51 protein-coding genes (1 of these 51 only partly in view) are annotated in these 57,671 nt (G+C 45.3%); 20 read left to right on the forward strand and 31 right to left on the reverse strand.

Features of this window, described 5'->3' with window-relative positions; translation table 11 throughout:
- On the reverse strand, nucleotides 1-1,192 hold the 5' portion of the coding sequence (locus QTO06_RS08170) for a cobyric acid synthase (protein ID WP_331407399.1). Its footprint begins 260 nt before the window's first position; 1,192 of the gene's 1,452 nt are visible here — the first part of the coding sequence; its start codon is at nucleotides 1,190-1,192; its stop codon lies off the left edge, out of view.
- A gap of 164 nt (nucleotides 1,193-1,356) precedes the next feature.
- Here QTO06_RS08170 and QTO06_RS08175 point away from each other — a divergent pair, with 164 nt between their 5' ends.
- The gene (locus QTO06_RS08175) at nucleotides 1,357-1,728 is read left to right on the forward strand and encodes a YgiW/YdeI family stress tolerance OB fold protein (protein ID WP_005427087.1); all 372 of its coding nucleotides are present in this window, start codon (nucleotides 1,357-1,359) and stop codon (nucleotides 1,726-1,728) included.
- 165 nt (nucleotides 1,729-1,893) lie between these two features.
- Nucleotides 1,894-2,424: a hypothetical protein gene (locus QTO06_RS08180; protein WP_079402621.1), complete on the forward strand. Its 531-nt coding sequence runs from the start codon at nucleotides 1,894-1,896 to the stop codon at nucleotides 2,422-2,424.
- 118 nt (nucleotides 2,425-2,542) lie between these two features.
- Here the strand turns inward: QTO06_RS08180 and QTO06_RS08185 are convergent, their stop codons facing one another.
- The 3 genes from QTO06_RS08185 to QTO06_RS08195 form a co-directional block, all read right to left on the reverse strand.
- The gene (locus tag QTO06_RS08185; RefSeq protein ID WP_005427116.1) at nucleotides 2,543-3,220 is read right to left on the reverse strand and encodes an ATP-dependent zinc protease family protein; all 678 of its coding nucleotides are present in this window, start codon (nucleotides 3,218-3,220) and stop codon (nucleotides 2,543-2,545) included.
- 12 nt (nucleotides 3,221-3,232) lie between these two features.
- Complete coding sequence (locus tag QTO06_RS08190; protein ID WP_331407400.1) at nucleotides 3,233-4,420, reverse strand: amino acid aminotransferase; 1,188 nt, start codon at nucleotides 4,418-4,420, stop codon at nucleotides 3,233-3,235.
- A gap of 155 nt (nucleotides 4,421-4,575) precedes the next feature.
- Nucleotides 4,576-5,433 (reverse strand): AraC family transcriptional regulator, encoded by an 858-nt coding sequence (locus tag QTO06_RS08195; protein ID WP_331407428.1) that lies wholly within the window; start codon nucleotides 5,431-5,433, stop codon nucleotides 4,576-4,578.
- A 155-nt stretch (nucleotides 5,434-5,588) separates the two neighbouring features.
- Here QTO06_RS08195 and QTO06_RS08200 point away from each other — a divergent pair, with 155 nt between their 5' ends.
- Nucleotides 5,589-6,980 carry an MATE family efflux transporter gene (locus QTO06_RS08200; RefSeq protein ID WP_331407401.1) on the forward strand — a complete coding sequence of 464 codons (1,392 nt, stop codon included), beginning with the start codon at nucleotides 5,589-5,591 and terminating at the stop codon, nucleotides 6,978-6,980.
- A gap of 143 nt (nucleotides 6,981-7,123) precedes the next feature.
- Here the strand turns inward: QTO06_RS08200 and nrdG are convergent, their stop codons facing one another.
- Both nrdG and nrdD read right to left on the reverse strand, forming a co-directional pair.
- Nucleotides 7,124-7,594: an anaerobic ribonucleoside-triphosphate reductase-activating protein gene (gene nrdG, locus QTO06_RS08205; RefSeq protein WP_005435220.1), complete on the reverse strand. Its 471-nt coding sequence runs from the start codon at nucleotides 7,592-7,594 to the stop codon at nucleotides 7,124-7,126.
- Nucleotides 7,595-7,679: 85 nt separating this feature from the next.
- Nucleotides 7,680-9,800, reverse strand: coding sequence for an anaerobic ribonucleoside-triphosphate reductase (nrdD, locus tag QTO06_RS08210; RefSeq protein WP_005427114.1), 2,121 nt, complete (start codon nucleotides 9,798-9,800; stop codon nucleotides 7,680-7,682).
- Between the two features lie 308 nt (nucleotides 9,801-10,108).
- On the opposite strand from nrdD, the gene QTO06_RS08215 reads away from it, so the two are divergent.
- A complete protein-coding gene (locus tag QTO06_RS08215) occupies nucleotides 10,109-10,972 on the forward strand; it encodes an endonuclease/exonuclease/phosphatase family protein (RefSeq protein ID WP_005446894.1) in 864 nt (287 codons plus the stop codon).
- Between the two features lie 36 nt (nucleotides 10,973-11,008).
- Here the strand turns inward: QTO06_RS08215 and QTO06_RS08220 are convergent, their stop codons facing one another.
- From QTO06_RS08220 to QTO06_RS08230, 3 genes are read right to left on the reverse strand one after another with little or no spacing between them, the layout of a single operon-like run.
- Nucleotides 11,009-11,449 (reverse strand): YeeE/YedE family protein, encoded by a 441-nt coding sequence (locus QTO06_RS08220; protein WP_331407402.1) that lies wholly within the window; start codon nucleotides 11,447-11,449, stop codon nucleotides 11,009-11,011.
- A gap of 14 nt (nucleotides 11,450-11,463) precedes the next feature.
- The gene (locus QTO06_RS08225) at nucleotides 11,464-11,865 is read right to left on the reverse strand and encodes a YeeE/YedE family protein (RefSeq protein WP_114092262.1); all 402 of its coding nucleotides are present in this window, start codon (nucleotides 11,863-11,865) and stop codon (nucleotides 11,464-11,466) included.
- Between the two features lie 26 nt (nucleotides 11,866-11,891).
- Complete coding sequence (locus QTO06_RS08230) at nucleotides 11,892-12,185, reverse strand: ArsR/SmtB family transcription factor (protein ID WP_009700376.1); 294 nt, start codon at nucleotides 12,183-12,185, stop codon at nucleotides 11,892-11,894.
- Between the two features lie 151 nt (nucleotides 12,186-12,336).
- Here QTO06_RS08230 and QTO06_RS08235 point away from each other — a divergent pair, with 151 nt between their 5' ends.
- Nucleotides 12,337-14,040, forward strand: a complete 1,704-nt coding sequence (locus QTO06_RS08235; protein WP_017819635.1) for an FAD-dependent oxidoreductase — start codon at nucleotides 12,337-12,339, stop codon at nucleotides 14,038-14,040.
- A 60-nt stretch (nucleotides 14,041-14,100) separates the two neighbouring features.
- Here the strand turns inward: QTO06_RS08235 and QTO06_RS08240 are convergent, their stop codons facing one another.
- From QTO06_RS08240 to QTO06_RS08260, 5 genes are all read right to left on the reverse strand, one after another.
- Nucleotides 14,101-14,319 carry a DUF6500 family protein gene (locus QTO06_RS08240; protein ID WP_017189071.1) on the reverse strand — a complete coding sequence of 73 codons (219 nt, stop codon included), beginning with the start codon at nucleotides 14,317-14,319 and terminating at the stop codon, nucleotides 14,101-14,103.
- A 99-nt stretch (nucleotides 14,320-14,418) separates the two neighbouring features.
- Nucleotides 14,419-15,645: a carbohydrate porin gene (locus tag QTO06_RS08245; RefSeq protein WP_331407403.1), complete on the reverse strand. Its 1,227-nt coding sequence runs from the start codon at nucleotides 15,643-15,645 to the stop codon at nucleotides 14,419-14,421.
- Nucleotides 15,646-15,756: 111 nt separating this feature from the next.
- Nucleotides 15,757-16,389, reverse strand: coding sequence for a DUF3299 domain-containing protein (locus QTO06_RS08250; protein ID WP_005446901.1), 633 nt, complete (start codon nucleotides 16,387-16,389; stop codon nucleotides 15,757-15,759).
- A 78-nt stretch (nucleotides 16,390-16,467) separates the two neighbouring features.
- Nucleotides 16,468-17,799: a metal-dependent hydrolase family protein gene (locus tag QTO06_RS08255; RefSeq protein WP_258456057.1), complete on the reverse strand. Its 1,332-nt coding sequence runs from the start codon at nucleotides 17,797-17,799 to the stop codon at nucleotides 16,468-16,470.
- Between the two features lie 276 nt (nucleotides 17,800-18,075).
- Nucleotides 18,076-19,089, reverse strand: a complete 1,014-nt coding sequence (locus tag QTO06_RS08260) for a helix-turn-helix transcriptional regulator (RefSeq protein WP_331407404.1) — start codon at nucleotides 19,087-19,089, stop codon at nucleotides 18,076-18,078.
- 408 nt (nucleotides 19,090-19,497) lie between these two features.
- Here QTO06_RS08260 and uhpT point away from each other — a divergent pair, with 408 nt between their 5' ends.
- The 5 genes from uhpT (at nucleotide 19,498) to manA (ending at nucleotide 25,861) form a co-directional block, all read left to right on the forward strand.
- Nucleotides 19,498-20,895 carry a hexose-6-phosphate:phosphate antiporter gene (gene uhpT, locus QTO06_RS08265; protein WP_331407405.1) on the forward strand — a complete coding sequence of 466 codons (1,398 nt, stop codon included), beginning with the start codon at nucleotides 19,498-19,500 and terminating at the stop codon, nucleotides 20,893-20,895.
- A 170-nt stretch (nucleotides 20,896-21,065) separates the two neighbouring features.
- A complete protein-coding gene (gene uhpA / locus QTO06_RS08270; RefSeq protein WP_331407406.1) occupies nucleotides 21,066-21,674 on the forward strand; it encodes a transcriptional regulator UhpA in 609 nt (202 codons plus the stop codon).
- The gene (gene uhpB, locus QTO06_RS08275) at nucleotides 21,674-23,173 is read left to right on the forward strand and encodes a signal transduction histidine-protein kinase/phosphatase UhpB (protein WP_331407407.1); all 1,500 of its coding nucleotides are present in this window, start codon (nucleotides 21,674-21,676) and stop codon (nucleotides 23,171-23,173) included. The genes uhpA and uhpB overlap by 1 nt, the downstream gene beginning before the upstream one ends.
- 5 nt (nucleotides 23,174-23,178) lie before the next feature.
- On the forward strand, nucleotides 23,179-24,519 hold the full coding sequence (locus QTO06_RS08280) for an MFS transporter (RefSeq protein ID WP_331407408.1): 1,341 nt from the start codon (nucleotides 23,179-23,181) through the stop codon (nucleotides 24,517-24,519).
- A 118-nt stretch (nucleotides 24,520-24,637) separates the two neighbouring features.
- Entirely contained in the window at nucleotides 24,638-25,861 is a 1,224-nt protein-coding gene (gene manA / locus QTO06_RS08285; protein WP_331407409.1) for a mannose-6-phosphate isomerase, class I, read from the forward strand.
- Between the two features lie 70 nt (nucleotides 25,862-25,931).
- On the opposite strand, the gene QTO06_RS08290 is transcribed toward manA, so the two are convergent.
- Genes QTO06_RS08290 through QTO06_RS08305 form a run of 4 tightly spaced genes read right to left on the reverse strand, consistent with a single transcriptional unit; the run spans nucleotide 25,932 to nucleotide 29,860 of the window.
- Nucleotides 25,932-26,588, reverse strand: coding sequence for a potassium channel family protein (locus QTO06_RS08290; RefSeq protein WP_005446913.1), 657 nt, complete (start codon nucleotides 26,586-26,588; stop codon nucleotides 25,932-25,934).
- Nucleotides 26,585-27,706, reverse strand: coding sequence for an AI-2E family transporter (locus tag QTO06_RS08295; RefSeq protein WP_331407410.1), 1,122 nt, complete (start codon nucleotides 27,704-27,706; stop codon nucleotides 26,585-26,587). The genes QTO06_RS08290 and QTO06_RS08295 overlap by 4 nt, the downstream gene beginning before the upstream one ends.
- Nucleotides 27,707-27,735: 29 nt before the next feature.
- Nucleotides 27,736-28,749, reverse strand: a complete 1,014-nt coding sequence (locus QTO06_RS08300; protein WP_331407411.1) for a DUF2955 domain-containing protein — start codon at nucleotides 28,747-28,749, stop codon at nucleotides 27,736-27,738.
- Nucleotides 28,739-29,860, reverse strand: a complete 1,122-nt coding sequence (locus tag QTO06_RS08305; RefSeq protein ID WP_331407412.1) for an HlyD family secretion protein — start codon at nucleotides 29,858-29,860, stop codon at nucleotides 28,739-28,741. Before QTO06_RS08305 ends, QTO06_RS08300 begins: the two co-directional genes overlap by 11 nt.
- A gap of 160 nt (nucleotides 29,861-30,020) precedes the next feature.
- Between QTO06_RS08305 and QTO06_RS08310 the strand changes: the two genes are divergently transcribed.
- Together QTO06_RS08310 and QTO06_RS08315 are read left to right on the forward strand one after the other, a co-directional pair.
- The gene (locus QTO06_RS08310; protein ID WP_331407413.1) at nucleotides 30,021-31,034 is read left to right on the forward strand and encodes a helix-turn-helix domain-containing protein; all 1,014 of its coding nucleotides are present in this window, start codon (nucleotides 30,021-30,023) and stop codon (nucleotides 31,032-31,034) included.
- A 541-nt stretch (nucleotides 31,035-31,575) separates the two neighbouring features.
- On the forward strand, nucleotides 31,576-32,838 hold the full coding sequence (locus tag QTO06_RS08315) for a hydroxymethylglutaryl-CoA reductase (RefSeq protein WP_331407414.1): 1,263 nt from the start codon (nucleotides 31,576-31,578) through the stop codon (nucleotides 32,836-32,838).
- 123 nt (nucleotides 32,839-32,961) lie between these two features.
- Here the strand turns inward: QTO06_RS08315 and QTO06_RS08320 are convergent, their stop codons facing one another.
- A complete protein-coding gene (locus QTO06_RS08320; RefSeq protein ID WP_331407415.1) occupies nucleotides 32,962-35,430 on the reverse strand; it encodes a hypothetical protein in 2,469 nt (822 codons plus the stop codon).
- Nucleotides 35,431-36,010: 580 nt separating this feature from the next.
- On the opposite strand from QTO06_RS08320, the gene QTO06_RS08325 reads away from it, so the two are divergent.
- A complete protein-coding gene (locus tag QTO06_RS08325; protein ID WP_331407416.1) occupies nucleotides 36,011-37,573 on the forward strand; it encodes a DUF1800 domain-containing protein in 1,563 nt (520 codons plus the stop codon).
- Nucleotides 37,574-37,582: 9 nt separating this feature from the next.
- A complete protein-coding gene (locus tag QTO06_RS08330; protein ID WP_331407417.1) occupies nucleotides 37,583-38,908 on the forward strand; it encodes a DUF1501 domain-containing protein in 1,326 nt (441 codons plus the stop codon).
- A gap of 100 nt (nucleotides 38,909-39,008) precedes the next feature.
- Here QTO06_RS08330 and QTO06_RS08335 read toward each other — a convergent pair whose 3' ends face one another.
- Nucleotides 39,009-40,106 (reverse strand): ketoacyl-ACP synthase III, encoded by a 1,098-nt coding sequence (locus tag QTO06_RS08335; protein ID WP_331407418.1) that lies wholly within the window; start codon nucleotides 40,104-40,106, stop codon nucleotides 39,009-39,011.
- A gap of 165 nt (nucleotides 40,107-40,271) precedes the next feature.
- On the opposite strand from QTO06_RS08335, the gene trxC reads away from it, so the two are divergent.
- On the forward strand, nucleotides 40,272-40,706 hold the full coding sequence (gene trxC, locus QTO06_RS08340; RefSeq protein ID WP_005443913.1) for a thioredoxin TrxC: 435 nt from the start codon (nucleotides 40,272-40,274) through the stop codon (nucleotides 40,704-40,706).
- Between the two features lie 176 nt (nucleotides 40,707-40,882).
- Entirely contained in the window at nucleotides 40,883-42,043 is a 1,161-nt protein-coding gene (locus QTO06_RS08345) for an MFS transporter (protein ID WP_331407419.1), read from the forward strand.
- Between the two features lie 110 nt (nucleotides 42,044-42,153).
- Here QTO06_RS08345 and QTO06_RS08350 read toward each other — a convergent pair whose 3' ends face one another.
- Nucleotides 42,154-43,053 carry a helix-turn-helix transcriptional regulator gene (locus QTO06_RS08350; protein ID WP_331407420.1) on the reverse strand — a complete coding sequence of 300 codons (900 nt, stop codon included), beginning with the start codon at nucleotides 43,051-43,053 and terminating at the stop codon, nucleotides 42,154-42,156.
- A 52-nt stretch (nucleotides 43,054-43,105) separates the two neighbouring features.
- Between QTO06_RS08350 and QTO06_RS08355 the strand changes: the two genes are divergently transcribed.
- Nucleotides 43,106-44,491, forward strand: a complete 1,386-nt coding sequence (locus QTO06_RS08355) for an MATE family efflux transporter (protein ID WP_331407421.1) — start codon at nucleotides 43,106-43,108, stop codon at nucleotides 44,489-44,491.
- 12 nt (nucleotides 44,492-44,503) lie between these two features.
- Here the strand turns inward: QTO06_RS08355 and QTO06_RS08360 are convergent, their stop codons facing one another.
- Entirely contained in the window at nucleotides 44,504-44,899 is a 396-nt protein-coding gene (locus QTO06_RS08360; RefSeq protein ID WP_331407422.1) for a nitrous oxide-stimulated promoter family protein, read from the reverse strand.
- A gap of 84 nt (nucleotides 44,900-44,983) precedes the next feature.
- Nucleotides 44,984-45,493 (reverse strand): GNAT family N-acetyltransferase, encoded by a 510-nt coding sequence (locus QTO06_RS08365; RefSeq protein ID WP_331407423.1) that lies wholly within the window; start codon nucleotides 45,491-45,493, stop codon nucleotides 44,984-44,986.
- Nucleotides 45,494-45,565: 72 nt separating this feature from the next.
- Between QTO06_RS08365 and QTO06_RS08370 the strand changes: the two genes are divergently transcribed.
- Together QTO06_RS08370 and QTO06_RS08375 are read left to right on the forward strand one after the other, a co-directional pair.
- Nucleotides 45,566-45,754, forward strand: a complete 189-nt coding sequence (locus QTO06_RS08370) for a DUF2986 domain-containing protein (protein WP_020196844.1) — start codon at nucleotides 45,566-45,568, stop codon at nucleotides 45,752-45,754.
- A 350-nt stretch (nucleotides 45,755-46,104) separates the two neighbouring features.
- Complete coding sequence (locus QTO06_RS08375) at nucleotides 46,105-47,436, forward strand: anaerobic C4-dicarboxylate transporter (protein ID WP_045367869.1); 1,332 nt, start codon at nucleotides 46,105-46,107, stop codon at nucleotides 47,434-47,436.
- A 102-nt stretch (nucleotides 47,437-47,538) separates the two neighbouring features.
- On the opposite strand, the gene QTO06_RS08380 is transcribed toward QTO06_RS08375, so the two are convergent.
- A complete protein-coding gene (locus tag QTO06_RS08380; protein ID WP_045401169.1) occupies nucleotides 47,539-48,027 on the reverse strand; it encodes a LabA-like NYN domain-containing protein in 489 nt (162 codons plus the stop codon).
- A 120-nt stretch (nucleotides 48,028-48,147) separates the two neighbouring features.
- Here QTO06_RS08380 and QTO06_RS08385 point away from each other — a divergent pair, with 120 nt between their 5' ends.
- Nucleotides 48,148-48,588 carry a DUF4174 domain-containing protein gene (locus QTO06_RS08385; protein ID WP_005427007.1) on the forward strand — a complete coding sequence of 147 codons (441 nt, stop codon included), beginning with the start codon at nucleotides 48,148-48,150 and terminating at the stop codon, nucleotides 48,586-48,588.
- A gap of 21 nt (nucleotides 48,589-48,609) precedes the next feature.
- On the opposite strand, the gene cobA is transcribed toward QTO06_RS08385, so the two are convergent.
- The 7 genes from cobA to QTO06_RS08420 all read right to left on the reverse strand — a co-directional run bounded on the left by cobA (nucleotide 48,610) and on the right by QTO06_RS08420 (nucleotide 57,351).
- Complete coding sequence (gene cobA / locus QTO06_RS08390; protein WP_331407424.1) at nucleotides 48,610-49,368, reverse strand: uroporphyrinogen-III C-methyltransferase; 759 nt, start codon at nucleotides 49,366-49,368, stop codon at nucleotides 48,610-48,612.
- Nucleotides 49,369-49,666: 298 nt separating this feature from the next.
- Nucleotides 49,667-50,515 carry a formate/nitrite transporter family protein gene (locus tag QTO06_RS08395; RefSeq protein WP_331407425.1) on the reverse strand — a complete coding sequence of 283 codons (849 nt, stop codon included), beginning with the start codon at nucleotides 50,513-50,515 and terminating at the stop codon, nucleotides 49,667-49,669.
- 177 nt (nucleotides 50,516-50,692) lie between these two features.
- Nucleotides 50,693-51,016, reverse strand: a complete 324-nt coding sequence (nirD, locus tag QTO06_RS08400) for a nitrite reductase small subunit NirD (protein ID WP_005387969.1) — start codon at nucleotides 51,014-51,016, stop codon at nucleotides 50,693-50,695.
- Nucleotides 51,017-51,029: 13 nt separating this feature from the next.
- Nucleotides 51,030-53,594: a nitrite reductase large subunit NirB gene (gene nirB / locus QTO06_RS08405; protein WP_009705342.1), complete on the reverse strand. Its 2,565-nt coding sequence runs from the start codon at nucleotides 53,592-53,594 to the stop codon at nucleotides 51,030-51,032.
- Between the two features lie 280 nt (nucleotides 53,595-53,874).
- A complete protein-coding gene (locus tag QTO06_RS08410; RefSeq protein ID WP_331407426.1) occupies nucleotides 53,875-55,356 on the reverse strand; it encodes a nucleoside hydrolase in 1,482 nt (493 codons plus the stop codon).
- A 69-nt stretch (nucleotides 55,357-55,425) separates the two neighbouring features.
- Complete coding sequence (locus tag QTO06_RS08415) at nucleotides 55,426-56,778, reverse strand: diguanylate cyclase (protein WP_331407429.1); 1,353 nt, start codon at nucleotides 56,776-56,778, stop codon at nucleotides 55,426-55,428.
- 126 nt (nucleotides 56,779-56,904) lie between these two features.
- A complete protein-coding gene (locus QTO06_RS08420) occupies nucleotides 56,905-57,351 on the reverse strand; it encodes a hypothetical protein (RefSeq protein ID WP_005440991.1) in 447 nt (148 codons plus the stop codon).
- Nucleotides 57,352-57,671: the final 320 nt, after the last annotated feature.

The raw sequence follows: 57,671 nt of genomic DNA on the forward strand, positions 1-57,671 counted from the left end.
CCACATGGATTTCGTAACCTTTCACATTCGCTGTTTTACCGTTTAAGCAAAGCTGTGCTTGTGTGTTGGTCAGTTGTTTGCTGTCGGTTAGCGTCGTAGTAATGTCTAGCAACCCAAGTCCTTCACTCTTCCCTGGACTGCCTTCCACGCCATTAGGGTCGTCAATTAATTTGCCAAGCATCTGGTAACCACCACAAATGCCAATGACTTTGCCGCCCAGACGAATGTGACGTTGAATGTCTTTATCCCAGCCTTGGCTGCGTAGATAATCCAAATCGTCTCGGACTGACTTAGTGCCCGGTAGGATCACGAGATCGGCTTTGTCGATCTTTTCGCCTTTACCCACATAGCGAAGATTAATGTCCGGGTTTAGGCGCAACACATCAAAATCGGTATGATTACTGATACGCGTTAATACTGGTACCACAACATTGAGTTTCACTTGCGAAGACAGTTCTTGCTGACCCGTAATAGCATCTTCTGCTTCGAGGTTTAGCCCGTGAAGATACGGCAATACACCGAGCACAGGTTTACCCGTTTTCTCTTCTAGCCAATCAAGACCAGATTCAAGCAAGCTGATGTCGCCACGGAAGCGGTTAATAACGAAGCCTTTAACGCGAGCTTGTTCAGATTCGGATAGTAACGCCAGCGTTCCATACAGATGGGCAAACACACCACCTCGGTCGATATCCGCAATAATAATGACCGGAACGTCGGCTTCTTCTGCAAAGCCCATGTTTGCGATGTCATTTTCTCTTAAGTTGATTTCCGCAGGGCTGCCAGCGCCTTCAATCATGACGGATTCGTATTCATCCGTTAGTTTTGCAAATGAATCCAGCACCGTTCCCATTGCCACTTTCTTGTAATCATGAAACCCGACAGCGTCCATATTCGACAATGCTTTGCCTTGTAAGATGATCTGAGCACCTGTATCGCTGTTAGGCTTAATCAGAACAGGATTCATGTGAACCGTAGGCTCAACATTGCAAGCTTGTGCCTGAACGGCTTGAGCGCGCCCAATCTCTCCGCCATCTTTGGTTACTGCGCTATTTAGGGCCATATTCTGTGGCTTGAATGGGGCAACCTTTATCCCTTTTCGGGCTAAGACACGGCATAAACCTGCCACAAGGACGCTTTTTCCGGCATCTGAGGTGGTGCCTTGAACCATTAATGATGGGATTGGTGATTTCATGAACGTTTAATAAGAGAAAAAAGAAGGTGAACAATCATAACGTTATCTCAGCATAGTACTCAAGAAAATGAATCGAATATGAATGTTCGAATCAGTAATGGTTCAAATAAGGTTTGTTTTAATAGCACCATCAAAAACGAACACCTATATAGAGAAACCAAATTATGAAAAACACTGTTATCGCTACTATCGCTGCACTTGCTATCGCTCCTACTGTTGCAATGGCGAAAGACCACAACCATGGCCAATCTAGCATTCAATTTAATGGCCCTGTTACGGTTGAGAAAGTCGATGCACTGATTAAAGACTCAAGTATGTTCACCGAAAAAGACGTGGTTGTAGAAGGTAACCTACTTCGTCAAACGCGCGCGGATCAATTTATCTTCAGCGACGGTTCTGGTGAAATCATGGTTGAGCTAGATGATGATATTCGACTAACGACGCCAATCGACCAAACGACAAAAGTACGTCTATTTGGCGAGTTTGAAGGCGGCAGCAAGCCTGAAATTGAAGTAGAACACCTCGTTGTTATGTAACCTAGCTTCTTAGCCGCTCAATTGAGCAGCAAAACATTGATCAGTTAGCACATTGCCCTAGTGTATTGGGTGACTATAAACGCCTAAAATGATATTTTGTAAATCTTGGTCTGCATTTTGCAGACCTTTTTTTCGTTCGTATTATTTTCTTGCCCGGAGACACCCATGCTAGGTAAAGCTCTAAAGGTTGCAGCCTTTGGTTTGTGCGCTGTTTTGCCGCTTTCTGCACATGCAAACAACTTCAACTACAACATGATGGAATTCCGCATGGGTACCAGCCCTGGTACGTTTGGTGGTGAAGTCACAACTTACTTCACCGAAAACACCCATTTCATTGGTCGTGCCGACAGTGAATTTAGCGGAGATTGGGACCTTGCCGGTGGTATTGGTTTTAACGGTCCTGCTGGTCAGTTTGCCGATATTTACGGCCAAATGCTGGTTCACAACATCAAAAAAGACAATGGCGGAGGTGACGAGTGGAAAACCGAAGTAAATATCGGTACTCGTATTTGGTTCATGCAGAACATTGAATTGCACGGCCGTATTGGTCAGTTAATCGATAATGATGACTCTGAGACCGTCTATAACCTTGGCGCCCGCTTCCACTCGACACAGCAGTTGTCACTTGGTGCCGATTTTAAAAACAACGGTACTTACGGTCAGCAACTTGTGTTGTCAGCGCGTTTCGCTTACTAAGTTTAACTGGCCAAGCTCATGCACTGACACTGAGCTAACCAATTGAATAAAATAAAAAAGCCTCTCAGTTGAGAGGCTTTTTGTTATTCGATACGATATTTAGCATCCGAGTATTGGATTACTTACCGCTTGGTTTGTTCTGAACGTATTTCTTAGATACATCCACAACCGCAACGTCACGGAAGAAGCTACGACCCAACAAGATTGGGAACTTCATATGACCACGCTCTGTTAACGTAAACTCGGTTTGTTCTTTTAAGTCGCCAACTTGGATGTAGGCAACCACAACAGGGCGCTTGTCGACGTCTTCTGAAGAAGACTGACGAATTTTAGCCCAGCGCTCAACAGGTAGCTTGAACTCTTTGCTCGCCTTACCGTTGATGTCAATTTTGAACTGAACCCAATCTTTACCGTCACGCTCAAATGGAACCACTTCAGTCGCACTGATTGAAGATGTTGTTGCACCAGTATCAACACGACCTTTGAAAGTCTGGTTAATAGCAGGAATGTGCACCCACTCTTCCGCACCTAGAATCAACATGCCATCAGGTGTTTTCTGTACCTTCGCTGGCTTTTCTGGTTTAGGTTCTGGCTTCTTCTCAGGTTTCGTTTCCGGTTTTGGTTCCGGCTTCACCTCAGGCTTTGGCTCTACTTCAGGTTTTACTTCCGGCTTTTCAACCGGTTGCTCCACGACTGGTTTTTCTGGCTCAACAGGCTCAGTGGTCGTCGGTGTCGACGTACAAGCAATAAGACCACCGCTCATCATTAGCGGCAGAATCAGTTTCCAGTTCTTCATTAACTCTCCCAATTAACGTTGAGATACTTTTTGGATCGCGTCAGCAACGTAAGGAATATGAGTTTCGGTCAAACCAGCGATGTTGATACGACCATCACCGACACCATAAATGCCATAATCTTCACGCAGTTGCGCCATTTGGTTTTCACTAAAGCCTAGCACAGTAAACATGCCTTTGTGACTCTCAATGAAATCAAATTGATCTGTATTATGGTTGTTTCTCAATTCGTTACACAAAGTTTGACGAAGATTCAGCAAGCGTTGCTGCATTTCGTTCAATTCTTGTTTCCAAACTGAAGTAAGGTTGGCATCTTGAAGAATGGTTTTCACCAATGCAGCACCGTGATCTGGCGGCATAGTGTAAGTTGAACGAGCTAACGTAAGAAGCTTACCTTTTGCATTCGCCACATCTTGCGTGTTTTTACCGATCACAATTGCAGCACCAGTACGTTCACGGTATAAACCAAAGTTCTTAGAACATGAGGTTGTAATCAGCATTTCTTCAACGTTGTCAGCCATAAAGCGGAGACCTTTTGCGTCTTCCTCTAGACCGTCACCAAAACCTTGGTAAGCAATATCCACAAATGGGGTAAAACCGTTCTTTTGTGAAAGCTCTGTAATCGCTTGCCACGCAGAAAAATCAATATCTGCACCCGTTGGGTTGTGGCAACAGCCATGCAGAAGCACGACGTCAGAAGGACCTGCTTTAGATAGGTCTTCTAGCATTTTCGCCGTATCAACTTGTTTCGTTTCTGGTGAGAAGTAATGGTAGAACTTCACCTTAAGCCCAGCCGCTTCCATCACTGGCTTGTGGTTTACGTAGCTTGGGTTTGAAATCCAAACCGTCGTATCTGGTTGTGCAACTTTCATTAGGTCACCCAGCATACGCAACGCACCACTTGCACCAGGCGTTTGAATCGCTGCCACACGATCTGTTGCTGACGTGCCCGTCAGAAGTAGAGCGATCATGCTTTGGTTGAATTCTTCACAGCCTGCAAGCCCAACGTAGGATTTGGTTTTTTGGTTTTCGACAACCACTTCTTGTGCCATTTGAATGGCTTTCATGATTGGCGTTTCACCAGCGCTGTTTTTGTACACGCCAATACCAAGGTCAACCTTGTTTGGACGTTCATCGCCGCGGTATGCGACGGAAAGAGATAAAATAGGATCTAATACGGGAGTTGGTAGATTAGAAAACATGAAAGTCATAACCCTTTGAAATTCAAGTATCGAACCTCACGGTAACACTTTCGTTATAAATGGCGAAACGATTTTTCACACATTTCGCCAATTAGAGTACAAAATTCTGGTGACTGGGGAATTTTATGAGCTCAATCGGTCATAAAAAGAACGATTCACTCATTGAAGTTTGAATCTAGCTTGCCGTTTTTCCTAAATTCACGTGGCGTCATGCTCGACCAAGCTTTAAATCGTGTACTGAAGTTGGCGCCCGTTGGGTACCCTACTATTTCACCGATGTGCTGAATTGACCATTCTGTTGAGCGCAACAAACGCGCAGCATACTCCATTCGCATCCGAGTTAGGTGGGCCATTGGGCTTCGTCCAAACTGTTGTTGGGTCAAACGATGCAAGTGGGGTTCAGAGCATGGGTACAAGGCTGCAAGTTGTTCTACCGTCCATTCTTTATGGAGCTGTCTCTGAACCAAATCAAACACGCGGCGCAACTTTAACTGGTTGCGTGATATGGAATCTGGGTGCGGCATATTCAGCATGAGCTCTAACTGGGCAACGCTGTGTGCGCCGACTTCACCGCCGTAATCGATAGGTAGATTGATACTTCGCAATAGAGTCTGAATGCAGAAATACATCACTTCTGGTGCTGGTGTAAGTTGATACTCAATCTCTTCATTCACCATCGGCCATTCTTTATCTTGTGAAAGAAACACCCACGCGATTTGCCACGTTTCGTCTTCCATTCCAAAGCCATTTTCGATGCCCGCAGGCACGATCACCAACGATCCGGGCTCCAGTTCATAACGGCAAGCCCCACTCTCCAGCCAACCTTTACCGCGAACTGTATAGAGCAACATGTGTTTTTTCTGGTTTTTGCGATAAACGGAAAAGAAATCTCGGCAAGTGGCAATACCACATTGGACGATGCCTCTTTCTTCAAGAGCAAGTACGCGAGTGTGGTCGATGAACTCTTGATAGGTTTTTTCTGAAATGGTGTAACGTTCTTGCTTTTCTTCCATGATTCGATGGCTCACAAATGCACTCACGGCAAACGTGTTCTACCAAACCACCGATAAAGACTGGATAGTTTGACAAAACTTTTGGATGTCTTCGAAAAATACACCGCTAAATCATACGGATAAACTACTCGCATTGTTCTTAGAGGAGAAATGCGATGCTCTTAACACGTCAATACATAGACAAAGCATTTTGGAAAAAACTGATTGCGATCGGCGTCCCTGTGTCACTGCAATCCATGCTGTTTTCACTGCTCGGCGCGGTGGACATTTTTATGGTGAGCCAACTTGGTGAATCTGCAACAGCCGCGGTTGGCGTTGGTAACCGAATCTTTTTCTTTAACCTCGCCGTGGTGTTTGGATTGTGCGGCGCAGTGACGGTTTTAGCTTCTCAGTATTATGGCTCTGGAAACCTCTCTGGTATACGCCGAACGCTAGCGCAATCTTGGTTTATTTCGCTAGTGGTGACGTTGCCATTTATTTGGCTGTATGTGGTTTATGACACAGAAATCGTCTCTTTTATGGCGGACGATCCTGAGTATGTCGGCTATGCGAGAGAATACTTAGTAGTGACTGGCTTGAGTCTCATAGGTACCGCTGTCGTCGTTCCCATTGAGTCGGTGTTGAGATCCGTCGGTGAAGCGAAGATGCCGACTTACGTCAGCATTGCTGCCATCGTTGTGAATGTCTTCCTCAATGCGGTTTTAATCTTTGGCTTGCTAGGATTTCCACAATGGGGGGTGTTTGGGGCTGCTGTCGGTACTTTTATCTCACGCTTTTTCCAAACTGCGGTGCTGGTTTACTTCTTTTGTCGTCGATATTCACATCTGCTTCCTACTCGCTCAGACTGGCTTGAAGGCACAGTAAAGAAGTACAGAAACAAATATTTCAAAGTCTCAATGCCAATGCTTATCCATGATGCGTTGTGGACTGGAGGCTTGATTGTCTACAGCATCATTTATGGTCAATTGGGTGTCACGGAGCTTGCGATTATCTCTTTCCTATCGCCGATTGAAGGTGTATTGATTTCAACCTTTATGGGATTTGCTGTCGCTGCATCCGTCCTGCTGGGCAATGACATTGGTGCTCAGGAATACGACCGAGTGGAGAAAACCGCTTGGTGGTATGTGTTTACCAGTGCAGTACTCGCAACGATATTATTCTTAGTTGTTTGGGCATGTTCACCATTGATTTTGAACTTGCTGGAGATGAGTCCGCTTACTGATAAGCAAATGGCACTGAATGTATGCTTGGTGTTAGCACTGGGTATGATTCTGCGAGTATTCAACATGGTCGGTATTGGCGGCGTGTTGAAAAGTGGTGCTGATATTCGCTATAGCATCTTCATTGACACATTTGGTCAATGGGCGATTGGTATTCCACTTACCTACTACACTGGGATGGTGTTAGGTTTACCACTGCATTGGGTGTTGATGTCCCTACTGGTCGAAGAATTAGTAAAAGGCATTCTAACGACTCACCGAATTCAGTCTAAGCGATGGATTAATAACATGGTTGATGATGACACTAGTGTGACAGCGTCACTATAAAGTTGTGCTATGTTTATACAAGCAAGAGCTAAGGTAACTCTTTGTTTATAAGGAATAGCTTTAAAGAACTCACACCAAAAGGGCACATTCGAAATTTCCGAATGTGCCCTTTTCATATTTAGCTTCTCTTGGGGTTTGAGCGCTTAAAGCTCAGTGAATCGATGGATAATTTGATTCGAGCTGCCTCGCCATTCTAGATTGAGGTCTCGTTTATCTTGCTCGTATTTGCCATCGATTAATGTGTCGATGTATTGCGTCACTTCACGCTGCGCATCGTCGAGCTCTTCAAGCGTGTAACCTGTCCAAACCCAAATATCTTTTCCTGGACACTCTTCTCTTACGCGTTTTACAAGCTTAAGAATGTGCGGCACGTTCGCTGGATGCAAAGGATCACCACCAGACAGAGATAAACCACGACGTTTGATGCGTGTGTCGTTTAGGTCTGCAATGATTTTGTCTTCTGCTTCTTGCGTGAAAAACACACCAGAATCCAAGCGTTGCGTCGACTGGTTATAACAGCCGCGGCACTGGTGTACACAGCCCGACACAAATAGCGTGCAGCGTGTACCTGGTCCGTTAACAACGTCAATTGGATAGTATTGGTGGTAGTTCATAATCGTGCCTTGTTTTGCTGGCTAGCAAAGAAAATCAACCCACGACAGGTTGATTTTCATTATTGGGTTTGAGCTTAAGTAAACCTTACAGGTGCTTAACTCGACGCTTCACTTCTTCTTGCTTACCGAAGTTAAACGGACGCGCATCTGGGCTGCCTAGGTAGCCACAAACACGGCGTGTCACTGACACTTTGGTTGAGTCATGGTTGCCACAGCTTGGACAAGTGAAGCCTTTACTTGTACAGTCAAACTCACCGTTGTAGCCACACTCGTAACACTCATCAATTGGCGTGTTTGTACCGTAGTAAGGTACGCGGGTGTAACTGTAGTCCCATACGTTTTCTAGTGCTTCAACGTTACGTTGCATGTTCGGGAACTCGCCGTAACAGATAAAGCCGCCGCTTGAGATTTCTGGGTAAGGCATCTCAAAGTCGATCTTGTCGTATGGGTTTACCTTCTTCTCAACATCTAGGTGGAAGCTGTTGGTGTAGTAACCTTTGTCTGTTACGCCTTCAATTACACCGAACTCTTTCGCGTCGATGCGGCAGAAACGGCTACATAGGTTTTCACTTGGCGTTGCGTATAGGCTGAAACCGTAACCAGTATCTTCTGCCCAACCGTTTACTGTGTCTTTCAGGTGCTTGATGATTGCTACTGCTTTTTCACGTAGAACAGCGTCATCATAAACGTGCGCTTCTGTACCGAATAGCGCGTTAATTGTCTCGTGTACACCGATGTAACCAAGAGAAATAGACGCACGACCGTTCTTGAAGATATCTGCGATTGAGTCGTCTGCTTTCAGGCGAACACCACACGCACCTTCCATGTAAAGGATCGGAGCAACACGTGCTTTCACGTTTTCTAGACGAGAGATACGTGTTTCTAGTGCTTTACGAGCAAGACGTAAGCGATCGTTTAGAAGCTCGTAGAATTTCTCTTCACTGCCGTTTGCACGGATAGCGATACGAGGAAGGTTCAAGCTCACTACGCCTAGGTTGTTACGACCTTCGTGAATCAGCTCGCCGTTTTCTTCGTAAGTACCAAGGAAGCTACGACAGCCCATAGGTGTTTTGAATGAACCCGTTACTTCCACTACTTTGTCGTAGTTAAGAATGTCTGGGTACATACGCTTAGACGCACACTCAAGCGCAAGTTGCTTGATGTCGTAGTTTGGATCTTCTGATTTGTGGTTCAAGCCATCTTTGATGCCGAATACCAGTTTAGGGAATACCGCTGTTTTACGGTTCTTACCTAGACCTGCAATACGGTTCTTCAGAATAGACTTCTGGATAAGGCGTGATGCCCAGCTTGTTCCAAGACCAAAACCGAACGTAACGAATGGTGTTTGACCGTTCGCTGTGTGTAGCGTGTTTACTTCGTATTCTAGAGATTGGAACGCGTCGTAACACTCTTTCTCTGTGCGCGCTTTTGCGAACTCTTCTGGCTCAGCAATGTTCCACTCTTTTGCGATCTCTAGATGTTTCTCGTAGCTTGTGATTACGTACGGTTCTAGAACTTCATCAATACGGTTGATGGTTGTGCCGCCGTAAATGTGGCTCGCTACTTGAGCAATGATCTGTGCCGTTACTGCTGTTGCAGTCGAGATTGATTTAGGAGTATCAATCTCAGCGTTACCCATTTTAAAGCCGTGCGTTAGCATGCCTTTAAGATCGATAAGCATACAGTTAAACATTGGGAAGAACGGAGCGTAATCCAAATCGTGGTAGTGAATGTCACCCACTTCGTGTGCTTGAACCACATCGCGAGGAAGGATGTGTGTCTTCGCGTAGTGTTTCGCAACGATACCAGCCAACAAGTCACGTTGAGTAGGAATCACTTTGCCGTCTTTGTTCGCGTTCTCGTTGATTAGGTCTAGGTTACTTTCTTCAATCAGACCTTCGATTTCGCGAGTTAGCGCGCTTTGCTTCTCACGAGCGATGTCGCGATCGTGGCGGTATTCAATGTAAGAACGTGCTAGGGCTTTGTAAGGACCTTGCATGAGTTCATTTTCGACTAAGTCTTGAATCTCATGGATGTGAACTTCATCGTGATCCTGAAGCTGTAACTCAACTGCCAGAGCAACATTTAGTGCATAAATGGCGACATCTTTGTCTTTGTTTTCCGCTGCAGCTTCTACTGCTGCTTGTATACGATCCCTGTTGAACGGAGCTCTTGAGCCGTCACGCTTGATTACGATTGGTTTCACTTTTTCTCCTTACCCCAGCATACTCACAGAGTTATCCACAAACACACTATATGGGGTTATTTTTTATTCTGCTGACACAATATATTGTGGCGTATTTAACGAGAAGCACCAATTGAAAACATTGATTTTGATCAATAAAAAATGGGTAGCGAACAAGAACAAATCGATCTTATTGGCGTTGATCTCACTTGCGAAGAAAACTGTGAAAATTGCAAAATTGGAGCGAAATCCACTTGCTTTTTTTCGAGGTCTTATAGGATAAAGGATGGAAAGGAATGCGCTAAATTATAGGAGTGCGATAGACCAAAATGCGATCACTTTTTGTTACGGTAATATTACTTTTTAGTTCTCTTTCATTTGCTCAAAATTCCGTCAAATTAACCAGCTGGAATATTGAATGGCTATCTATAGATGGTGGAAAAGTGTCTAGAACACCACAAGATTTTGAAAAACTGACCCACTATGTGGATAAAACACAAGTCGATATTCTCGCTTTTCAAGAAGTCGAAAGTGTCGCCGCAATCCAAAAAGCCGTTGGCAATGATTTCACTATTTATCTGTCCGATCGTTCAAACGCCTCCAACAGACACCTTCAGTTCAATGACACCAATCAATACACCGGTTTTGCGGTACGTAATGGTATGAGCGTGTTGGACAAACCAGACTTTTCTATCACACGAGGCAACAGCAAGCTCCGCTTCGCCAGCTACCTTGTCTTGAATCCAAACCAAGACAACGAGACTCACCTACTCTCTGTGCATCTAAAAGCGGGATGCAGTGGTGCGTATCGCAATAATCGCGATTGTAAGATCGTGAAACAACAAGGACAGGCACTAGCCAAATGGATAAAAGCACGCGAGGACAACAAACAACAATATGTGGTGCTTGGCGACTTTAACCACAATTTGGGTTATCGAGGAGATTGGTTATGGGACGTGCTATCGGACAGTACCAATGCAAAGCTAGTGACCAAAAATACCAAAGCGGAATGTAAAGTGCGTTCTAATCGTAATCCGAATAAAACCCACCAATTCCGCTCTGTGATCGATCACATCATTGTGAGTGGTGATTTAAAGGCGTCGTCAGGTGTTCAAACCGTTTTTAAAACACAAGATGTGCTCGACTATAAGCTGAGTGACCATTGCCCAGTTTCTACTACGCTCTCATTTTAACGTTGAAAAACTCTTTTTAGCATTGAAATTCGCTCTTTATCGACTAACCATTGTTTTAGCGGTGAATGACCCAACCAACATTGCCGCAATAAATAGCAGAACTTGTGTGTTGCCAGTAAAAAGGCCGGCAACCGCAGGTCCAGGACACACACCGAGTAAGCCCCACCCAATACCAAACAGTGCTGCACCGCCAACTAACTTTTTGTCTATCGCTTTAGAAGTTGGACAGACAATCTCATCACCAAACACAGATTCGCTTCTTGGCTTTATTAATAAAAGATAAGCAGGAACGAACACCGCGAGTGCTCCGCCCATAACGAAGGCTAAGCTTGGGTCCCACGCGCCGGTAATATCGAGGAAGCCGATCACTTTTGCCGGATCAGCCATACCGGAAATCACCATACCAATACCGAAGAGCGCACCAGAAAATGCAACGATAGAAATTTGCTTAATACTTTTCATTACCTGAGTTTTCATAACGACACTATTCCTTACAAGACTAGTAAGACGGTTAACATGGCGGTTGCCATAAAAGTACACGTTGCGACTACAGAACGGATAGAGAAACGCCCCATCCCACAAATGCCATGACCACTTGTGCAACCATTACCGATACGTGTACCGACCCCAACCAGTAAACCAGCAACGACAACCAAACCAAGAGAGCCGCTGTACTCAGTTGGTACATACCCGCCAAGAGCATAAACAGCAAACACACCGCCCAATGCCATCGCAATTAAGAAGACAATTCGCCAAACTCGGTCCGCATTCTCAACGGCACCATTTAAGATCCCGCTGATTCCAGCGGTCTTGCCATTGAAAAGCATCAATACTACCGCTGATGCGCCAACCATGACGCCGCCCAAAAGCGACATCCAAGGAACTTCAAACATAACAACCACCCGTATAAAGTTTTGAATTACTGCTTACAGAAAACTTGGTTAAACGCCTCGATCAGCGGACCAACTCTTTCATCAGAAATCGAATAGAACACCTGCTGAGAAACCTTTCGAGCTTTGATGATGTCGTGTTTTCTCAATACGGTGAGGTGTTGTGAAAAGGCTGATTGGCTTAATGTTGAGCCTTCAAACAGTTCACCGACCCCTTTTTCGCCTTCAATAAGCTTGCACATCACGATTAAGCGCTCTGGATGAGCCATTATTTTAAGTAGCTCACTCGCTTCGGTCGCACTTTGTAGCATACTGTCGCCCATTCTTATGCCTCTTCATCAATACGTTAAGTTTTATTAGATATTACTAATTAATATTATTAAGTCAATGCTAATGTAGTTAAATTAACATTAGACATGACTAATTTATTTAAGTAAGGTGTAGGCGTTTTCGATCATTCAGTAGGAGAAATCCATGAGCAAAATCGTGATTATTGGTGGTGTTGCTGGCGGTGCATCTGCAGCAGCTCGCGCTCGTCGTCTTAGTGAAGACGCAGAAATCATTATGTTTGAACGCGGTCCATTTGTGTCATTTGCAAACTGTGGCTTGCCGTACCACATTGGTGGCGATATCCAAGAACGCAGCAAGCTGCTTCTTCAAACGCCTGAGAGCTTTTTAGCGCGTTTCAATGTTGATGTTCGTGTAATGAACGAAGTGGTTTCAATTAACCGCCAAGATAAAACGGTTACGGTTAAGAACCTACTTGATGGCTCTGAATACCAAGAGAGCTACGACTTTCTTCTACTCAGCCCTGGTGCAGGTCCAGTTGTGCCGCCTATTCCGGGTATTGATAACCCATTGACGCATTCGCTGCGTAATATCCCAGATATGGATCGCATCATTAAGACGATCGCAACCAACAAAGTGGAACATGCTACAGTCGTTGGTGGTGGTTTCATCGGTTTGGAAATGATGGAAGCCTTCCACCAGCTTGGCGTAAAAACCACATTGGTTGAAATGGCGGATCAAGTGATGACGCCCGTTGACCGAGAAATGGCTGGCTTTGCTCATGCAGAAATCCGAGAGAAAGGCATCGACCTGCGCTTAGGCGTTGCTCTATCTTCTGTTGAATATGTGGCGAACCAATCTGTCGCTAACATAGAAGCGGGTGAAGATGACACACACCAACACCTTCAAGGAAAACTGACGCTGTCTCTAAACAATGGTGACCAGCTTGATACCGATATCCTGATCATGGCAATTGGTGTACGCCCTGAAACAAAACTCGCGCAAGAAGCCGGTCTTCAAATTGGTGCACTAGGCGGTATTTACACCAACGAGTACATGCAGACCAGCGATCCTTCTATCTATGCCGTTGGTGATGCGGTTGAAGAGAAAGACTTTGTCACTGGCGAACAAACCCTTGTTCCGTTGGCGGGACCAGCAAACCGTCAAGGTCGTATGGCAGCAGACAACATGCTTGGTCGCCAAGAAACTTACCAAGGTACGCAAGGCACGGCGATCTGCAAGATCTTTGATTTAGCCGTCGCTTCTACTGGTAAAAACGAGAAACAGCTAAAACGTGACAACATCACTTATGAAAAAGTGTATGTCCACACAGCCAGCCACGCGAGTTACTACCCTGGCGCAGAAACTGTGTCGTTCAAAATGTTGTTTGATCCAGCAACCGGCAAAATTTTAGGAGCACAAGCTGTAGGTAAAGACGGCGTTGACAAACGTATTGACGTAATGGCAGTTGCTCAGCGTGCTGGTATGACAGTAGAACAACTACAACACCTTGAACTCACTTACGCGCCACCGTATGGTTCAGCGAAAGATGTGATTAACCAAGCGGCTTTCGTTGCGAATAACATCATTAAAGGTGACGCAACAGCGATTCATTTTGATGAAATCGACAACCTCTCAGAGGACCAAGTTCTGCTCGATGTTCGTAATCCGGGAGAATTGGAATCTGTCGGCTTCATTGATGGCGCAATCAATATTCCTGTCGACCAACTTCGCCAACGTATGAATGAACTGCCGAAAGACAAAGAGATCGTGATTTACTGTCAGGTCGGCTTGCGCGGTAACGTCGCTTATCGTCAACTGGTCAATTCAGGATTTAAAGCACGTAACCTACTTGGTGGTTACCGTACCTATAAGTTCGCAAGAGCTTAATCTCTGATTATAAATATCTAAGTTTAGGGCTGAAAAAAGGGGCACATTATGTGCCCCTTTCTACATTTCAGATTCGACTAATTGAATAATCTTGGTCGCTTTTTCGAAGTGATCGAGTTGATGAATTTGAATCCACCAAGTCGCCGCTTCCATCAATAACTCAGGATTGTCATTCTTATTAGCGAAAAAGGCATAAAAGGACACGCCAACATTGTCGCCTTTCTGCTCTATTTTCTTCTTACACACCTGAATGATTTTGTCTCTTAACGCGATGTTCATTGCCTTTCCCTTTCTCTTTGCGATAGCAAAATTAATCCAAAACAAGAATAACTGTATTTATATACAGTTATTCTTGGTAAGGCAAATAAACATAATCATCTAGATGAATATTCTCGCACGAAGACCTAATACCCAAGTGCTGCTTTTGTTCGAAAATGCTGGGTCTTTGATGTATTGAATATCCGGTGTGATTTGGATGTAGTCGTTCAACTGCATGTTGTAGTAAAGCTCGGCAGTGAACTGTTCAGAGTCATCCACACCATAAGCGTGTTCTAGGTTATCGTTAACATGGCTCCAGTTAATGGCTAAGCCTAGGTTGTTGGTTGGTTTACCTAAACCAAAGTAACCAATCCCCACCGTTAGGGAGCGATCATAAAGTGCCACATCGCCTTCCGAGAAGCCACCACGAACAAATGGCATTAATTGCTCTGTAGCAAAGTAGCTTGCTGAAAAGTTAATACCCTGCCCGCTGTCCTTATTCGTCAGGTTATGTTGCGTGTCGCCATCCAAATGCCAAGCGGTTAAATGAACGTTGTCGGTATAGATTTGGTCTTGTGACGCCGTCCAACCCAGTTCGAACGTCGTAAACAGTTTATGATCGTTGAATAAGGTGTCGAAGCCATCAAATGGTTCATCTGAACGCCCTTTACCATCGGCCACACCTGCAACCATATAGAAGTTATCAGTCAGCATGTGGCCGACAGCTAAGCCGAGAATCCCATCATCCGGTAGACCAATGGAACCACCACCAGTACTGAATGCAAGGTTACTGAATCCGGTCCACGGACTGGCTAAAGCGTATGTATCAACATAGTCAGTGGTATCTAAGAAACCCACCATGAACGAGGTTTTGCCACCATTGAGCTTTTGTTTCCAATATAGGTTAGTTAGGCGAGCACCTTGATCACTGTACGCAGGACCAATCATACCTGCATAACCTAACCCATTGCCGATGAAGCTAAACTCTTTTGGTGACAAATCACTATAAGCATGGCGGTGTTCGACTTTCCAAACCAATCCGCCCGTATTTCCAGACTCAAGACCAACCAGATTCCAGCTACCATAAAAACGAGCAACACCAGCACTTGCGGTATCTTCACCGCCAGTTTGCGGGTCAGATGCCGTTAAGCCAAGCGCTTGGTAATCCAAACCAAACGTTAAGTTATGATCTTCCACTAGTGACTCTCGCCAAGTGCGTTTTTCCCGAGCATTTTCAGCAATGGTATTATCAACCGTATCAGGGCTACCAAAGTTCGCCGCGTTAATCGATGACGCCATTACAAGTGAAAGAGCGATAAAACTAAGCTTTGGAACAGTTACTTTCATGTCTGGTTTCTCATTAAATTGATTTCTAGAAAAAGAGTTTAATGATTCAGCGTTTTGAAAATTGCCATTAAGCGACAGCTCACTGCTTTTTGTATTTTCGGTGGTGTACTCTTATCGATAAGGTCGAATTGAAACCTCGTCCATCTGGTAGATGGTTTCTACGTTCGAAGCTCCGTCGGAGTATGAAACATCCGCCTTAGTCTTTTTCACATGCAGATCCCCTTTCACCCAAATTGGCTCGTAAAGAGAAGTCAGTTTCAAACCTTTCGGATAATCGACCAAAACAATCTGGTTTGCAGGTGGCGGTGGCGTATGGATGCAAGCGCCCATAGTTGGAACAAGGAAAAATTTTGTGACAACGTCATTGTTAAATTCTACCGGCGTTACAAAGCCAGGAATTTCATAAGTATCTTCAGTAAGTGTTGTGTTTGGCATTGATGCCAACATACGACGATGCTGAGTAATCTCTTCGCGCTTTTTGAACAACCATTCAATGTCTAAGTCGTCAGCTTTTAAGCTGTCTTCTAATTCCTTCATGGTTTGTTTTTGTTGCTCATTAAGATTTTGAGCATCACGGTATCTTGCAAGAGAACCAAGTTCAAAAAGTTGTTGGTCTGTGAGTTTTACAAATGGGTCTTCAATCTGAGGGACATCAACTGGCAACAATTGCTCCCAGCTTAATTGATCGGCGGATACATTTGATGAAGCCAGCAAAACTAAGCCAGCCAATAGGTACTTCTTCATACGTTCCCTTGAATAGTTCTTTGTCTTTTAGAGAAAAATTTGGGGACAATAGTGCCCCCAAATAGTCGAAAGAGTTTACTACAAGGTATTCTTGTGGATCTTGCCGTCTTTCATAATTACTTTGAATTTATCTTGGTAATCGTTAAGAATTGTGATGTCCTGCAGAGGATTCCCATCCACCAGCACTACATCAGCGTAAGCGCCTGGCTCTACAACGCCGAGTTTTCCGTATTTATATGGATTCATGCCGCCCGACCAGCTTAGTACTTCTGCGGCATTCGATGTGCCCATCTTCATGATCTCATATGGTGTAAATCCGACTTTCTCCATCCAAACCATGTTGTCTGCTTGGCGCGTATTGTATGCAGGACCAAACATATCGCCACCAGTAACAATCAACAGGTCATATTTACGCGCCCATTCAAACATTTGCTTCGCGCCTTCGTTTACTTTGGTCGCTTTGGCTTTTTGATCCGGACTGAAGAAGGTGATCTTTTCAGGTTCAGCAAAGGCTTCAAGAGACATCACCGCTTGTGCAGAAAGTGCCACACCCTTTTCTTTCATTCGCTTAATGGTTTCTTCGGAAATTAAGAAGTTATGCTCAATCACTTTTACGCCAGCATCAATGGCACGGTTAACCGAACGATCGTGATAAGCATGCGCCATAACGTAGGTACCGTAATCTTCTGCTACGCCAACAATCGCTTCCATTTCTTCTTTGGAGAATTGCGTCATATGGATTGGGTCAAACTCACTTGCAACACCGCCGCCAGCCATGATTTTAATCTGCGTCGCTCCCGAACGTAGGTTCTGACGTGCAGCACGACGAGCTTCTGTTTCGCCATCGACGATATAGCCAAAGCCATGACGCTCGAGATCATCGACACGTCCCGGAACATCGTTAAAGCTGCCGGTATCTGCGTGACCACCGGTTTGGCTCAAGAAACCGCCCGCTGGGAATAATCGTGGGCCTTCTAGTAAGCCGTTATTGATGGCTTTTGCGATACCAAGAATGTTACAGCCAGCATCACGAGCTGTGGTAAAACCTTGGTCGAGATACTGCATCATGGAAACATGAGCACGTGCCCCCATTGCCATTTGATCGTAACCATCTCTACCAACCAACATGCCTTCTTGAATACACATGTGGGAATGCATGTCGATTAAGCCAGGGATCATGGTTAAGCCTTCGCCATTAATTGTGGTTGTTTGCTTATCAGCTTTAATTGGCTTCGGTGAGATCTCCTTAATCATGTTATCCACGACTAAGACATTCTGGTTTTGAAGTAGCTTTTCATCGGTGCCATTGAAAACATCAACGTTAGTAAACAGTGTCGATGCTGCATTCGCGTTTAAGGCAAATGCACAAGATAGCGCAACAAAAGAGAGGTTCTTCTTAGAAATTGTCATTATTACACCTACGTTTTTTGGATAGTTGGGGTCCATTTCCTATAACTTCCCTGTCAGAACAGCGGTGTTATGAGGGCATCTATTTCTGTGATCACCAAAACGACTGATCAGGCAAAAAACATATGAAACAGACGGCTTACGTTAAAAACATAGAAGTCATCATGACGACTTTCAAGGCGCTTTAATTGCCTTTACACGACAACATGCGGATATTGTGAAAGAAATGCGAGTTGAGGCAAAAACCTCCGATTATTCAGAGGCTTTATGTGTTACGTTTCATGTGACGGTGGGGCACAACAAAGACTGACGATACGCTTTAGGCGTGAGGTTCATCATTCGCTTAAACGCGCGAGTGAAGTGAGCAGAATCTGAATAGCCTGTTTTGAGTGCAATGTGCGTAATACTGAGGTCTCGGTCCGCTAACAGTTCCAGCGTTTGTTTAAGTACTAACCCTTCGATCACTTCTCGATAAGTTGTGTTCTCGCTCGCCAACCGCCTTTGTATGGTGCGAGCATTCATGTCAATCAACTCGCCAGCAAACTGGATAGAGATCTTTCCCATCGAGAGATAAGGCGTCAGCGCCCTTGCTAATGCATCACTAAACTTATCATTCTCACCACGAAAACTCGTGTTTGGCGCCGTTTGAGATGGCGTGAAAGCAATCGGCTGGTTAATCCATTCGTTCGGAATCGAGATAGCAGTAACCGGTCTTCCAGTAAAGAACTGGGCACTTTTCATCCCAGGTAATAGATTGAATGGCTCGGCTTCTATGTCTTGAATCCCGACCTCCGCCAATCGCCACTGTGAACCCACAAGCTTTTTGAGTAGTTCATTCATAAACATGGCGGAGAACATTTCCGCGTAACGAAACCATTCTCTGTTTGCGTCTTGTTTTTCTCTGACGAGCCACCATTTACCGCCACGCGATACGACCGAAAGACTGACATTATCTGAGATCTGTTTTAGCAGTTGGGAGACTTCTTCCAATGCTGCTTTAAGTGAGTGCGTTTGGGTAATTTGATTGGCAAACCTTGGAACGTAGATATCGTGGCAAAGCGTCCAAGTAAGCAAAGCAAACTTCTCTGGTGATGCTCGTTCACCTAAGGTTTGGAATACCGATTTTAATGCACTTTCTGGCACAAACGCATTAGAGGATTGGCTGGATAAGATATCCTGTGGCATACGTGCGGTTTCAAGTAAGGAATGAATATCACCATCAAGCTCATTGAGCATCGTGGCAAACAGCTTTACTTCTTCCGAGTGGACCAAAGGAATATCTGTATTGGGCATGCAAGCTATCATCTTAAAATACCAAGGATTATTTTAGTTTAAGCACAAACTTCCGGGCTGTCATTAGTCACAATCCAAGTGCAATTTGATAATGAGAGACGACTCACTCTGAACAGAAGAGCCAACGCACATTGACATTCAACATAGATCATTGCCTGTTCAAGAACTTGCCAATTCACGCCACAGATATGTTCTATTCACTTTTAAAGCACTATTTAAAGCGCTATTTATACTTCTATGAATGTGATGATTTTCACGCTTTCTTAATCAGCAATCGTTTTCTAGGAATTTTTCCTAGTCGATCTAAGCCCTCCTCTCATGTAGTTAAAAAGAGGACTCTCTACAATCGCCAGCAGTTAAAAGAAAGCGAGCACGCAAGTGCATCACACTAATACAAGAGAGTTCACGATGTTAAAATTCCTTGAACAAGTCCGGAAGCCTACCCTAGACCTTCCAGTCGAAGCGCGTAGAAAAATGTGGTTCAAACCATTTATCCAATCTTACCTAGTGGTATTTATTGGCTATTTGACGATGTACCTGATCCGTAAAAACTTCAACGTCGCACAAAACGACATGATTTCTACTTACGGTTTGTCGATGACCGATCTAGGTTTAATTGGCCTGGGTTTCTCGATCACTTACGGTATCGGTAAGACCGTGGTTTCCTACTACGCCGATGGTAAGAACACCAAGCAGTTCCTTCCTTTCATGCTTATCCTTTCTGGTCTGGCAATGCTTGGTTTCAGCTTCAGCATGGGCGGTGGCAGCGCAAGCTTGTTCTTGATGGTGGCGTTCTACGCACTAAGTGGTTTCTTCCAAAGTACTGGTGGTCCTTCTAGTTACTCGACCATTACTAAGTGGACGCCTCGTAACAAGCGTGGTTCTTACCTAGGTCTTTGGAACATGTCTCACAACGTAGGTGGCGCGGGTGCTGCTGGTGTGGCTCTGTTTGGTGCAAACTACTTGTTTGACGGTCACGTGATCGGCATGTTCGTGTTCCCTTCTATCATTGCGATCATCGTTGGTTTCATCGGTATGCGCTATGGTAACGACTCTCCTGAAGCCTACGGTCTAGGTAAAGTAGAAGAGCTATTTGATGAAGCAGTCAGCGAAGAAGACGAAGCGGCTGAAGGCAATCAAATGACTAAGAAAGAGATCTTTGTTGAGTACGTTCTGAAAAACAAAGTGATCTGGCTACTTTGCTTCGCAAACATCTTCCTTTACATCGTGCGTATCGGTATCGACCAATGGTCAACGGTTTACGCATACCAAGAACTTGGTCTATCAAAAGAAGCAGCAATCTCTGGCTTCACCCTATTCGAAGTGGGTGCGCTTGTGGGTACTTTGATGTGGGGTTACCTGTCTGACCTTGCAAATGGTCGCCGTGCGCTAGTGGCTTGTGTTTCTTTGGGTTTGATCATCGTATCACTTGAGTTCTACCAACACGCAACCAGTGAGTTCATGTACCTAGGGTCACTATTTGTTCTTGGCTTCCTAGTATTTGGTCCTCAACTGCTTATCGGTGTTGCTGCGGTTGGCTTTGTTCCTAAGAAAGCAATTAGTGTGGCAGACGGCGTAAAAGGCACATTCGCTTACCTAATTGGTGACAGCTTCGCGAAGTTGGGTCTAGGTATGATTGCAGACGGTACACCAATCTTTGGTCTAACGGGTTGGAAAGGCACGTTCGCTGCCCTAGATACCTCGGCAATGATTTGTATTGTTTTGCTTGCCTTCGTTGCTATCGCAGAAGAGAAAAAGATTCGTCAAAACAAGAAGAAGCTTGAAATGGCAGAAAACCAAGCTTAATCAACCAGCGCGCTTTGCCAGTCTAAGCGCGCGAGATCATTAAATAAACTGGGTCAATTTAGTATCATTGTAGGTTTTTATTGAGCTCTCTATATCAAAGGTGCCAAAGGATTGGCCAATTGGTATTGAGCTCATTTTCGTTTGTGTATTGCTGAAGTTTGGTATTTAAGATGATTAACGTAGCGCTTGTTGATGACCATGTCATTGTTCGTTCTGGATTTGCTCAACTGTTGAGCCTTGAGACAGACATGAATGTTGTCGGTGAATTTGGCTCGGTAGCGGAAGCTCGAGTGGGATTACCTGCGTGCAAGCCAGATGTGGTTATCCTAGATATCTCGATGGCAGACGAAAGTGGGCTTACCCTACTCTCCGAAATCCCTTCAGGCATTGCTTGTGTCATGCTTAGCGTGCACGACTCTCCCGCAATGGTTGAAAAGTCACTTAAACTCGGCGCAAAAGGTTACCTAAGTAAACGTTGTAGTCCTGACGAGTTGATTCAAGCTGTACGAACCAGTGCTTTGGGCGGTTGTTATTTAACGCCTGATATTGCGTTGAAGCTCGCGACACCAAGTGACAAAGCGGCAACGCTGACTCAACTGACTCGCCGAGAAAACGAAGTGTGCCAATTATTGGCTCGTGGTTTAGATGTGAAATCAATCGCCACTGAACTTGGCTTAAGCCATAAAACCGTTCACGTTCACCGTGCAAACGCCATGGATAAGCTTGGCGTAAAGAACAACGTTGAACTCGCCAAACTGTTCTCGCAAGAGTCGTTTTAATGCGTAGCTACACCATCACCTCCATTTGCGGTTTATTCATGACAGGATGCTCGTGGTTCTGTCTGTGGGTGATCGCTTATTACTTTGTGAACGATGCGGAGCTCGCGATCTTGTTGTTCCCCTTTGCGTTGCGTTTGGGGCTAACACTGCACACGCGTACAAAGTATTGGGCAACGATTTATCTCGCCGAATGGGGATTGACCGTTGCTCTTGCTCTACTTCTTGAACAGCCGCAATGGCTAATGGTGTTGGTTGCCAGCTTCCTGAGCATGCCGGTTGTTTACCTTGCTAAGCGTTATTACAAAGGCGATCAGAACCAGCATTTAGCGGTTATGGCGGTCGTGTTGCTCGTGACGTCTTGTATTAACGTACTAGCGGTTGGTTATCATGTCCAATCTGTCTACATGGCATGGTTAGCTAGCATTGCTGGCGGTTTGTTAGTTCTGCCAATGTGCTATTTGCTTTGGAACTATCTCTTCCAAAGCCCTTGGTCACCGCTGACCTCGAATTTGTTAGCCAACGAAGTTCAGTTCAAAGTTCGTCATATTCTGCTTTATAGCGTGCTGTTGATTGCCAGCATTTTGGTTCAAACCAGCTTGCCTGATGAACTGGCTCGATTTGCACCTTTCTGTATGGCGATCCCAATCATCGTCTTGGCACTGCGCTACGGCTGGCAAGGTGCACTGCTTGCGACCATGTTAAACAGTATTGCCTTGATCGCTGCGCGAAGCGGTGTTTCGAATCTGGAAATTACTGACCTTCTGTTGTCCCTTTCGGCGCAAACCTTAACGGGCATCATGCTCGGTTTAGCGGTACAGAAACAAAAAGATCTTAACCAAAAGCTTCGTGGCGAATTGTCGAGAAACCAAACCTTGTCCCGACAACTCATTCAAGCGGAAGAGTCGGTGCGTCGTGACGTGGCAAGAGAACTGCACGATGAAATTGGTCAGAACATCACAGCGATCCGTACACAAGCGAGCATCATTAAGCGCGTTGATAACGCAGAAATGAACACACGCTGTGCCGATATGATCGAAAACCTATCACTTAATGTTTATGACACAACTAAGCATTTGCTGAGCAAACTACGCCCGAAAATGCTCGATGATTTGGATTTAAAAGATTCCGTTCACCAGTTAACCCGTGAAATGGAGTTCGACAATCATGGCACTCGCGTTGTGCTTGATTGGCAAGGTGACTATGAGTCTCTGGGCGACACGCTAAAAGTCACCCTATTCCGTTTATGCCAAGAAGCGTTAAACAACGCAGCTAAATACGCGAATGCGACGTCTATCGTTATCGAGCTATCTATTGACGAGAGTATTTCGTTGAACATCGCTGACAACGGTATTGGTTTCAAAACCGAAGACTGCATGAAAGGCATGGGCGTTCGCGGCATGCAAGAGCGCGTGCAAGCGCTTGGCGGCAAAATGTATATCTACTCTTTGAACGATCATGTGGATGGCACGCAAATCGCCATCACATTACCTAAGGTGTAACGAGCATGTTTGGATTATTTCAGTCTCCGAGCTACAACCAAGCTCCCCTTAGCAAAGACCAGGTGGATGAACGCTATCGTTATTGGCGTCTACACATCATGCTGGGTATGTATCTTGGTTATGCCGGCTTTTACTTCACTCGTAAAACCTTCAACTACGCTGCTCCCGCGATGATTGCTGATTTAGGTTTAGATAAAGCCGATATCGGTATGATTGGTACGCTTTTCTACATCACCTATGGTTTATCGAAGTTTATCTCGGGCACCATTTCTGACCGTTCTAACCCTCGCTTTTTCATGGGTGTCGGTTTAATCGCGACGGGCCTTATCAATATCGCGTTTGGCTTCTCTAGCTCTTTGCTTGCACTCGCTGCACTTTGGGTGATGAACGCTTGGTTCCAAGGTTGGGGTTGGCCTTCGTGCTCTAAGTTACTTACGACTTGGTATTCGCGCTCAGAACGTGGTTTCTTATGGGCAATTTGGAACACCGCCCATAACGTAGGCGGCGCTTTAATTCCCCTACTCGTTGGATTTCTTACATTCCATTACAGCTGGCGAGAAGGCTTTATCGTACCGGGCGTTATCGGCGTCATTCTTGGTGTCATTGTTTGTTGGCGCTTGCGAGATAAACCGACCACTCAAGGACTGCCAACGGTTGGTCAATGGCGTGATGACAAGTTAGAACTGGCGCAAGAAAATCACGGGCAAGGTCTGAGTTATAAAGAAATCCTCAAACAATACGTGTTCAACAACAAGTACATTTGGTTGCTCGCATTTAGCTATGTACTGGTTTACATCGTGCGCACCGCCATCAATGACTGGGGGAATTTGTACCTGACAGAACAACACCACTACAGTCTAATCAACGCTAACGCTGCACTATCGATGTTTGAAATCGGTGGCTTTGTTGGTTCTCTAGTGGCTGGTTGGGGATCGGATAAACTGTTCGGTGGTAACCGAGGTCCAATGAACCTCTTGTTTGCCGCAGGTATATTCTTATCTGTCGCTGCGTTGTGGTTGATGCCGTTAACCAACTTCGCATTCCAAGCTGCTGGGCTATTCTCGATTGGTTTCTTCGTATTTGGACCACAAATGTTGATTGGAATGGCAGCAGCGGAATGTTCACACAAAGATTCCGCTGGTGCAGCAACGGGCTTTGTTGGTTTGTTTGCCTACATGGGTGCCGCACTTTCTGGCTACCCATTGGCATTGATTCTTGAAGAATACAGCTGGACTGGATTCTTTATCACCATCTCGGTATGCGCAGCCGTTATTGGCTTGCTGTTGTTACCGTTCTTGCAGGCTCAACCTTCAAGAAAGCCGCTCGCTCCCAAGCTTAGGTTGTAGACACCTGATTGTAGAAGCGACTTCTACACCTCTTAGGGTGAGTTAACCACTCACCCGCCCAATCTCCACTATTTTTTGCTTCCGATTCAGTTCGGAGGGTTTTCTACGGGTAAAATTCATGAATTCGAATACTATTTCATCAAAATGCTTCTTCAAAATGGACAATAAGATCCAAAACTACGACTGGGGAAGCCGCACGGCTATCCACGATTTGTTTGGCTTTGCTAACGAAGCTCAACAACCTCAAGCCGAGGTTTGGATGGGTACGCATCCGAATGGTTGCTCTATCGTTAAACAAGGAAGTACTGCCGCTTCGAGTACAACTGTTTCATTATCAGAATTGATCAATCAGGATCCGTCAGCGTTTTTATCCCAAAGCACGGCAGAAGCCTTTGGTGACCTACCTTTCCTATTCAAGATTCTTGCAGCAGATAAAGCCTTGTCAATTCAAGTGCACCCAAACAAGCAAGATGCTGAGATCGGTTATGCAAAAGAACAACAACTAGGCGTACCGTTGAATGCATTCAATCGGAATTACAAAGATGCCAACCACAAGCCAGAACTGGTTTACGCCCTAACGGACTATCAAGCAATGAACGGCTTTCGTCCATTTGATGAAATAATCGCTGAGTTCCGCCTGTGTGACATTCCTGAAATCAACGGCTACTTAGAACAACTTGAGCGCAATCCCAACCAAGAAGGGTTGTGTCAGTTCTTCGTAGAGATTCTTTCCATGGAAGAAGCACGCAAGGCTAACGCAGTGGATCACTTATTAAGTTACGCAGCAGCCAACCTAGTACGCCCTGTGTGCGAATTGATTTTAGACCTTGCTGCTCAGTACCCGAATGACGTGGGTTTGTTTGCCCCATTACTGCTGAATGTTATTACGTTAAAACCCGGTGAAGCCATGTTCTTAAGCGCAAGAACGCCTCATGCTTACATTAAAGGCACCGGTCTGGAAATCATGGCGAACTCAGATAACGTACTTCGCGCTGGTTTAACACCAAAACACATGGATGTGGAAGAACTGGTTAAGTGTACCGACTTTATTCCAAAACCGATGAACACGCTGCTAACCAAAGCAGAAATCAAAGGGTGTAAGCATAACTTCCCTGCTCCTGTACAAGACTTCAAATTCTCTGTGTTCCAAGAGCCAAAAGATCAACAAGTTGAGATGAGCAGTGCGGAAATCTTAATGCCGATCGATGCAGACGTAACGCTTCTTGCAAAAAGCGGCGAAACATTAGTGCTTGGTAAAGGGCAATCGGCTTTCATTCCTGCTTATGTGGGTAGCTACACGATCCGTTGTGAAGGTCGCGTTGCTCGTGCATTTAACGGCTAAGTTCATTTCCTCTTAAAATAAGAATGGCGGAGACTTTTCACCTCCGCCATTCAAACCATTCATTTGTTTGCTAACTCTGTGCTTGAGCCAAACGAATACTCACCAGACTTGCCACCATGATGGCTAAGTAAAAGCTCCCGACTATCGCTTCAAAGAAAACGAAGAACTGAGCCACTGGAACCGTTGGTGAAATGTCACCATAGCCCACTGTCGTTAATGTGATAAAGCTAAAGTACAAAGCATTAAACAAGTTCGACAGCCAAGGTTTTGCTTCTAATCCAGTGAAAGAGCTTGGGAAAAACTCCAACACCAACAAGTAAATCACCGCCCACGCAAGCCCCAGTAGCAGATAGATACAAATCGAACCGATGATGTGGTTTGTCGTGACCGACTTGGTCAAAACCACCTGCTTTAGCGCCGAGTATATATGTGAAAACAAGAACACCAATAACGCACCTAGCGTCAAAATGGACAGATCTAAATGCTCTAAAAACGACATACCATAGGAGATGACGGCCACAATCAGTAACACACCATACCATGTACGATTGGATTTGTTCTTCTTGTTGATGCCTGCAATCGAAGCGCCTAGCGTCACCACCAAAAGAGCAAGAACAAATTCCTGCCCATCTGGATAAAACTGATGCATCACAGCACAGCCGAAAAACAACGCAATGAGTGCGAAAAACAAAAAGTAAAAGTTATCTTCCCTGGTCATCGGTTTCATGATGCTACCTCTACTTTGTCTTCCTCCTTCGCTTTATGGTCAATGCTCAATGCTTTGTTTTCTTCAGTGTCATCTTCATCTAACCAGTTCACCATTAACTGGTAAGTCAGACTTAGAACCACGGCGCCAACGAACAGACCGACGATACCAGACATTGCCATACCACCCAGTGCACCCAGCAGTGTCACAAGCATTGGAGTGTCAGAACCACGGCTTAGAAGTACTGGTTTCAGTACCGCATCACTCGCGCTCACCAAGATACACCAGACTAGGAAGATGCCAGCAACCAGTGTCGATTCGACGCTAAACACATAAATAATCGCAGGAATCAATGCTAGAATCGGCGGCAACTGAACAATCGCAATCAGAATCACAGCAACCATCCAAAGTGCAGCAGCAGGAACGCCGACCGCGACCATACCAACACCTGCCATAACAGATTGAATTAACGCGACACCAATTACGCCTTGCACCACACTTCGAACGGTCGATTTTGAAAGATCAATCAACGCTTCGCCTTTCTTGTTGGTTAGACGGTCAGCCAACTTGGTAAAGCCTTTCTGGCACACTTCAGCATTACTCATGAACGCACCTGCAATCATGGTTGAAATAATGAACTGAATGAATCCACCACTTACGGAACCAACGATAGATGCGGCTTGAGAAAGAAAACCTTTCACTTGCTCACCATAATTAACCAAGAAGCCTTCCAGATTGGTCGATGCGTAGTTAATTGCAACGAACAGCTTGTCGCCCACGACAGGGATCTCTTTTAAGCTTTCTTGTGGCTTAGGTACAACTAAAGTGCCATCTTGCAACCCAGTGACGACCTCAGTACCACTGGTGTAAAGGCCAGATGAAAGAGCAATCAGTGGAATCAGAAGCAACAAGGCGCCTATCGTACTGAGGAGCGCACTCGCCTTGCCTTTGGAAATACCTAAGCGATTATGAAGAGACATCATGACTGGGTAGAGCGCGATAGCAATAATGCCACCCCACACAACCAGCATAATGAATGGTCTGAGGATAGAGAAACACCACCAGATCAGTAACGCTACGGCTCCGATCTTGATTGCGGCGTCTATCGCCTGTTTAGAGAAATCATTTGAAGCTTTCATAGCGTTACCTTTTCACTGTAAGTTAAGTGTTATGTTTGCAAAAACTTCCATTGTCGGGTTTCCAGAAAGAGTGAGGCGACAATCATGTATGTCCCAACCATCACCAACTGGAAGATTCGGATAAATGTGTTGCTGTCGATGTCGCCAGAGCTCATCAACGTACTGCCGATCAGAACAAGTAGCGTACTGAATGCAGTGGCGAACACCGGCGCCTTCTCTGGCACTGTGTATATCTTGGTTCCTATCACTACAGCCAACAAAGCGATGAAGGCGGTGTAAAACCAAATGTTCGGAACAATCGCTAGGATAGAAAACGCGAGGATGGCGAGTACACCACCGATTCCGTTACTGATGATCAAGAACGCGCTCAATTTGACGGACTTCTCTGAAGTAATCATCAAAGACAACAGCGCAACGAACATCATGGTGAGCAAAGCTTCTGAGATTTGAAAAACAAAGAAGAAGCACACCAAGGGAAAGGAAATCAACATTGCTCTGAATGCTGCATTCCAACGTTGTTTTTTGCGTATTGGCGGCTCTGCGTAACCTTCAAATTTACTTTCAGGTTCCGGTAGATAAATGTGCATCAGGGTGTAAATGAATACCGCCACCGCCCCTGATGTTGCCAAGCCACCTGCGAGATAAATTGACATTGCTGGGTTGCCTATCGCCATAAATGGCAACATAAGCACCGCTATCATCAATATCGTCGCAAATAAATTCCACTTAGGGTCTGTAAACAGGTAGTAACCCCATATCATCATTAACCCAACGGCCAATAACAGAATGATTGGGAATTGCGTAATGCCACCCGACAGCAGCAACCCTAGCCCCATTGTCGCAATCATTGCTAAAAGCAACTCATACACGGTTTCTTTGTGGGCTTTTGGTTTGTCCACGAGAAACTTCGCGGTGAACACTGGCGCGACAAACGCCAGTGACCAATTCAACCAAGCCGCAAGAAACACTGCCAGCGCGACACCAAAAGTAAAACGTAATATCCGGCGTTGCGTGGCGTTATCAATGCTCACGTTAACGGACATAAGACAATACACTCAGTAGACGAATCCAAAGTTTGCCAACCGCGTTAAAGATAAAGTTATCGCTGCTGTAGACAATCACGTCTGCTTGTCCACCAACGCGTAGCATTCCCGTTACTTCTTCACGATCAAACTCGATAGCGATTGGTAACATTTGCGTTTGGCGTAACCAGCCTGTTTGTTGGTTGGCTTGCGCGAGCTTACCCGCTTGTTGGTTTTGTCCCCAATCGACACCCCAGTCGATGCTGCTGACTTTGCCTTTGATGACCTTACCTGGAGCGAAATCCAATGCGATTTCCACCTCATCACCAACGCTCACGTTGCCTAGACTGTTTTCTCGGAAATAAGCCTCAATCCAGATGTCTTCTGTCGATACAAACGTCATGATTGGCTGGCCTGCTGAAGCATAGAAACCTTCGGTCAAGCTGAAGTTTGAAACACCACCTTGAGTTGGCGCTCGAATCACAGTACGTTCTAGATTCAGTTGAGCTTGCTCAAGTGCCAGCAATGCTGCTTTGACTTGGCTGTTTTCTTCACCTTCTGCGCCAAGTTGTTGTTTCGCTTTTTCAAGATCCGCTTCTGCATTTACTACGTTCGCTCTTGCGGTTGCCAATGCCGCTCTTGCTTTGTCAGCGTCTGATTTCGACACCACACCTTTCTCTGCCATCGCAAGAATTCGATTGCCTTGAGCTTCGGTGTTCTGACGTTCTACTATCGCGGAAGTCAATCGCGCTTGAGCGGAAGCAATAGAAGCGGTTTGCGCTCCAACGTTTTGGCCAGCGATCTCTAAATTCTCTTCCGCTTGTTTTACTGCTATTTCGTAATCAGACTTGTCTAAAATGGCCAGCTCATCACCTTCTTCCACCAGTTGATTCGGGCGAACTCTAATATCTAGAACGTTACCAGAGACCTGAGGTTTAATCGGAACAATGTAGCCTTTTACTCGTGCATTATCGGTTACTGGGATAATCCGATCTGCCACAATACTGAACCCGAGCATGACGACAATAAACAAAATGAGATAGTTAGTGACCTTCTTCACCTTGTCGTTTTTACTTGCCTCGTTATTATCCGCCACTTCCGTTGGCTGTTGTTGTTTTTCGTTCTCGGACATGTTTTCCCCTTGCCATTGAATAGATTGAACATTTTAAGAATATACCGTCCTGCTCAACCTTCAATTAATTGAATAATAAATAGCGAGCTATATCTAAAACCGTGCGTTATGCGCTAAGATTGGTTGAAGGTCACTTGGGCATACATGGAGTATTCGCTTAATGCCAAATCAAACGTTTCATCTACCTGTCATTCAGACTAACTATGCTCGAATCCTAGTTGAAGTCTTTGCTGACTATGGCTTGGACAAGCATAAGCTACTTAGTGACGCTGGCTTACCTGCGGACTTATTCCAAACCGAGAGCGACTACATTCCGTCTGAATCGATAAAACGTTTGATTCATCTAACCTCTTCTCAACTTGGCGTAACGAAATTCACCGACTTATTGGTGTTAGTTTTTCGTCGCCGCGTTATACCCAATGTCTTGCATCAGTTTGTACCATTTAAAACCATCGGCGATTCAATGCAGCACATTGATGAAATCTTCAGTTTAGACTCGCCTGGCAGTAACGTTTCTTTCGAAACCCATCATGGCCACGCCTGGTTCTGTCGATATTCGGAACAGAAAGACACGCAAATCGCTAACTGGTCTGAAGCATTTGCTGTGATTTACATCATTGAGCTCATTAGCATTTTGACCAAAACTGCTTGGTATCCAAGCAAGGTACGCCTGCAAGGCAGTAACAGCGATATCGTAAAAAGTGTTGTTCCTAGCCAATGCCAGATATTTGTGGGTCAAGAGAAAACCGGCGTTTACATTCCCGCGGACATTCTTAACGTACCAATCCAAATATCGGACTCACAGTTAGGCGCTGAACCAAGTCAGATCCAGTGGCATACAAGTTTTACCGATAGCGTGTTTGAACTCCTGCGCCCTTATGTGCGAGAGCGTAATTTGTCGATAGAAGAAGCGGCTCAGTTGCTAAGCTATTCTGTTCGAACCTTACAAAGAAAGTTAAAGAATGAAGGGACTTCTTTTCGACATATTAAAGAGTCATTGATGTTCTCTGTTTCTTGCGAATTGATGGAAGAAGGACACTCTCTCACTTATATATCCAATCAACTTGGCTACACCAGTATTTCGCACTTTTCGCGCGCCTTTAAAAGAGTGTCCGGGTTATCTCCTAAAGTGTATAAACAGTCGATTGCGCTGAACGCATCCAGCACTTCGTGACGTTATACTGCTCAGTCCATTTGAGGCTTGGTACTTGGTAATTGTTTGAGCTTGGCTTGCATCAGTGTTGCGAGGTCAATTTCATCACACAGCACTTCTACGTCCTGAACTCGAAAGTAAACAATCATACGTTACCCTCAATTGAAAACGTGGGGCTATTATGCCGTGGCGCAAACCAAGTTATTTACCATTTTACGCCACCCGACCACATTCTAATCTCATTATTTGAAGTCTCAAATTAGAGTAGTTCGCCCACTTTGCACAATTTTTACAATAAGAAGAAATTCGGTGCTTTGTTCATTTCGTTTTACTTCTCAGTCCGGTTTCCATCTTGGCTTTTATCTAATTTTCAATAACCTACCGCATTCGTTAGGACAAATGTCGGTTTTGTCAGCCAATGGATAACGCTCTATCTATTGGTCAAGCCGAATGTTCACGAGTTTGAAGCTGAGCAGCCTTTTGTTGCAAAACGTATACGCGGGATTGTAATCACGTTTTGTATCACTACAATTCCAAACCAAATGAATAAAGAAACGTTTGTATGCCGAAATTAAATTTAGACAGCGCAAGGAATAGCTCTGCACTCTCTGATAATGAAACCTGCGAAAAAGTACAATCGGCATTAGAACCGAAATACCACAAGCCAGAAAAGAAACTTTGCCTCAGTGCGGGTCTAACGGAAAAGCACATTGAACGCCGTTGGAAAGTACTCGAGTCGATGACGGACAAAGATCTTCTGCTTGATCCTTTCACACAATCGCATTTCGACCAATATGCCAACAACATTGAGCACTTCATCGGCACAGTTAACGTCCCTGTCGGTGTTGCCGGGCCTCTACGAATTAACGGCTTGTTTGCGAATGACGACTACCTAGTACCACTCGCAACAACCGAAGCCGCTCTCGTTGCCTCTTATAACCGCGGCGCGAACTTGATTACCGCAGCTGGTGGCGCAAGTACGCTTTTGATCAGCGAAGGCGTGAGTCGTACTCCCGTGTTTGGTTTCCAATCACTTGCAGAAGCAGCGCAATTCGTCAGTTGGGTGGTCACTCAATACGATATCTTCCGTAAAGAAGCGGAATCCACCACCACGCACGGCAAGCTTAAAGACATCAACGTCAACATCGAAGGTAATCATGTTTACTTGGTGTTTGAATACGTGACGGGCGACGCGTCTGGCCAGAACATGGTGACCATCGCAACACATAAAGTGTTCCATTACATTCTTGAACACAGTCCAGTCGCACCTGTTGATGCTTATCTTGACGGTAACTTGTCTGGTGATAAAAAAGCCAACGCCCACACTTTACGCTCTGTTCGCGGTAAAAAAGTCTCAGCTGAAGTGACGATTCCTGCGGCTTTGGTCGAGAAATACCTGCACACCACACCAGAGGCGATGGTGAAATTTGGCAAAATGAATACCGTTGGTGGATTACTAAGCGGCACTATCGGTATCAATGCACACTACGCCAATGCCCTCACCGCTTTGTACATCGCATGCGGACAAGATGCCGCGTGTGTTGCTGAATCTGCGGTTGGTATTACTAGAATGGATGTGGATTCTCACGGCGACCTGTATACGTCAGTCACTTTACCAAACATTATGGTTGGCACCGTTGGTGGTGGTACTGGCTTACCAACGCAAAAAGCGTGTTTGGACATACTTGGCTTGCACGGCAATGGCAAAGCAAAAGCGTTAGCAGAAGTCGCTGCTGGCCTCTGCTTGGCTGGTGAGCTTTCCATTGTTGGCGCATTCTGTGCCGATCATTTTTCTAGAGCACATCATAAGCTTGCGAGAAAATAAGCCATTGAGCCTAATTCGTTAAAACAAAAAGCCGCGCACTCGTGTTAATACAATGAGTGAGCGGCTTTCTGTTTAAGCTCTTGTGCTTATTTCGTTATTGATACTTCAAGCACCGTCGCTTTTTTACTCAGGTAGCGGTGGTATGTATAAATCCACAGTATCGACAAAATACGTACTCCACATTTCGTTCATACTCGTATCTGCATACTCGTCAAAGATAATAACTGCAGCGCCATATTCACCTTTGAAGTAAGGCGCAATCAAACGAACAAAATCGTCTCCTTTGCTTAACCTTAAATAACCTTCTGAGGTGATACTCCAATCCCAACCGAGGTTTTCAGTATTGCCCTCGGCTTTCCAAGTCTCACGATCGGCCATACCGCCTTCATAGATGTCCCAGAAACGAACTTCGACTCCGTTTCCTTTGCGTCTCGTTAGTCTTGAATCGACAACGTCATCCGCCGTTAATGGTTGTAGGCCACCACAGTTTGTTAGCTCCGACGCCAACAACGCGGCATTGACTGATGCACCGGTCGCATTAACCTCGCAGTAATCGTAACCCTCACTGCGGCTCACGCCACGGATAGACTCACCAATCACTCGCAACCATATCGCTTGTTCAGACAGTCCTTCTTCGAGCCAACCGTCGACCAGTTCGTCTAAGTCTTCAATATAAGGACCGACGTACTCAGGGTAACCAGTGTAATTGTCGTTGATTAAGGTACTGTATTTTTGTCCACCATCGTTAAAGGTGTAGTCATACCCTTCAATTGCAAAGTGTTGCCATTCAACGTGAGTACGAATATCTGTCTCTGACCAATAGGTTTTCACTTCGTCCCAACGGTTGAACATCATACCATCGCCATTCTCATCGACTTTCTTAATCGCGTTCGCTTCATCGAGAATATATTTGCCACCCACACTCGTTTCGATTTTCTGACTGTCTTCGTTGACACCCTTGGTATAGGTATATTCTTCCCAATAATTGACTTGGTATTCGAAGCTAACTGAACCATCCCAGTTCCAAACTGGGCCTGCTTTCGTGTATGACTCGGAGCCATCGGCATTATTCATACTTGTTGTCGTTTCATTAACTGAACCGTCTGCATCCCAATCATGCATGATGACTTCTTTGTTACCACCATCCACATAGTCCCATCGTTCACGAACTTGCGCATAGGTGGCCGCTTCTAGAGGAACTGCAGCGTCTAGGTCGTACTCTTTAAATTCACGAGATTCGTAATCATAACCTGCCGTTGTTTCTTCTACCTCAACCATGGTTTGAAGTAAGTCCACACCAGACATATCGCCGGCCATGACCGCTTCTGCAAACAAATCCACCGTGCTGTAACTTAACTCGCGTTCTGGGTCATCTGTAGTGACGCTGTCACCACCAGAATCGGCAGGGTTGGATTCATCAACGTAACGGGTAAATTCCCACTGACCGCGAGTCTCGCCCTCATCTGCGACACCGACATCATATACATGGCTGGTGAAATCAAACTCGCCATCGAAGTTCAAGTCTGCTTTAAGCGTTATCTTGGCCGTGAAAGTACCGTCATCGAGGTTCTGCACCGCTTCTTCTGTGAAGGTACTGAACACCGTTTTTACGCCGGCTCGTTCATAATACTCTGTAGCCGTGGCTTGATAGGTCAACGTGTTCGCGGTTTCATCGACGATCTCCGTTTCACTGCCCTCTACCGTGAAGTCCAATGAGATGTCCATGTTGTCCGGCGTACCGTAGTAACTGTCTGTATACGAGTAATGGGTCACCTTACCATCGGGGTATTCATCTTCTAGCTCTTCGGCAACTCGCTCATCCGATACGCGTTCGTCGACTTTACTTTCAGCTAGTTCGAGAATTTCGCCTGTGTCGCCTTCAGCGATAAAATCCCCCATCAAACGGTCTTTAAGTTCTTCATCGGTCAAGGTGCTATCTTCGAGCTCTTCTTTTAACTCGTCGACTGCATCGTCAATTGCTTGGTTCACTAGGCTTCCAAGTGCAACAAGCAGTGCTGCTATTTCCTCATCACTCAACTCATCGAGGTTTTGATCTTCCAGAACGGCGCTTACTCTAGACGTCAGCTCTTCATGAACTTGGGTAGTAAAAGGGTTAATAACCTGACCATCAAGTTCGCCATCTTCAAGATCATCAAAGTCGGCTTGTGTTAAAGGTGGCATCCCAAGAACAATGGCGTGTCCATCTTCAGCATCTTCAAAGACCTTCTCTGCTTCATTGGTAGCGATTTTCTGCTCTAACTCTTCCATCGTGGTTGGGGGTTCAGTCCCCACATCGACAGAGGCGTTTGTTAACTGAGCCAAAATCGGCACACCTACTAAGGCGTCCTTTTGTGCTTCTGAAATTTGAAATGAATATGTACCATCAAGGCCAGTATTTGCCTGTGGTTCATCGGCGTCTGGCTCACCATCTCTATCGATGTCCATCCAGACTAAAGCGTTATAGATGTACCCATCCACGACGGTACCATTAAGTGTGTACGTTTGACTGGCGCTCTCATCATTGTCATCACTGCCACACGCAGCGACCGTAGATGCAATAAAAACAGCGAGCATAGTTTTGCGAGCTTCCATGTGTGCTCTCCTATCCAACATTTATGGTGCAGCTATTACCTCTCCTCTTTACTAGCTGCGGATTGAACTGTGTCGAACTCATCGACCCGGTAAATGTTAGCTATTGATCGCATTTGTTTGTGCAATTTATGTACAATCGTGAACTTATTCACGTTTTATGCAACTTAATTAATAAATCGATCAGTAAAGTAATCACTCTGGCATGTTTTTTTAGATCCAATTGCCTTAAAAGCTCACAACCACCAAACTAACTGTTATATCATTATGAAGTCAGAAGTGATTTCTGACATGTTATCCCGTGCAATATTTCTACTTATTCAAAAAAGTTTCACATTTTATTTGAATTCGATCACAACAGGTTAGCAGCAATACTATTCAGTCACTTATCTGTTTTTTCTTATCTTAAATTAAGCCCTGACCAGACTATTCTCTGTAATTAATAACTTTGATAGTGATTTTTACCGTCTATAATCCGTCTTGCAGCTGCTTGATTTCACTAAATTTATTAATTAGCTCATTTCGAGCTTCATGACTCCCGTTAAATGGATTTAAGTCGTTCCTTTGGGTAAGCGAGTTAACTATGAGACGTCAGAAACAAAACGAAATTTCTTGTTGGGTGCTAGGTTTTGTTGCCATGCTGTTGTTTTTTGTAGGACCAGTATCGGCGGACGAAGACGACCCAGATCTACCAACTGCACGCTTCTTATATCAAACCACGTTTGGTCCTACACCTGCTTTGATCGACCAAATAAACCAAACCGAATACGAGGATTGGATTACAGAACAAATACTTCTCCCTCCTACTTATCACAGTGATCTTTACTTCACGCCTTTTAGTAAAGGGGCACAAGCAAACCGAGAAAACGCTTGGTATCAAATCGTCCTCACTTCCGAAGATCAACTCAGACAAAGAATGGCCTTTGCTCTTAGCCAAGTTCTCGTTGTATCCCGGTATGGCGGTCTACTCGGTAGCAAGCCAGAAAGTCTGGTCAATTATTATGATTTACTGGTCGAAAATGCCTTTGGAAACTATCGCGACTTGTTGCTAAAAACCGCTATGCACCCTGCCATGGGAAACTATTTGTCGATGATGGGAAGCGCAAAAGCAAACGCAGCGACAGGCGCACTTCCAGATGAAAACTTTGCTCGTGAATTGATGCAACTGTTCACCATCGGTTTGTACCAATTGAACTTAGACGGCAGCATAAAATACGATTTAGAAACTGGGCATGCGCTCGCAACCTACACACAAACAGACATACAAGAACTCGCACGCGCGCTGACGGGTTGGAACAAGTCAGACACTGCGTTTGTGAAGCCTATGCGCGTGATTAAAAACCGTCATGACACTGGTGAAAAACACGTACTCGGTAGCAAGATCCCTGCGGGACTGACCGCCGAAGAGGAGTTGGAACGTGTCATTGATATTTTGATGAGTCACGACAATATCGGGCCATATGTATCTAAACTGCTCATTCAACGCTTTGTGACCTCTAATCCAACGCCAGAATATATTGCAAGAGTTGCAACCGTGTTCAATAACAACGGCAATGATGTAAAGGGCGATTTGAATGCCGTTATCCGAGCGATCTTACTTGATGACGAGGCTCGCGGAAAAACATCCATTCGCCCAATAAAAGTAAAAGAGCCAATCTTGGTGCTGACCAATTTCCATCGTGCCGCTGGCTTTACACTCGACGCTGCACGATACGATGGCGCGGTATCCTTGATGAACATCGCCAATCAAGGACCACTGCGGTCACCTTCTGTGTTTAACTTCTATTCGCCCGACTATCAGCCTTCAGCCGACTTTGTGTTTACCGGAATGGTTTCGCCCGAGTACGAATTATTGGATTGGTCGGTATATACAGAGTTGGTTAACTTCATGCTCTACAGCGTCCGCAAAGGTTCTGGCTCGACTTACTCATTGGATATGACTGATTTGTACAAGTCGCTTGATGATCATGAGGCATTGGTTGAGGCCATCGATGTGCGTTTCTTTGCAGGCGCGGCTTCTCCGCAGCTAAAGCAAATCATGCATAACGCACTCAACAAATACCAAACCAATTATGTTCCCACCACCAAACTTGCCTTAGTGATTTTCACCGCGATTTCTGGCAGCGAATTCTACATCCAAAATTAGGAGCGACTTATGAAACTTTCACGACGCAATTTTATGAAAAGTACCGCTTCTTTGGGTGCTATGGCTTCCGTGGGTTTACCGGGTTACGCAATGGCTTCGCCTACCAATGATTTTCGTGCGCTTATCTGTGTGTATTTGTCTGGCGGTAATGATGCAATTAATACGTTCCTGCCCTTGTCCGACTTCCATTACGACCAATACGCCAGTGTGAGAGGTAAACTCTCTGTTGCCAAAAATAGCATTATACCTATTGGGCTAAATACAACAGACAACCGAGGCAATACGGTACCTTTGGGTATGCATCCAAAGTTAGCTCGACTGGCTGAAATGTTCGATAACGGTGATGCCACTGTCGTTCTTAACAGTGGCGTCCTTGAGCAACCCATGACGAAACAGATGATTGAATCTGGTGAGGTTGCTTTGCCTGATCAGCTCTTTTCTCACAATTCGCAAAGCAACACCTTAATGCGCGGCGGCATGAACACGTTCGCAAACCTAGGCTGGGCAGGAAGAATGCTTGATGTAATTAGCTCCCACTCAGAGATTACGCCGCTGTACAGTGTTCATGGTGACTCCTTGTGGCTACGCTCCCTTGAACACCGACAAACCGTGCTTAAGAAAGACCGAGCCGTGCAGCTGAGCGCGATTGGCAATCCACTTTACAAAGAGGTCTATGACCAACTCTTGGCGACTTCTCCTAATAATCCATTCAGTGGCCACTTTAATCTAATGGTTGATGAGTCTATGACCATGAGTGGCGTGTTGGCTGAGCAACTGCACAATGTAGAGGATGCACCGCTGTTTTCCTCTACCACGCTCGGCAAGCAAATGCAGACGGTCTACAAATTAATTGCGAGCCAAAGCCACTTGAATCAACAGCAACAAGTGTTCTTCGTTAAACATACTGGTTATGACGTTCATGATTCGCAACTGTCGAAACACCCTGCATTATTAGGAGACTTGGCGACAAACCTGTTTGCCATGTATCGAGCAATCGATGCACTTGGAATGCGTGACAATGTCACTACATTTACCATGTCTGACTTTGGCCGCCGCATGACAAACAACGGTAACGGTACCGACCACGGTTGGGGCGGACATCAGTTTATTATGGGTGGCGCGGTTAACGGGTCGAAGCCAATTGGAACATGGCCTGAATTGGTATTAGATGGCGAAGATGATTACTCGAAAGGACGTTTGATTCCGAAAATCGGTACTGACCAAGTGGGTGCAACGCTAGCTCAATGGATGGGCATTACCGATGGCGCAGCGTTGGATTACGTGTTCCCCAATATCCGAAACTTCTCTTCATCAAATCTCGGTTTTATGTCGTAACGCCTTTATGTCTTAACACGTGTGACATAGGCACAAAAAAGGGAGCGTTAGGCTCCCTTTTGCTTGTTAGTTGTTTTGACCAGTTAGGCGCTAGCGCTAGTTATGCGTCTTCACCACGTGGGCGTTCATTACAAAGCTTAATTGCACGCTCTAGTAGCTCAAGTGCAGACTTGTCACTCTCAGGTAGCGCAGCGTCACTTTCAGCAATTGGCGTTACGCGGTCACCCCACTTCAACACAGCTGCACCCCATGTTAGACCAGCACCGAACGCTGCTAATAACATGTTGTCGCCTGGCTTAACACGACCTTGTTCTAGCGCTTCACACAATGCGATTGGCACCGTCGCTGCCGAAGTGTTGCCGTAGTTTTGGATGTTCACAAACGCTTTTTCATGTGGGATACCAGAAAGGTCACACAACGTTTGGATGATACGAATGTTTGCTTGGTGCGGGATTACCACGTCGATTTGATCTGTGGTTAGTTCTGAAGCTTTCAGAACTGTTTTCGCCGCTAGACCCATGCCTTTTACGGCGCGTTTGAAGATCTCTTGACCTACAAAGTTGAAGTCCCAGTAACCGTTGTCTTCCGCAAAGCGGTCCATGCATGTACCAAACTTAGGTACGGAAAGGATGTCGCGCCCTTTTGCATCACAACCAATTTGCGATTGCAGTAGACCTGTTTCTTGCTCTGTACGAGTCAGAACAACGGCCCCTGCACCATCGCCGAACAGTACAGCAGTATCGCGCATTGCCCAGTCGATGTAGAAAGAAAGACGCTCTGCACCAATAATGATTGCGTTTCTGTAGTTGCCCGATTGAATCAAACGTGTGCCTGTTTCTAGACCGTATACGAAGCCAGTGCATGCCGCGTTTAAATCGAATGCAGCAGCCGAGCGAATTCCAAGGTTTTGCTGAACCTTAGAAGCAATGTTTGGAATCAGAGAATCAGGAGAGCATGTCGCAACAATGATTAGGTCGATGTCACTCGCTTCTACACCTGCACGAGCCATCGCGTGTTGCGCGGCTACCGTTGCCATGTCAGACGTGTTTACGTGGCTGATGCGACGGTTTTCAATACCAGTACGGGTGCGAATCCATTCATCTGAAGTTTCAAGGAAAGTGCTAAGGTCATCGTTAGAGAGCGTGGCTGGTGGAAGACATTTTCCCCAACCGGTAATTTCAGCGTAGTAATTTGTCATCGCAGACCTATTTATTGTTGTATTTTAATGAAATTTCTTAGAACCTGTTCGGGTCCAAATACAGACTTGCCGTCTTATAATTCGGCAGGCTAAAAAATAAGTATACAAATTATGAGGCTGACTGGTAAGTCATGTTTTCATCAAGTTGTCATAAAGGAAGAAGTCATGTCATCGTTTAAAACTCGTTGCCCGTCTTGTGGCGGTTTAAATCGTGTCCCTAATGAGCGAGTTGCAGAAGCTGCAAGTTGCGGTAAATGCAAAAACGCCCTGTTTGATGGCGCACCGATAGAAGGCACTGTCGATAACTTCTCGGCGCTGCTAGAAAGTAACACACCAGTTGTGGTGGATTTTTGGGCACCATGGTGCAATCCATGTGTTGGTTTTGCGCCTGTTTTCTCGGATGTGGCACAAGAACAGACCGGAAACGCTCGTTTTGTCAAGATTGATACCGAAGCGCAACAGCAGCTTGCCGCTCAATTTGGTATTCGTAGCATCCCAACCATTATGGTTTTTAAGAATGGCCAGCGCGTGGATATGATCAACGGTGCACTACCGAAGACTCAATTCGATCAATGGTTAAATCAAGCACTTAGCAAATAATCCCTTGCGCCAGCCTCGCTTACAGGCTGGCGTTTTTATGCAGCATTTCCCCATAGAATTTCGATAAATTTCTTTTGTCGAAACGACTCAAATATATCGTTTTACTTGCCTATTAATTAGCCTCATATTCGCGCCGAATAACCCCTGATTTTTACTTAACTTATAGGCGCAAAACATTGGAAAACACAGCCATTCCTGCAGCATCACCACGAGTCACAGTTCCTGTCGTAGCACTGTCTCTTTATGCAGTGGCGTCAGGCTATTTGATGAGCTTGATCCCTCTTATGCTTGGTGAATACAACATCTCTGCTGATTACGCGAGTTGGTTGGCGAGTGTGTTCTATGGCGGTCTATTGATCGGCGCAATGTTCTTTGAACGTATTGTTCGCAACGTTGGTCACCGTAAAGCGTTCGTAGGTAGCTTAGCTGCATTCTCACTAACGATCATCGTACTGCCTATTATTCCTAACGGCATGGTATGGCTTTTCGCACGTTTTATCGCAGGTATTGCGGTCGCTGGCGTATTTGTCATTGTTGAATCATGGCTAATGTCTGGTGATGAAGCATCACGTGCTAAACGCTTGAGCCTGTACATGCTGTCACTATACGGTGGTTCTGCACTGGGTCAGGTTGGTATTGGTATCCTTGGTGTGAGCGGCGGTGTTCCTTTTATTGCCATCACAACACTGATCTTAATGGCGATGCTAGTGCTACTGTTCATCGATTGTGAACAACCAAACAGCCATGAATCAACTGCACTGTCGTTTAAACAGATTTCTAAACTAAGCCACGCTGCGATCATTGGTTGTGTTGTGTCTGGTCTTACTTTAGGTGCGATTTACGGTTTGATGCCTGTTGAGCTTGCAAACCGCAAAATCAGCCACCAAGACATTGGCACTCTAATGGCACTTGTGATCCTTGGCGGCATGCTGGTTCAACCTATGGTGACAACCTTAAACAAGTACATGGCGCGTACAGTGCTGATGGCGTTCTTCTGTATCCTTGGTATTTTCTCTATCGGTCTGACCTTCGTTTCTTCGTCAGCTGTAGTATTGGCAGCGGCATTGTTCTTATTGGGCATGGCAACATTCGCACTATACCCAATTGCGATTAACCTGGGTTGTGAAGGTTTGGACGAGCGTTTCATCGTGTCTGCAACGCAAGTCATGTTGTTCAGCTACAGCGTAGGCTCGGTAGCAGGCCCGGTGGTTGCTGATAAGTTCATGGGTCAAATGCACGGCTTGTTGGGCTACTTGTTCGCAGCATTGCTTGCTACTTGCATCTACATGCTAATCGCAGCGACCAAGTCAAAACATCAAATGGCAGCGGGTTTGTAATTCAAACCTCTCCAAAAAGACAAACAAAAACGAGGGTCAATGCCCTCGTTTTTTATTTCTGAATACTCTACTTTATCGATCATTAGGTGATCACTAGAAGTCAAAACGACTCATTGGCTTTGATTCTCCAGTATCCTCTTGCGATAGCGGGTTGGCGAAGTGCCGTAAAACTTTTTAAATCGATGAGTGAAGTTGTAAGGGTCACGATAGCCCAAACGATTGGCAATCATAGCGACTGACCAAGCCGGATACTGCAATAAGTCAGCGGCCTTGTGCATACGAAGCTCAATCAACTTGCTTCTCGGACTCATATTGAAAAGCTGTTTAGATAAACGGTTGAACTGCTCTTCACTGATAAAACACTGCTTGGCCATTTCGGCAATGGTCCACGGCAAGTGTAACTGACCTTCAACTTCGTTAAAGAGGGTTTGGACGCGCGACAGCGAAGTACTGATTGGGGTTTCAACACTTTTTACCAATCGTTGCACTTCACTAATCAACAACTGGCGAAACCCCGTTCGACCCCCAATTTCGTTATAGAGTAAGGTCATCAATGACCATACCTGCTCAGAGCCCCGAAACGGCACCACGGTTTGCCCCAAGTCAGAAAGGTGCTGCCAAGCCTCGGTATTTTGAGGCAGAAGCCAAACCATCTTCCAGAGTCCTTTACTTGGATTCATTTCAAATCGAAAACACGTATCTACGGGCAAAATAGTCAGCGTATAAGGTTCAATTTCTTTAACGAAATCCGGTGTAATCAAAACACCGCCACCTTCAATGGTAAACAGCAAGGTATGAACGCCCACTTTGTCTCGCTCGACATGGTAACCATCGCGCAGTTCAGCAAGCCCCGCCATAAAGATATCTGCTCGTTTCCATTCAGGGATTTCAGTTAGGGTCAGGAATCGTTCTTTACATGCGGGTGCTAAATGCACATCGTCGTGCCACTCTGTTTTGATGGCAAATTGTTCGATGACGGATTCGCACAGGTTTTGTGGTTTTTCGCACATGTATTTCTGTCCCTATTGGCTTTATATTCCTCACAAATTTCGAGGAGTAACTATGACGAACAACATTGGCATCAAAAAAAGCGACAACTCATTATCTAGCGGGCTACTGAAGCAGATCATCCGCTTGGGTTTCCCTGTCGCGATCCAGAGTGCGTTGGTGGCTATTCTCGCCTTGGCTGATGTTCTCATGGTTAGTGACTTTGGTAAAGAAGCAACCGCAGCTGTGGGAATTGCATCAAAATGGCATTTTGTCGCGATTATGATCATGGCGGGTTTGGCGTCTGCAAATGGTACGCTTGTGGCTCAATATTGGGGACGTGATGACGCAGTAAGTGCAAAAACCGTCACCGGGATTGCGATTCGATTTGGTTTAAAAGTCTTGATTCCTGTTACCCTGATAATCACTGTCGGTAGCGAACTGATCATGCGTCTACAAACCAACGATACGCAAGTCATCGAACTCGGCTCAACCTATCTTTGGTATGCGTTCCCTGTTCTGTTACTCACTCATATCATCATTGTTTTAGAAGCGAGCATGCGCTCTTCTGGTGACACCGTCACTCCTTTACTTATGGGCGCGGTGACGATTGTTCTCAATATCGCACTGAACTTCTGGCTCATCAAAGGTGGGTTCGGTGTACCAGCAATGGGTGTTGCGGGTGCGGCTTTAGCGACAACAATTTCTCGCCTGTTCCAAGTGCTGGCTATGGTTGGTTACATGCGTTGGCGTAAGCATTGGTTATTGGAAGTGAAAGAAGGTTCTGAGCGTCCTTCTTTGTGGCTTTCTTACCGCCGCTTGGCGCTACCAATGACCTTAGGTGCGCTACTTTGGGCTATTGGCACCATGGTGTATCAAATGATTTTTGGTCACATGGGCACGACAGAACTGGCGGTATTCAGCATGTTAGGCCCGTTTGAGTCACTGTGTTATTCCATCTTCTTTGGTATATCGGTCGCGTGTTCAGTGATGATTGGGCAGTCGTTAGGGCGTGATGCTTTTGAACAAGCTCAGAACATGGCCAGCTTCTTCATTAAAGCCGTGTTTGTGTTTGGTATTTCGATCGGTGCGTTGTTGCTACTAAACCGAGAATTAATCATTGCTGCTTTGAACTTAGACAACCCTGAGCTTTACCCACTTGCAGCACCTGCGGTGGTGATTTTATGCAGCGCGATTTGGCTTCGCATGCTTAACATGATCATCATCAACGGTATTATTCGTGCGGGTGGCGATAACGTCTTTTGCTTACGCATGGACTTTATCGCGATGTGGATGACAGGCCTACCTTTGTGTGCGGTTGCTGCGTTTGTATTAGGTTGGGAATTTAAATACGTTTATGCGCTCATGATCGCCGAAGAAGTGGTGAAACTAGCATTGTGTTACCGCAGATACACGCAAAAGTATTGGATTAAGAATTTAACGGTCGTGACAACTTCTTAATTCTTATATTGGCTAGGATTTCTTACCCTCGCGTTCTACACTCATTCGTTTGTGGCGATTCGACGCATTGGCTGCTGGTTTTTCAGGCACCTCGCGCTTTTCATGCATCAAGTGTCGAATTGCCAAGATTGGGTGTTTAAGCAACATTCTCGGCCCTGAATAACGCATCACTAAACGCATTTGTTCTTTAGGTTCTGGCTTGTAACAGTGAATCGGACATTTGTTGCAAGTCGGCTTGTCTTCTCCGTAAGGGCAACGATCAAGCCGCACTTCCGCGTACTCTAATAATTCACGACATTCCGCGCACAACTCACCTTTGGTGCCGTGGTGGTCTTTACAGTAAACCTCCACCATCGCTTTAACGGTTTTAAATTCTGTGGCGAGTTTGCCTAATAAAATGTCGCTCATTCTTTCCTCAATCTAAAGCAGCTTTGGCTCAGAGACCTTAACAATAAGGCACTAACCAAAAAGCTTTATTTACCGCTTATCGGGTCACAACTTCATGGTATAGAGTTGCAATGTACGGCCATTATCGTAAGTCTGCTCGACACGTTCAAACTGAAAACCCAATTTTTCTAGCAAACTTATACTACGATTATTGTCATTATTGGTGATAGCGACCAAGTTTTCTATTTTCATCTCGTCCCGAGCAAAATCGACCACAACACGCGCCGCTTCTTTTGCGTAACCTTTTCCATAAGCGCTAGGTAGATAACCGTAACCAATGTCAAACGCCGTTAGTGTGTCGCGTTTGACCAAACCACAAATGCCAATAGGTTGTTTATCATGATTGGTTTCTACCACCAGCAAACTGACGCCCTTGAGTTCTTGCATCCTTAACATGTTGTCTTGAATGTAACGTTTTGCTTCTTCTAAAGTGCGAATCTGCTTGTCACCGACGAAACGATAAAAGTCAGGCTGATTGTAGAGTTCTAAAATAAACGGCGCATCTTCTACACTAACAAGACGAAGTGTCAGGCGTTCTGTAATAAGTGTTTTCATAAGGGATCCATTAGGCTTGTAACTTGGTGGAAAAATCACTATCCTGCCCCGCTAAATTAAAGGACCAACACCATGAACCGCAAGAAGAAAATCAATTCGATCTTAAAAGCGAAGTTGAAAAAACAAAATGCAAAGCTTCATAAGAGCAACAAGCCTCGCTATATCTCAAAAGCAGAGCGCGCGAAGATGGAAGCTGAAGAAAAAGCAGCTGAGCAAACTTCGCAAGTGAGTGAAGAAGCTCAAACAACTGACGAAGCATAAAAGAAAAGCCGCATAACGCGGCTTTTTTATTTTAACCAAGGTTAACTTGGCATGTAAGTCGCCTGAAAATCTAACGCCTATCGTTTAAATTATCATCTAGGCCAAAAAGCGCTCAAAACCACTGAAAATCCTTGCACCAAAATGGACCGCTGTAACCTTAGCTGACGACGATTCAAACATTCCTTCAACACCCTTTCAAACCACTATTAACACTGACACGGCTCAGCGTGAGTTATTCCCAATTATTGGACATTGCTGTTTCTTATAAAACGGAATGTGAACAAGGCTAAGTATTTTTTCCTTCAATACCGAAACAATAGAAGTCCCTGTTTCTAATAAGGAAATTAAACATGTTGTATCTTGAGTTTCTATTTTTGCTCGTGATGCTGTATATCGGCTCACGGTATGGCGGCATTGGTCTTGGTGTCGTTTCTGGTATTGGTTTGGTCATTGAGGTTTTCATTTTCAAGATGCCTCCAACGTCTCCACCAGTGACCGTAATGCTGATCATCCTAGCGGTGGTCACTTGTGCCTCCATTCTTGAAGCCGCAGGTGGCTTAAAATACATGTTGCAGGTGGCAGAACGCGTATTACGTAAGAACCCTAAACGCGTCACTCTTATTGCGCCGTTCGTGACTTACTTTATGACCTTCCTACTTGGTACTGGTCACGCGGTTTACTCTATCATGCCAATCATTGGCGACGTTGCGCTTAAAAACGGCATTCGTCCTGAGCGTCCAATGGCAGCAGCATCGGTTGCTTCTCAAATCGCCATTACTGCGTCACCAATTTCAGCGGCTGTAGTTTACTACCTTGCACAATTGTCTGATATCCAACACGAGATCACCCTACTTTCTATTTTGCTAGTTACCGTGCCAGCAACCTTGTTTGGTACCTTGTTGATGTCTCTATACAGCCTAAAACGCGGTAAAGAGTTAGAAGACGATGAAGAGTATCAAGAGCGTCTGAAAGATCCGGTTTGGCGCGACAAGATCTTAAACACAACGGCAACCTCTTTGGATGAAGTACTGCCGTCTAGTGCTCGTAACTCTGTTCTGCTGTTCATCCTATCGATTCTTGTGATTGTCGTTATCGCGATGTGGCCAGAAGTCCGTACCATCGCTGAAGGCTCCAAGCCAATCAGTATGGCAGTTGTGATTCAAATGATGATGCTCTGCTTCGGCGGTATCATTTTGCTAGCGACTAAGACCGATCCTCGCGACGTACCAAATGGCGTTGTCTTTAAATCAGGTATGGTGGCAGCGATTGCTATCTTCGGTATTGCTTGGATGTCAGATACTTACTTCCAATACGCAATGCCTCAGTTTAAGTCAGGCATCGTAGAGATGGTAACCAACTACCCTTGGACATTCGCACTAGCACTATTCATTGTGTCTGTTGTGGTGAACTCTCAAGCAGCGACAGCTCGCATGATGTTACCGGTCGGTTTAGGTCTAGGTTTAGAGCCAGCACTGCTTATCGGTCTGATGCCAGCGGTTTACGGCTACTTCTTTATTCCAAACTACCCTTCAGATATCGCGACTGTGAACTTCGATACCTCAGGTACTACTAAGATTGGCAAGTGGTACTTCAACCACTCATTCATGTCTGTGGGTTTAATCGGCGTGATTGGTGCGTGTTGTTTGGGTTACTTGCTAGGGCAAATGATCATTCCGTCATAACCTATTCATTAGACAGAATATGGGGCGAGTCATTGTACGTTTGCGTACAGCCTGAAGTGACTCGCCCTTTCTTCTTTCTCGAAGCTATACCGTGAGGAGATATTAAAGAAGAAAGTCCTCATCGACAGCAACAAAGTTGTCCGCGCAATCAATCAAGGTTTGGGAAGTTAACTTTGGTACGCCATACACTGTGACTTTCTTGTTAAAGCGTTGCTGAATGCGTTCCACCAACAGACTGAAATCACCATCGCCAGACACCAAAATCACTTCATCCACTTCAGGGGCAATTTCAATCGCATCTAGCGTGATACCCACATCCCAGTCACCTTTAGCACTGCCGTCACGGCGTTGAATGTAAGGCTTGAGCATCACCTCAAAGCCAACACCACGCAAAATATGGTGGAACTGGCGTTGCTTAGGATCGTTACTCGCAATTGCATAAGCTCGTGCACTCACCACTTCTTTTCCTTGTGTCGCGACATACCAAAACTGGTTGTAATCAAAATTGCTGCGGTACGCTTCACGACAGGTGTAGTACACGTTTTGTACATCGACTAAGATTGAGATCTTTTGTTTGCTTTCAGAATTCATCTATTTAATACGCTTTATTTGTTTGTCGCATACCCTATGCCACTTTGCACCAAAGCACAATGAGCTAATTCCACTAAACTTACCGTATAACTTGGTATTCGCGTTACTAGGAGTGAAGCCATGAGTAAGACAATCATTGCCCTGTTGCTTTCATGCCTCATATCGAGCCCGGTATTTGGCTATCCAGCGCATGCCCAATACTGGCCGCATCGTAGCGTGTTGTATTTTGCGCCTGCTAATGACGACCACGTTAAACAGTTTTTGCTTGAGGCCCTCATGAATGAATGTGAATTGGAAGATCGCGACGTGATCACTTTAGTGATTGCTGAGGACGGTTTTACTGAGCCTTCATGGCTAAAAGAGGAGTTCGACTTAAAAATGCTGGCTGCTCTCTACGAAGTCAAAGCAGGTCAACACACTGCGATTCTTTTGGGTAAAGATGGCGAAGAGAAACACCGCTGGGGAGCGAAGACCGATTGGCAATTCATCAACAACCTTATCGATGAAATGCCAATGCGGAAAAGAGAGATGCAACAGAAACGCAATCCTTGCGCGATTTAGTATTAAACGAAAAGGCCGTTGTTATCGTCCAAACCATTCCAGTTTGTTGTGCAGCTGGGTCACACTACCCACCACAATCAGTGCAGGACTCACTGCTTGCTCTGCCATGCTAGAAAGTTCGTTCAACTTACCTTGGAACACTCGCTGTTCTGGGCGCGTGCCATTCTCAATGATTGCGCATGACATTTCTGGGTCTAATCCGTGCGTGATAAGCTTATCCATGATATGACCGCTTTGCTTCAAACCCATATAGAACACAAGCGTGTTGTGTGACTGCGCTAGCGAGTGCCATTCAATCTCACGCCCATCTTTTTGTACATGACCAGTGATAAACTGAACGCTTTGAGCATGATCGCGGTGCGTTAATGGAATACCGGCGTAGGCAGTAGCACCCGCTGCCGCTGTGATACCTGGAACTACTTCGTATTTGATGCCAAATTCCGCTAATTCTTCTAGCTCTTCACCACCACGACCAAAGATAAATGAATCGCCGCCCTTCAGACGTACAACACGCTTACCTTCTTGTGCTTTCTGCACCAAGATTTGGTTGATTTGATCTTGAGGCACACAGTGAAAGTCCAATTTTTTGCCTACGTAGATCATCTCTGCTGATGCGTGAGCCAATTCAAGAATGTCTTTCGACACCAATCGGTCGTACACCACAACTTCAGCCGCTTGAATGGCTTTTAAGCCTTTTACGGTGAGCAAATCAGGATCACCTGGACCTGCACCAACAAGAGAAACAAAGCCGCTGTTTAAAGATGAGTGAGCAGTAGTCATATCAACGCCTATCGAAAAATTTAGATATAAAGAGAGACTCTTGGCAAAGAAGCGCTTTTTATAGCCAAATAGCTTATTCGTAGATGGGAACGAGATTCCCTACTCTGTCGTTCCTCCATCTAGGGAATGACAGGCTTATCGCTTTGCTTGTCATCGCATTAGATGAGCAGTCTTTGTTGAATTGCTCCTATATGAGTCATTCCCGAAAGCGACGAAGGAGCGTAGTCGGGAATCTCTCGGTTCAAGTCCAAAGAGAGTCCCGACTCGTTCATTACCTAATATTGGTAATAAACCTCGATTACTTAGCCATTGCAGGTTGTGCTTTTACTTCTTCTTCTGCATTGATAGAAGGCGCAGTTTTTGCGTGAGTTAGGTACAGTGGAATACAAGTCATTATTAGACCACCAACAATGTTACCTAGGATGGTTGGGATAAGGTTGAAGTTCAACCAAGTCGCGATACCAAAATCCGCACCTAGAATCATACCTAGTGGGAATAGGAACATGTTTACTACCGTGTGCTCAAATACTAGTGCAAAGAAGATGAAAATTGGGAACCACATCATTGCTACGCGACCAGACACTGAACGTGCAGTCATGTTGCCGATAACGCCTAGACACACCATTAGGTTACAGAAGATGCCGCGTACGAAACACGTAATCCATCCGTCCATACCCATGTTTTCAAAACCAAGGCTACGTGCGGTAGAAACAGCGATGAATTTCTTCGCTACTGCGTTCAGTTCTAGAGAGAAGTTGCCTGTTAGTGAGATAGCCACTAGGTAAGCAACGAGTAGAGAACCGATAAGGTTACCCAAGCCCACTAGACCCCAACAACGGAAGATACGACCCCAAGTGATACCAGGACGGTTTGCAAACTTAGCCAGAGGCGCTAGACCAAAAACACCGGTCACTAGGTCGTAACCCATCACACTTAGAATCACGAAACCAACTGGGAAAACAAGCGCACCCACGATGCCAATACCGGTTTGAACCATAGTGGTAATAGCAACAACAACCGCTAGCGATAGGATGATACCCGCCATAGTACCGCGAAGTAACAAATCGCGAGTACTGGTGTTGGTTTTCGCTTCACCCACGTTGATCATGGTTTGAACGAATTCTGCAGGCTTATAATCAGTAGACATGAATGTGTCCTTATTCAAAAGTGAAAGTTAAAAATTAAAGATTGAATAGAGAAAGGCTTGCCGCTGAGTAACACCTAGCTTCCCTGTCCCCGCAGATGAACCACGGAAAGCCTTTACCTATTAAATCTAGATTTGGGTTCATTCCCTCCCCCTTAGAGGAGGGAATGGAAACCAAGCTTATGCAGAAATTTCTACTTCGCCGTTGGTTACGCGCGTTTTGTACGCTTTCACGCTAAAACGCTCGTCTTCCATGCACGCACCTGTAGTCAGGTTAAAGCGCTGCTTTTTAAGTGGGCTTGCAACCCAAAGCTCGCCTTGGTGCTCACAGATCAAACCGCGAGAAAGCACGTTTGATTGGAAGAACGGGTCTGTGTTGCTGATCGCCAGCACTTCTTCTGCTTGTGTTGGGCGGAATACCGCAACTTGCTGACCATCAACCAGTGCACAAACACCCGTGCCCGGTACGATGTCGCTGATTTGGCAAATCTTTTCAAATGACATAATCAACCTTCCCTTATGCTTCAGTGATCGCTACGTGTAGGATGTCGCCTTTCGCTTCAGGGTGTTTTTCCGTGAAGGTTGCTGGGCGGTGCTGTTCACGCTCTTGTACAAACACAACGTTGTCATCGCGCTTGTCAGAGTTGATGAAGTGCGCGAAACGAGTCAGTTGTGATTCGTCGTTGATGGTCGCAGTCCACTCACACTCGTACTCGTCTACAAGCTTCGCTACGTCAGCTTCTAGTTGAGCGTTGATGCCAAGTTTGTCGTTAACAATCACTTCGCGTAGGTAGTCAACGCCGCCTTCCATGTTTTCCATCCAAACTGATGTACGTTGTAGTGGCGCAGCAGTACGGATGTAGAACATCATGAAGCGGTCGATGTACTTAATCAGCGTTTCTTTATCTAGGTCACTTGCAAGTAGGTCTGCGTGACGAGGTTTCATACCGCCGTTACCACATACGTACATGTTCCAACCTGCGTCAGTCGCGATAATGCCAAGGTCTTTACCTTGTGCTTCCGCACATTCACGAGTACAGCCAGAAACACCGAACTTCATCTTATGAGGTGTACGAATGCCTTTGTAACGGTTCTCGATGTAAGAACCTAGACCAACAGAATCTTGAACACCGTAACGACACCAAGTAGAGCCCACACATGTCTTCGCCATACGAAGTGCTTTTGCGTACGCTTGACCAGTTTCGAAACCAGCGTCGATAAGCTTGCGCCAGATCTCTGGAAGATCGTCTTTTTGAGCACCAAACAGACCAATACGTTGAGCACCGGTTACTTTGGTGTATAGGTTGTATTCTGCAGCAACGTTCGCTAGCGCACCCAGTGCTTGAGGTGTTACTTCACCACCCGCCATACGTGGGATAACAGAGTAAGTACCGTCTTTTTGGATGTTACCTAGGAAGTTATCGTTCGTGTCGTGCAGCTTAACCAGTTGTGGCTTAAGAATGTGCTCACCCCAGCAAGAAGCCAAGATAGAGCCAGCCAGTGGTTTACAAACTTCACAGCCGTAACCTTTGCCGTATTTCTCTAGAAGCTCATCAAACGTTTTGATCTCTTCAATGCGGATTAGGTGGAACAACTCTTGGCGTGAGTATGCAAAGTGCTCACACACGTCGTTCTTCACTTCGATACCCGATTTAGCAAGCTCTGCGTTTAGGACAGAAGTGACTAGAGGAATACAACCACCACAGCCAGTACCTGCACCAGTCACTGCTTTGATGTCACCCAATGTGTGGTGACCATCAGCAACCGCTTGAGCGATCTTGCCTTTGGTTACGTCGAAACAAGAACAGATTACTGCGCTTTCTGGTAGAGCGTCTGCACCTAGTGCTGGTTTCTCAGCGCCTGCGTGTGCAGGAAGGATCAACGCATCTGGGTGTTCTGGTAGGTCGATTTCGTTCAACATAAGTTGAAGCAGGTCGCCGTAGTCAGACGTATCGCCAACCATAACCGCGCCAAGCAGTTTCTTGTTGTCTTCAGAAACGATAAGACGTTTGTAAACTTCTTGCTCTTCGTTTTGGTAAACGTAACTCTTACAGCCTTCAGTACGACCGTTCGCGTCACCAATTGAACCTACTTTCACGCCAAGAAGCTTCAGCTTCGCAGACATGTCAGCGCCTTCGAATTTGCTTTCTGTGTTACCTAGTAGGTGATCAACAGCAACTGTCGCCATCTTGTAACCAGGAGCAACAAGGCCGTAGAACATTTCGTTCCAAGACGCACACTCACCAATCGCGTAGATGTTCTCATCAGAAGTCTGACAATGGTCGTTGATAGCAACACCGCCACGAGGTGCCACTTCTAACTCCATTTGGCGTGCTAGTTTGTCTTGTGGACGAATACCTGCAGAGAATACGATGAAATCTGTTTCTAGCTCTGAACCGTCAGCAAAACGCATAACGTTGCGTGCGTTTGTGCCTTCTGCCGCAATCTCAAGCGTGTTTTTGCTCGTGTGAACGTTTACACCCATACGCTCGATCTTTTGACGAAGTTGGTTACCACCAGCAAGGTCAAGTTGCTCAGCCATTAGCTTTGGTGCGAACTCAACAACGTGCGTTTCTACACCCAGAGCTTTCAATGCGCCCGCAGCTTCAAGACCTAGCAGACCACCACCGACAACAACGCCTGATTTGCTCTTCTTCGCACACGCTTCGATCGCTTTAAGATCTTCGATAGTACGGTAAACAAAACAGTCTTTGCTTTCGTGACCTTTGATAGGTGGAACAAATGGGAATGAGCCAGTAGCAAGAATCAGCTTGTCGTATTGAACTTCGCGACCAGTGCTTGAGTAAACAATGCGGTTTTCACGGTTGATGTTAATCGCGCGTTCGCCGATCAGCATGTTAATACCGTGTTTCTCGTAGAAGCCTTCTTTCACTAAAGAAAGTTCATCTGCAGTATGGTGAGAAAAGTAAGAGGAAAGGTGCACACGGTCGTATGCGACACGAGGTTCTTCACAGAAAACCGTAATGTCCATATTAGACATATCAGCTTTCTCGACTAAGTCTTCAATGTAACGGTGGCCTACCATGCCGTTACCGATGACTACTAGCTTCAACTTGCTCATTGTACTTCCTAAGGGTTAGGTTCTTATCACTGAGCGCATTGTTAATTGTGAAAGAAAATCAATACATGATGTAAATCAATTACGGAATTAAACTACCCTAAAGGGGTAGGAGCAGTTTTTAAGCAGCGTTTAAACCTTTGCTTTCGTAATTTAAACAAAATTCATGTAATCCAGCCGAAATGAACTCAACATATTTGTCACATTTCTTCATAACAAAGAAAAAGCAAGCGACTAACCGCTTGCTTTTTAATCACATTTAAGTGGATTTTATAGGGTCGAGTTAAATAATGCCGCGTGATGTCCCTACTCTGCGCCCTTCTTCCATCTCCCATTGAATGCCGTATTTGTCTATCCAGTAGAAAAACGAGATTGGGAAGCCATTCAATTTTTCTGGGTGGTAACTTTTGGATTCATCAATCATAGTGACCCCCTCTTGCTGTTTTAAGTATCGAAATACCTCACCACAGTTGGAAACTTCGAGTGCTATATGTCGAGGACCACCAAGATCATAGGTTCTTGGTTGAGGCGGTATAGCCGTCGCACCAACAGGCGAATGGTATTTCATCAGCTCAAGATAAACCGACGCATACGGGTGCTTTACAAATAACACATCAACAACGACATCTTGCCCACCTAACCCTGCATCTTGATTAAATTCCTCCATGCTCACACCGCGGTAATCCATCTTTTGACCTTGAGCATCGACTGCATGCTCAAATCCAAGCACGCGCTGATAGTAGTCCGCTGCCAAATCAACATCATCAACAATGACATTGATATGAGATAAGCCAAGCACGAAAGCACCAATATCACGTTCTGCAAGACGCTTGAGCATTTCTGGTTCTGCATCCGGTGACACTTCGACCACATATTCGAGCTCTCGCCCCTGCTCTATCGATTCGTTACAGATCAGATATGCTTTCTCTTCGTGTTTCTCTGTATCACTCTCAGCGAGCTCTACCTTTGATTTCCAATAGCGGGAAATAAACCATTCAGGATTCACAACGTAAGCGGCAGCCACCATATCAAAGGGAATAAAGCCATCTTTCGCACCAAAGATCACCTCCCACTCAGCGCACCATGCAATGGAATGGGACTCTAAGAAATGGCTAAGACTGCTCCCGTGGCTCATTTTATGAAGCTCTTTAAAGTTAATCCAAACTTGCGCGCAAGCTTCAAATGGGACAAGTGTTACTAGGATATCGCTATCGAGCAGTACTTGAAAAGCCGCTTGATCGACTTCAAAGTTTAAATCTCGAAATGGTCTCGGTTGGCGTTTGCTGGCAACAAAGTGCTGCTCTGTACTGCGTCTACCCGCGACACACACTACTTTTTCGACATTCTTAGCTTGCTCTGGAAAGTGACGAATGAGCAAAGCAATGTTGGTCAGTGCGCCAATTGCAAGAATGGTTAAGGGTTCTTGTTCTAGTTGAGTGGCGAGATCGTTGACGGCTGGGGGAATATCTTTCGTAGAGTCTAAGTAATGTGCACTCCCTTGCGACACTTCGAGGTAAGTCGGTCCAAACTTCTTAATGAAAGTGCTCGCAATGCTGGTGGTCACTTCAATGTCATCACAATTGCCGAGTGTCGAGCTTACTCCGACGATGTCGACTTCTTGGCTTCTTAGTAGTAAACCTAACGCGTATCCATCATCGACATCACAAAGTTTAAAGCCATCGTGATGTCCGATCGTGATATCTGTGTCGACCCAGACTCGTGTTTGTGAGCGACAGTTATGCTTATCCTCTCCGATGTTATGCATCGAGACTCCTTTCTCTTCTTTTGGTCTTAAATGGCCGGACGGCCGAATTAAATGGAATGAAACTAAAAACTACAGGCTGATAGGCTCTGCCATAATGACAACGTTTCGGCCTTTATCTTTTGCTGTGTACAAGTTCTTATCTGCAACTTCAAAGGCTTGCTCTAACGCTTTTTCACAGGCTTCTAAATCAAGGTGTGGCGTTACTTTTGTAAGTGGAACCGCACCCATTGAAATCGTCACAACTTCAGATGGCAGGTTTTTGATATGTGGGATGGCAAGTGTTTCGACTGCTCGTCTCAGGTGCTCAACTTTGGAGTTCAACACGTCTAAAGTGTTACCGTAGACAAGCAAAGCAAACTCCTCTCCGCCTAGGCGAAACGAAGGTTGATCTTTACCTAGCTGAGAACGAAAGACTTCAGCGACATCACACAAGGCGTTGTCCCCTTCCGTGTGTCCATAGGTATCGTTAAACTTTTTGAAGTTATCGATATCGCACAACACAAAGCAGGCATAATTCATATGGCTAAGGGTTTCATTCACGAATACTGGGGCACTGCGCTTGTACAAATAACGTGAGCCAATCCCTGTTAAGGTATCCGTATCCGTTTGCTGGCGAAGTACCCTCAATTGGTTTTTGATTTTGGTAATTAAACTTGAATAGGAACGTGCGAGTTCACCAATTTCATCTGAACGTGTTATTTCTGGGATATGTGATTGGTCAATCTTTTCGATGTCTTTCTTCATTGATTGAGAAAGACGCTTAAGCGGACTCACTATCCATATTGTGACCATATAAATCAACACCATAGAAATCAGTGTCGCCGTTAACGCCTCACTAAGCAGCTCTTTTATCAAGTGACCTTTAATGTTGTCCAATGCGCTCGCATCTAACACAGCCCAGATGTACCCACCATTGATATTTCTTAAAGGTATGCAGACATGCAATACAGAAAGAGTTGAATCGTAATAAAAATCTGATTGCTGCAAAGCACTTTTATTCCAAGGAAGTTCTGTCTCCCGGTTTAACGTTTGACTGGCCGAGAGTGACGCTAAATCCACATTGGTTTTGTTTATTAGGTATTGAAGTTTATTGCGTTTGATCTCCTCCGTATCTGGCGTCATCGACAACATTTTCACCAGATTGGCCTTTTGGTTTTTTAAGACCTTAACTTCTTGATCACTGACATCAATTCGCCACACTTGGTTCGATTCAGACAAATAGCGCACTGCCACATTTTGAGTTTTGTAATCTGAAACCCCCGATATCTCGATAAACAGAAGATCATCGATCGCTCTGAGGTTTTCTTTCGTCGATGGCATCATCAGGTTGGCGTAGTTGCGACCAGCTATCGAGCCAGACAAAAACGTTACTTGAGAAGACAAATGGGTTTTCGCCATGGTCGCGGCATGCTCAATACGCATGTTCCATTCACTTTGGAAACGCGTAAATGATAAACCTAAGATAATGGAAAGAACCAATACCAGATGCGAAACAAACAGCATCTGGTTAATCGTCAACCAGCCGAAAACTCGATTACTCACAATAAACTACTGCTTATCTTTATAAACGCCCAAAACTGGCTCAGCACACGTACCATTAATACAAATGTCTTGATACGTAGTGTGGCAACTTTGGCAAAATGAAGGCTCTAATGAGGGATGTGTGTGGCTAATATCTTTTCCCTGACGATCGTAACTTCCATAAATCGCCATACCACCGATGTGTTCTGTCACCCAAACAATGCCATCGACCTCGGAAATCGCTACAGCGGTAGGACCATCTGTGTATGGACCATGGGTTTTGTACTGTTCAATCTTTTTCGGATTCACACGGATCGTAAGCGGTGATCCTTGTCCATTATTAATCCAACTGTAAGCTCGAACGGATTCTTGAATAAACAGTGAAGTGTCTGGAGGCAGAATCGTGTCTGCAGGTAGGTTTTGTGACTCTTTAACAACTGGCCATTCCTGCCACCCTTCCGGATAGCTAGCCATAGATGCGGCAAAAGCAGTAAATGACGTAGCGCCCAACAATAAGGCTACGAATCGCCTGCTAAAATGATATAACACGTGTACTTCTCCCTAAAACAAAATGGGCTCATCCTGAGCTAAAATCAAAATGTTATATATTAACAAAACATTATATATGATGTTATCAATTAGGCCCTAGCAATGCACTCAGTTTATAATTAACAACGTTCTGTTAATAGAGTTGAATGTGCATTTTGGGAACTAACGAGAGTGATGAGAAGTGTAAAATGAGGCTTATGTCTAGTTTACGTCAGTAAATAGCGATGAAATGCAATTATTTATGA

This window comes from Vibrio sp. M260121 (assembly GCF_036533715.1).
In the GTDB taxonomy this organism is placed as follows: Bacteria; Pseudomonadota; Gammaproteobacteria; order Enterobacterales; family Vibrionaceae; genus Vibrio.

What these genes read in the sequence shown, in the direction of transcription:
- QTO06_RS08355 (WP_331407421.1), top strand. Translation starts at nt 43,106, where the DNA reads ATGACGAACAACATTGGCATCAAAAAAAGCGACAACTCATTATCTAGC.
- QTO06_RS08200 (WP_331407401.1), top strand. Translation starts at nt 5,589, where the DNA reads ATGCTCTTAACACGTCAATACATAGACAAAGCATTTTGGAAAAAACTG.
- uhpB (WP_331407407.1), top strand. Translation starts at nt 21,674, where the DNA reads ATGCGTAGCTACACCATCACCTCCATTTGCGGTTTATTCATGACAGGA.
- QTO06_RS08375 (WP_045367869.1), top strand. Translation starts at nt 46,105, where the DNA reads ATGTTGTATCTTGAGTTTCTATTTTTGCTCGTGATGCTGTATATCGGC.
- QTO06_RS08235 (WP_017819635.1), top strand. Translation starts at nt 12,337, where the DNA reads ATGAGCAAAATCGTGATTATTGGTGGTGTTGCTGGCGGTGCATCTGCA.
- QTO06_RS08190 (WP_331407400.1), bottom strand. Translation starts at nt 4,420, where the DNA reads ATGTTTTCTAATCTACCAACTCCCGTATTAGATCCTATTTTATCTCTT.
- QTO06_RS08350 (WP_331407420.1), bottom strand. Translation starts at nt 43,053, where the DNA reads ATGTGCGAAAAACCACAAAACCTGTGCGAATCCGTCATCGAACAATTT.
- QTO06_RS08385 (WP_005427007.1), top strand. Translation starts at nt 48,148, where the DNA reads ATGAGTAAGACAATCATTGCCCTGTTGCTTTCATGCCTCATATCGAGC.
- nirB (WP_009705342.1), bottom strand. Translation starts at nt 53,594, where the DNA reads ATGAGCAAGTTGAAGCTAGTAGTCATCGGTAACGGCATGGTAGGCCAC.
- QTO06_RS08360 (WP_331407422.1), bottom strand. Translation starts at nt 44,899, where the DNA reads ATGAGCGACATTTTATTAGGCAAACTCGCCACAGAATTTAAAACCGTT.
- uhpA (WP_331407406.1), top strand. Translation starts at nt 21,066, where the DNA reads ATGATTAACGTAGCGCTTGTTGATGACCATGTCATTGTTCGTTCTGGA.
- QTO06_RS08380 (WP_045401169.1), bottom strand. Translation starts at nt 48,027, where the DNA reads ATGAATTCTGAAAGCAAACAAAAGATCTCAATCTTAGTCGATGTACAA.
- QTO06_RS08180 (WP_079402621.1), top strand. Translation starts at nt 1,894, where the DNA reads ATGCTAGGTAAAGCTCTAAAGGTTGCAGCCTTTGGTTTGTGCGCTGTT.
- QTO06_RS08240 (WP_017189071.1), bottom strand. Translation starts at nt 14,319, where the DNA reads ATGAACATCGCGTTAAGAGACAAAATCATTCAGGTGTGTAAGAAGAAA.
- QTO06_RS08230 (WP_009700376.1), bottom strand. Translation starts at nt 12,185, where the DNA reads ATGGGCGACAGTATGCTACAAAGTGCGACCGAAGCGAGTGAGCTACTT.
- QTO06_RS08410 (WP_331407426.1), bottom strand. Translation starts at nt 55,356, where the DNA reads ATGCATAACATCGGAGAGGATAAGCATAACTGTCGCTCACAAACACGA.
- QTO06_RS08215 (WP_005446894.1), top strand. Translation starts at nt 10,109, where the DNA reads ATGCGATCACTTTTTGTTACGGTAATATTACTTTTTAGTTCTCTTTCA.
- QTO06_RS08395 (WP_331407425.1), bottom strand. Translation starts at nt 50,515, where the DNA reads ATGTCTACTGATTATAAGCCTGCAGAATTCGTTCAAACCATGATCAAC.
- QTO06_RS08415 (WP_331407429.1), bottom strand. Translation starts at nt 56,778, where the DNA reads ATGCGTATTGAGCATGCCGCGACCATGGCGAAAACCCATTTGTCTTCT.
- QTO06_RS08185 (WP_005427116.1), bottom strand. Translation starts at nt 3,220, where the DNA reads ATGAAGAACTGGAAACTGATTCTGCCGCTAATGATGAGCGGTGGTCTT.
- nrdG (WP_005435220.1), bottom strand. Translation starts at nt 7,594, where the DNA reads ATGAACTACCACCAATACTATCCAATTGACGTTGTTAACGGACCAGGT.
- trxC (WP_005443913.1), top strand. Translation starts at nt 40,272, where the DNA reads ATGTCATCGTTTAAAACTCGTTGCCCGTCTTGTGGCGGTTTAAATCGT.
- nirD (WP_005387969.1), bottom strand. Translation starts at nt 51,016, where the DNA reads ATGTCATTTGAAAAGATTTGCCAAATCAGCGACATCGTACCGGGCACG.
- manA (WP_331407409.1), top strand. Translation starts at nt 24,638, where the DNA reads ATGAATTCGAATACTATTTCATCAAAATGCTTCTTCAAAATGGACAAT.
- QTO06_RS08365 (WP_331407423.1), bottom strand. Translation starts at nt 45,493, where the DNA reads ATGAAAACACTTATTACAGAACGCCTGACACTTCGTCTTGTTAGTGTA.
- QTO06_RS08335 (WP_331407418.1), bottom strand. Translation starts at nt 40,106, where the DNA reads ATGACAAATTACTACGCTGAAATTACCGGTTGGGGAAAATGTCTTCCA.
- QTO06_RS08310 (WP_331407413.1), top strand. Translation starts at nt 30,021, where the DNA reads ATGCCAAATCAAACGTTTCATCTACCTGTCATTCAGACTAACTATGCT.
- cobA (WP_331407424.1), bottom strand. Translation starts at nt 49,368, where the DNA reads ATGACTACTGCTCACTCATCTTTAAACAGCGGCTTTGTTTCTCTTGTT.
- QTO06_RS08305 (WP_331407412.1), bottom strand. Translation starts at nt 29,860, where the DNA reads ATGTCCGAGAACGAAAAACAACAACAGCCAACGGAAGTGGCGGATAAT.
- QTO06_RS08300 (WP_331407411.1), bottom strand. Translation starts at nt 28,749, where the DNA reads ATGTCCGTTAACGTGAGCATTGATAACGCCACGCAACGCCGGATATTA.
- QTO06_RS08220 (WP_331407402.1), bottom strand. Translation starts at nt 11,449, where the DNA reads ATGAAAACTCAGGTAATGAAAAGTATTAAGCAAATTTCTATCGTTGCA.
- QTO06_RS08225 (WP_114092262.1), bottom strand. Translation starts at nt 11,865, where the DNA reads ATGTTTGAAGTTCCTTGGATGTCGCTTTTGGGCGGCGTCATGGTTGGC.
- QTO06_RS08295 (WP_331407410.1), bottom strand. Translation starts at nt 27,706, where the DNA reads ATGAAAGCTTCAAATGATTTCTCTAAACAGGCGATAGACGCCGCAATC.
- uhpT (WP_331407405.1), top strand. Translation starts at nt 19,498, where the DNA reads ATGTTAAAATTCCTTGAACAAGTCCGGAAGCCTACCCTAGACCTTCCA.
- QTO06_RS08290 (WP_005446913.1), bottom strand. Translation starts at nt 26,588, where the DNA reads ATGAAACCGATGACCAGGGAAGATAACTTTTACTTTTTGTTTTTCGCA.
- QTO06_RS08370 (WP_020196844.1), top strand. Translation starts at nt 45,566, where the DNA reads ATGAACCGCAAGAAGAAAATCAATTCGATCTTAAAAGCGAAGTTGAAA.
- QTO06_RS08325 (WP_331407416.1), top strand. Translation starts at nt 36,011, where the DNA reads ATGAGACGTCAGAAACAAAACGAAATTTCTTGTTGGGTGCTAGGTTTT.
- QTO06_RS08320 (WP_331407415.1), bottom strand. Translation starts at nt 35,430, where the DNA reads ATGGAAGCTCGCAAAACTATGCTCGCTGTTTTTATTGCATCTACGGTC.
- QTO06_RS08175 (WP_005427087.1), top strand. Translation starts at nt 1,357, where the DNA reads ATGAAAAACACTGTTATCGCTACTATCGCTGCACTTGCTATCGCTCCT.
- QTO06_RS08330 (WP_331407417.1), top strand. Translation starts at nt 37,583, where the DNA reads ATGAAACTTTCACGACGCAATTTTATGAAAAGTACCGCTTCTTTGGGT.
- QTO06_RS08250 (WP_005446901.1), bottom strand. Translation starts at nt 16,389, where the DNA reads ATGAAGAAGTACCTATTGGCTGGCTTAGTTTTGCTGGCTTCATCAAAT.
- QTO06_RS08315 (WP_331407414.1), top strand. Translation starts at nt 31,576, where the DNA reads ATGCCGAAATTAAATTTAGACAGCGCAAGGAATAGCTCTGCACTCTCT.
- QTO06_RS08420 (WP_005440991.1), bottom strand. Translation starts at nt 57,351, where the DNA reads ATGGCTAGCTATCCGGAAGGGTGGCAGGAATGGCCAGTTGTTAAAGAG.
- QTO06_RS08195 (WP_331407428.1), bottom strand. Translation starts at nt 5,433, where the DNA reads ATGGAAGAAAAGCAAGAACGTTACACCATTTCAGAAAAAACCTATCAA.
- QTO06_RS08280 (WP_331407408.1), top strand. Translation starts at nt 23,179, where the DNA reads ATGTTTGGATTATTTCAGTCTCCGAGCTACAACCAAGCTCCCCTTAGC.
- QTO06_RS08260 (WP_331407404.1), bottom strand. Translation starts at nt 19,089, where the DNA reads ATGCCCAATACAGATATTCCTTTGGTCCACTCGGAAGAAGTAAAGCTG.
- QTO06_RS08245 (WP_331407403.1), bottom strand. Translation starts at nt 15,645, where the DNA reads ATGAAAGTAACTGTTCCAAAGCTTAGTTTTATCGCTCTTTCACTTGTA.
- QTO06_RS08255 (WP_258456057.1), bottom strand. Translation starts at nt 17,799, where the DNA reads ATGACAATTTCTAAGAAGAACCTCTCTTTTGTTGCGCTATCTTGTGCA.